Source organism: Salinivibrio sp. SS2, from assembly GCF_001722075.1.
Classification (GTDB): domain Bacteria; phylum Pseudomonadota; class Gammaproteobacteria; order Enterobacterales; family Vibrionaceae; genus Salinivibrio; species Salinivibrio proteolyticus.
Genome location: NZ_MEBP01000013.1, coordinates 1 through 53,059, shown reverse-complemented (window position 1 = coordinate 53,059; position 53,059 = coordinate 1). Strand labels below are relative to the sequence as shown.

43 protein-coding genes, 1 other RNA gene and 1 pseudogene are annotated in these 53,059 nt (G+C 51.8%); 16 read left to right on the top strand and 29 right to left on the bottom strand.

Annotated features, from left to right (window positions below):
• Positions 1 to 179: pseudogene (locus BGK46_RS17300) on the top strand (IS5/IS1182 family transposase); the annotation flags it as partial.
• Positions 180 to 292: 113 nt separating this feature from the next.
• On the opposite strand, the gene acnB reads toward BGK46_RS17300, so the two are convergent.
• Positions 293 to 2,890 (bottom strand): bifunctional aconitate hydratase 2/2-methylisocitrate dehydratase, encoded by a 2,598-nt coding sequence (gene acnB / locus BGK46_RS01075; protein WP_069586622.1) that lies wholly within the window; start codon positions 2,888 to 2,890, stop codon positions 293 to 295.
• Between the two features lie 558 nt (positions 2,891 to 3,448).
• On the opposite strand from acnB, the gene BGK46_RS01070 reads away from it, so the two are divergent.
• The gene (locus BGK46_RS01070) at positions 3,449 to 5,362 is read left to right on the top strand and encodes a methyl-accepting chemotaxis protein (protein ID WP_069586621.1); all 1,914 of its coding nucleotides are present in this window, start codon (positions 3,449 to 3,451) and stop codon (positions 5,360 to 5,362) included.
• 120 nt (positions 5,363 to 5,482) lie between these two features.
• On the opposite strand, the gene lpdA is transcribed toward BGK46_RS01070, so the two are convergent.
• The 7 genes from lpdA to BGK46_RS01035 form a co-directional block, all read right to left on the bottom strand.
• Positions 5,483 to 6,907, bottom strand: a complete 1,425-nt coding sequence (lpdA, locus tag BGK46_RS01065) for a dihydrolipoyl dehydrogenase (RefSeq protein ID WP_069586620.1) — start codon at positions 6,905 to 6,907, stop codon at positions 5,483 to 5,485.
• Positions 6,908 to 7,093: 186 nt separating this feature from the next.
• Positions 7,094 to 8,974, bottom strand: coding sequence for a pyruvate dehydrogenase complex dihydrolipoyllysine-residue acetyltransferase (gene aceF / locus BGK46_RS01060; protein WP_069586619.1), 1,881 nt, complete (start codon positions 8,972 to 8,974; stop codon positions 7,094 to 7,096).
• A 12-nt stretch (positions 8,975 to 8,986) separates the two neighbouring features.
• Entirely contained in the window at positions 8,987 to 11,653 is a 2,667-nt protein-coding gene (gene aceE, locus BGK46_RS01055) for a pyruvate dehydrogenase (acetyl-transferring), homodimeric type (RefSeq protein ID WP_069586618.1), read from the bottom strand.
• Between the two features lie 92 nt (positions 11,654 to 11,745).
• Positions 11,746 to 12,519 carry a pyruvate dehydrogenase complex transcriptional repressor PdhR gene (gene pdhR, locus BGK46_RS01050; protein ID WP_069586617.1) on the bottom strand — a complete coding sequence of 258 codons (774 nt, stop codon included), beginning with the start codon at positions 12,517 to 12,519 and terminating at the stop codon, positions 11,746 to 11,748.
• Between the two features lie 280 nt (positions 12,520 to 12,799).
• Positions 12,800 to 13,354 (bottom strand): 1,6-anhydro-N-acetylmuramyl-L-alanine amidase AmpD, encoded by a 555-nt coding sequence (ampD, locus tag BGK46_RS01045; RefSeq protein ID WP_069586616.1) that lies wholly within the window; start codon positions 13,352 to 13,354, stop codon positions 12,800 to 12,802.
• Between the two features lie 27 nt (positions 13,355 to 13,381).
• Positions 13,382 to 14,686 carry a diguanylate cyclase domain-containing protein gene (locus BGK46_RS01040; protein WP_069586615.1) on the bottom strand — a complete coding sequence of 435 codons (1,305 nt, stop codon included), beginning with the start codon at positions 14,684 to 14,686 and terminating at the stop codon, positions 13,382 to 13,384.
• Entirely contained in the window at positions 14,683 to 15,675 is a 993-nt protein-coding gene (locus tag BGK46_RS01035) for an ABC transporter substrate-binding protein (RefSeq protein WP_084781175.1), read from the bottom strand. The genes BGK46_RS01040 and BGK46_RS01035 overlap by 4 nt, the downstream gene beginning before the upstream one ends.
• Before the next feature lie 162 nt (positions 15,676 to 15,837).
• On the opposite strand from BGK46_RS01035, the gene nadC reads away from it, so the two are divergent.
• The 8 genes from nadC to yacG all read left to right on the top strand — a co-directional run bounded on the left by nadC (position 15,838) and on the right by yacG (position 22,872).
• A complete protein-coding gene (gene nadC, locus BGK46_RS01030; protein WP_069586614.1) occupies positions 15,838 to 16,746 on the top strand; it encodes a carboxylating nicotinate-nucleotide diphosphorylase in 909 nt (302 codons plus the stop codon).
• Positions 16,747 to 16,994: 248 nt separating this feature from the next.
• Complete coding sequence (locus BGK46_RS17795) at positions 16,995 to 17,435, top strand: pilin (protein ID WP_069586613.1); 441 nt, start codon at positions 16,995 to 16,997, stop codon at positions 17,433 to 17,435.
• Positions 17,436 to 17,442: 7 nt separating this feature from the next.
• Complete coding sequence (gene pilB / locus BGK46_RS01020; protein ID WP_084781174.1) at positions 17,443 to 19,125, top strand: type IV-A pilus assembly ATPase PilB; 1,683 nt, start codon at positions 17,443 to 17,445, stop codon at positions 19,123 to 19,125.
• Positions 19,126 to 19,134: 9 nt separating this feature from the next.
• Complete coding sequence (locus tag BGK46_RS01015; protein WP_069586612.1) at positions 19,135 to 20,349, top strand: type II secretion system F family protein; 1,215 nt, start codon at positions 19,135 to 19,137, stop codon at positions 20,347 to 20,349.
• Between the two features lie 64 nt (positions 20,350 to 20,413).
• Positions 20,414 to 21,283 carry a prepilin peptidase gene (locus tag BGK46_RS01010; protein ID WP_069586611.1) on the top strand — a complete coding sequence of 290 codons (870 nt, stop codon included), beginning with the start codon at positions 20,414 to 20,416 and terminating at the stop codon, positions 21,281 to 21,283.
• A complete protein-coding gene (gene coaE / locus BGK46_RS01005) occupies positions 21,283 to 21,897 on the top strand; it encodes a dephospho-CoA kinase (protein WP_069586610.1) in 615 nt (204 codons plus the stop codon). Before BGK46_RS01010 ends, coaE begins: the two co-directional genes overlap by 1 nt.
• Positions 21,898 to 21,920: 23 nt before the next feature.
• Positions 21,921 to 22,661 carry a cell division protein ZapD gene (gene zapD / locus BGK46_RS01000; RefSeq protein WP_069586609.1) on the top strand — a complete coding sequence of 247 codons (741 nt, stop codon included), beginning with the start codon at positions 21,921 to 21,923 and terminating at the stop codon, positions 22,659 to 22,661.
• A gap of 4 nt (positions 22,662 to 22,665) precedes the next feature.
• Positions 22,666 to 22,872: a DNA gyrase inhibitor YacG gene (gene yacG, locus BGK46_RS00995; RefSeq protein WP_069586608.1), complete on the top strand. Its 207-nt coding sequence runs from the start codon at positions 22,666 to 22,668 to the stop codon at positions 22,870 to 22,872.
• A gap of 30 nt (positions 22,873 to 22,902) precedes the next feature.
• Here the strand turns inward: yacG and mutT are convergent, their stop codons facing one another.
• A complete protein-coding gene (gene mutT, locus BGK46_RS00990; protein WP_069586607.1) occupies positions 22,903 to 23,298 on the bottom strand; it encodes an 8-oxo-dGTP diphosphatase MutT in 396 nt (131 codons plus the stop codon).
• A 133-nt stretch (positions 23,299 to 23,431) separates the two neighbouring features.
• Positions 23,432 to 26,155, bottom strand: coding sequence for a preprotein translocase subunit SecA (secA, locus tag BGK46_RS00985; RefSeq protein ID WP_069586606.1), 2,724 nt, complete (start codon positions 26,153 to 26,155; stop codon positions 23,432 to 23,434).
• 416 nt (positions 26,156 to 26,571) lie between these two features.
• Between secA and BGK46_RS00980 the strand changes: the two genes are divergently transcribed.
• Positions 26,572 to 27,033: a DUF721 domain-containing protein gene (locus BGK46_RS00980; protein WP_069586605.1), complete on the top strand. Its 462-nt coding sequence runs from the start codon at positions 26,572 to 26,574 to the stop codon at positions 27,031 to 27,033.
• A 73-nt stretch (positions 27,034 to 27,106) separates the two neighbouring features.
• Here the strand turns inward: BGK46_RS00980 and lpxC are convergent, their stop codons facing one another.
• The 17 genes from lpxC to rsmI form a co-directional block, all read right to left on the bottom strand.
• Positions 27,107 to 28,024, bottom strand: a complete 918-nt coding sequence (gene lpxC, locus BGK46_RS00975; protein ID WP_069586604.1) for a UDP-3-O-acyl-N-acetylglucosamine deacetylase — start codon at positions 28,022 to 28,024, stop codon at positions 27,107 to 27,109.
• A 116-nt stretch (positions 28,025 to 28,140) separates the two neighbouring features.
• Positions 28,141 to 29,310 (bottom strand): cell division protein FtsZ, encoded by a 1,170-nt coding sequence (ftsZ, locus tag BGK46_RS00970; RefSeq protein WP_069586603.1) that lies wholly within the window; start codon positions 29,308 to 29,310, stop codon positions 28,141 to 28,143.
• 33 nt (positions 29,311 to 29,343) lie between these two features.
• Positions 29,344 to 30,600, bottom strand: a complete 1,257-nt coding sequence (gene ftsA / locus BGK46_RS00965; protein ID WP_069586602.1) for a cell division protein FtsA — start codon at positions 30,598 to 30,600, stop codon at positions 29,344 to 29,346.
• A gap of 12 nt (positions 30,601 to 30,612) precedes the next feature.
• Positions 30,613 to 31,383 carry a cell division protein FtsQ/DivIB gene (locus BGK46_RS00960; protein ID WP_139130704.1) on the bottom strand — a complete coding sequence of 257 codons (771 nt, stop codon included), beginning with the start codon at positions 31,381 to 31,383 and terminating at the stop codon, positions 30,613 to 30,615.
• A gap of 212 nt (positions 31,384 to 31,595) precedes the next feature.
• On the bottom strand, positions 31,596 to 33,065 hold the full coding sequence (gene murC / locus BGK46_RS00955; protein WP_069586600.1) for a UDP-N-acetylmuramate--L-alanine ligase: 1,470 nt from the start codon (positions 33,063 to 33,065) through the stop codon (positions 31,596 to 31,598).
• A 14-nt stretch (positions 33,066 to 33,079) separates the two neighbouring features.
• Positions 33,080 to 34,138 carry an undecaprenyldiphospho-muramoylpentapeptide beta-N-acetylglucosaminyltransferase gene (murG, locus tag BGK46_RS00950; RefSeq protein ID WP_069586599.1) on the bottom strand — a complete coding sequence of 353 codons (1,059 nt, stop codon included), beginning with the start codon at positions 34,136 to 34,138 and terminating at the stop codon, positions 33,080 to 33,082.
• The gene (gene ftsW / locus BGK46_RS00945; RefSeq protein WP_069586598.1) at positions 34,128 to 35,333 is read right to left on the bottom strand and encodes a cell division protein FtsW; all 1,206 of its coding nucleotides are present in this window, start codon (positions 35,331 to 35,333) and stop codon (positions 34,128 to 34,130) included. The genes murG and ftsW overlap by 11 nt, the downstream gene beginning before the upstream one ends.
• A complete protein-coding gene (gene murD / locus BGK46_RS00940; protein ID WP_069586597.1) occupies positions 35,330 to 36,667 on the bottom strand; it encodes a UDP-N-acetylmuramoyl-L-alanine--D-glutamate ligase in 1,338 nt (445 codons plus the stop codon). Before murD ends, ftsW begins: the two co-directional genes overlap by 4 nt.
• Positions 36,668 to 36,669: 2 nt before the next feature.
• Complete coding sequence (gene mraY, locus BGK46_RS00935; RefSeq protein ID WP_069586596.1) at positions 36,670 to 37,752, bottom strand: phospho-N-acetylmuramoyl-pentapeptide-transferase; 1,083 nt, start codon at positions 37,750 to 37,752, stop codon at positions 36,670 to 36,672.
• Positions 37,752 to 39,116, bottom strand: coding sequence for a UDP-N-acetylmuramoyl-tripeptide--D-alanyl-D-alanine ligase (locus BGK46_RS00930; protein ID WP_069586595.1), 1,365 nt, complete (start codon positions 39,114 to 39,116; stop codon positions 37,752 to 37,754). Before BGK46_RS00930 ends, mraY begins: the two co-directional genes overlap by 1 nt.
• Positions 39,113 to 40,591 (bottom strand): UDP-N-acetylmuramoyl-L-alanyl-D-glutamate--2,6-diaminopimelate ligase, encoded by a 1,479-nt coding sequence (murE, locus tag BGK46_RS00925; RefSeq protein ID WP_069586594.1) that lies wholly within the window; start codon positions 40,589 to 40,591, stop codon positions 39,113 to 39,115. Before murE ends, BGK46_RS00930 begins: the two co-directional genes overlap by 4 nt.
• A complete protein-coding gene (locus tag BGK46_RS00920; protein ID WP_069586593.1) occupies positions 40,578 to 42,344 on the bottom strand; it encodes a penicillin-binding transpeptidase domain-containing protein in 1,767 nt (588 codons plus the stop codon). Before BGK46_RS00920 ends, murE begins: the two co-directional genes overlap by 14 nt.
• Positions 42,341 to 42,670 (bottom strand): cell division protein FtsL, encoded by a 330-nt coding sequence (gene ftsL / locus BGK46_RS00915; RefSeq protein ID WP_069586592.1) that lies wholly within the window; start codon positions 42,668 to 42,670, stop codon positions 42,341 to 42,343. The genes BGK46_RS00920 and ftsL overlap by 4 nt, the downstream gene beginning before the upstream one ends.
• Positions 42,671 to 42,673: 3 nt before the next feature.
• On the bottom strand, positions 42,674 to 43,624 hold the full coding sequence (gene rsmH / locus BGK46_RS00910; RefSeq protein WP_069586591.1) for a 16S rRNA (cytosine(1402)-N(4))-methyltransferase RsmH: 951 nt from the start codon (positions 43,622 to 43,624) through the stop codon (positions 42,674 to 42,676).
• Positions 43,625 to 43,640: 16 nt separating this feature from the next.
• Entirely contained in the window at positions 43,641 to 44,099 is a 459-nt protein-coding gene (mraZ, locus tag BGK46_RS00905; protein ID WP_069586590.1) for a division/cell wall cluster transcriptional repressor MraZ, read from the bottom strand.
• A gap of 252 nt (positions 44,100 to 44,351) precedes the next feature.
• Positions 44,352 to 44,732, bottom strand: an RNA gene (gene rnpB / locus BGK46_RS00895) — RNase P RNA component class A.
• Positions 44,733 to 44,786: 54 nt separating this feature from the next.
• Complete coding sequence (rsmI, locus tag BGK46_RS00890; RefSeq protein WP_069586588.1) at positions 44,787 to 45,644, bottom strand: 16S rRNA (cytidine(1402)-2'-O)-methyltransferase; 858 nt, start codon at positions 45,642 to 45,644, stop codon at positions 44,787 to 44,789.
• A 61-nt stretch (positions 45,645 to 45,705) separates the two neighbouring features.
• Here rsmI and BGK46_RS00885 point away from each other — a divergent pair, with 61 nt between their 5' ends.
• From BGK46_RS00885 to BGK46_RS00870, 4 genes are read left to right on the top strand one after another with little or no spacing between them, the layout of a single operon-like run.
• Entirely contained in the window at positions 45,706 to 47,556 is a 1,851-nt protein-coding gene (locus BGK46_RS00885) for a penicillin-binding protein activator (RefSeq protein WP_254659634.1), read from the top strand.
• Entirely contained in the window at positions 47,556 to 47,921 is a 366-nt protein-coding gene (locus BGK46_RS00880; protein WP_069586586.1) for a YraN family protein, read from the top strand. Before BGK46_RS00885 ends, BGK46_RS00880 begins: the two co-directional genes overlap by 1 nt.
• A 3-nt stretch (positions 47,922 to 47,924) precedes the next feature.
• Positions 47,925 to 48,515: a phosphoheptose isomerase gene (locus tag BGK46_RS00875; protein WP_069586585.1), complete on the top strand. Its 591-nt coding sequence runs from the start codon at positions 47,925 to 47,927 to the stop codon at positions 48,513 to 48,515.
• Between the two features lie 2 nt (positions 48,516 to 48,517).
• The gene (locus BGK46_RS00870; protein ID WP_069586584.1) at positions 48,518 to 49,054 is read left to right on the top strand and encodes a BON domain-containing protein; all 537 of its coding nucleotides are present in this window, start codon (positions 48,518 to 48,520) and stop codon (positions 49,052 to 49,054) included.
• Between the two features lie 87 nt (positions 49,055 to 49,141).
• Here the strand turns inward: BGK46_RS00870 and lptG are convergent, their stop codons facing one another.
• The gene (gene lptG / locus BGK46_RS00865) at positions 49,142 to 50,215 is read right to left on the bottom strand and encodes an LPS export ABC transporter permease LptG (protein ID WP_069586583.1); all 1,074 of its coding nucleotides are present in this window, start codon (positions 50,213 to 50,215) and stop codon (positions 49,142 to 49,144) included.
• Positions 50,215 to 51,315 (bottom strand): LPS export ABC transporter permease LptF, encoded by a 1,101-nt coding sequence (gene lptF / locus BGK46_RS00860; RefSeq protein ID WP_069586582.1) that lies wholly within the window; start codon positions 51,313 to 51,315, stop codon positions 50,215 to 50,217. The genes lptG and lptF overlap by 1 nt, the downstream gene beginning before the upstream one ends.
• A 190-nt stretch (positions 51,316 to 51,505) precedes the next feature.
• On the opposite strand from lptF, the gene pepA reads away from it, so the two are divergent.
• Entirely contained in the window at positions 51,506 to 53,017 is a 1,512-nt protein-coding gene (gene pepA / locus BGK46_RS00855; RefSeq protein ID WP_069586581.1) for a leucyl aminopeptidase, read from the top strand.
• The last annotated feature ends 42 nt before the right edge of the window (positions 53,018 to 53,059 follow it).

Here is a 53,059-nt window from a genome sequence, read left to right as displayed (position 1 = left end):
TCCGAGGGCTTGCAAATGTGCAAATGCAATGCTGGCTGGCGGCGGCTGCTCAAAACATCAAGAAGATAGCGTTAGTGGTGAGCTATCTAAGAAAATGTGGCTTTAACATGGCGGATATAAGGCAAATACTGGCTTCTATCCGCCAATTTAGGCGTTGGTCGGTAATGACCACTCTCTAACAAAAAATATCGCGATCGCGGCCTACGGCCGCTTATCAAAAAGAACCCCGCCTAAAAAGGCGGGGTTCGTCAGCAATCTGAAGCCCTCCGAAGAGGGCGTTGGATAAAGCCAGCTAGACCGCGGCTTTGATAATGACGTTATCCGCTTTTTGCGTGTATTCGTCCATACGGTGGAAGTTCAGATAGCGATAGGTATCTGCTGCTGTCGCATTAATGTGCTCGGCGTATTCGAGGTATTCCTCTTTGGTAGGAATACGTCCTAGGATCGCACCTACCGCCGAAAGCTCAGCTGAAGCAAGGTACACGTTGGCGCCGGTTCCCAAACGGTTTGGGAAGTTACGGGTCGAGGTCGACAATACGGTCGATTTCTCTGCCACACGTGCTTGGTTCCCCATACACAATGAACACCCTGGCGTTTCAATCCGCACCCCAGCACGGCCATAAATACCGTAATAGCCTTCTGCTGTTAGCTGATCTCTATCCATCTTCGTCGGTGGTGCCACCCACATACGGGTCGATAAACTGCCACCGAATTTATCCAACAGTTTACCGGCCGCACGGAAGTGACCGATGTTGGTCATACAACTACCGATAAAGACTTCATCGACGCTATCGCCAGCAACATCCGACAAGGTGCGGGCATCATCTGGGTCGTTCGGCGCACACAGAATCGGCTCTTTGATGTCTGCCAGATCGATTTCGAGCACATGCGCGTACTCGGCATCTTTATCGGCTTCCATCAAACTTGGATTAGCCAGCCATTGCTCCATCGCTTGGATACGACGCTCGATAGTACGACGGTCGCCATAGCCTTCGGCGATCATCCACTTCAACATCACAATGTTCGACTCAAGGTACTCTGCCACCGAGTCTTGTGACAGCTTGACCGTACAGCCAGCCGCTGAACGCTCTGCGGATGCATCCGACAGCTCAAAGGCTTGCTCAACGGTCAGGTGCTCCACCCCTTCAATTTCCAATACACGGCCTGAGAATTCGTTGATCTTGCCGGATTTCTCAACCGTCAGGAGACCTTGCTTAATACCAAAATATGGAATGGCATGTACCAAGTCACGTAAGGTGACCCCAGGCTGCATTTCACCTTTAAAGCGCACCAGAACTGACTCTGGCATATCCAGTGGCATCACGCCGGTCGCGGCCGCAAAGGCGACCAGACCTGAACCGGCAGGGAACGAAATACCCAGCGGGAAACGCGTGTGTGAATCACCGCCAGTCCCCACGGTATCGGGCAGCAGCATTCGGTTTAGCCATGAGTGGATAACACCATCACCCGGACGCAATGACACACCACCACGGTTCATAATGAAGTCCGGCAGTGTGTGGTGGGTTTCGACATCCACAGGCTTTGGATAAGCGGATGTGTGGCAGAATGACTGCATAGTGAGATCGGCGGTGAAGCCAAGACACGCTAAATCTTTTAACTCATCACGCGTCATCGGACCCGTGGTATCTTGTGAACCCACAGTGGTCATTTTTGGCTCGCAATAGGTACCAGGGCGGACACCCTCGACACCACAGGCTTTACCGACCATTTTCTGTGCCAACGTAAACCCTTTGGTAGAGTCCGCAACAGGACGCGGACGACGGAATACGTCCGAAGGCTCAAGGCCTAAACTCTCACGCGCTTTATCGGTCAGACCACGACCGATGATGAGAGGGATACGCCCCCCGGCACGCACTTCATCGTATAAGATATCGGTTTTCAGTTGGAAGGTAGACAGAACCTCATCGGTGCCATGCTTGCATACCTTGCCGTCGGCCGGATACAAGTCAATCACATCGCCCATATTGAGCTTGCTAACATCCAGCTCAATCGGCAAGGCACCCGCATCTTCCATGGTATTGAAGAAAATCGGCGCGATTTTTCCGCCTAAACAAAAACCCCCAAAGCGCTTGTTCGGCACATTAGGAATGTCTTTGCCCATAAACCACAGCACAGAGTTGGTCGCTGATTTACGTGACGAACCCGTACCGACCACATCACCCACGTAAACCAGTGGATGACCTTTTTCTTCCAGCGCTTTCATTTGCGAAATCGGACCAATCTCACCGGGCTTATCCGGCTGAATGCCCTCGCGCTCGTTCTTTAACATGGCCAGTGCGTGGAGAGGAATATCAGGACGCGACCAAGCATCGGGGGCTGGCGATAAGTCATCGGTGTTGGTTTCACCCGATACTTTGAACACCGTCAGCGTCACTTTTTCAGGGATTTGCGGCTTGTTTAAGAACCACTCGGCGTTAGCCCAAGATTCCATCACTTGCTTGGCGTAGGTATTCCCTGCTTTCATTTTATCTTCAACGTCATAAAACGCGTCGAACATCAGCAGAGTATGAGACAAGGCCTTTGCCGCAATCGGTGCCAACGTGGCATCATCAAGCAGTGCAATCAGCGGTTCGATGTTATAACCGCCTTGCATGGTCCCTAACAGCTCAGTCGCGCGTTCACGACTAATGAGCGGAGAGCTTGCTTCTCCCTTCGCAAGCGCGGCAAGAAAGCCGGCTTTTACATAAGCCGCTTCGTCCACGCCGGGCGGAATTCGATTTTCAAGTAGGTAGACCAGTGTTTCTTCTTCGCCAGCGGGCGGGTTTTTCAACAGTTCTATCAGACTGGCGGTTTGCTCAGCGTTCAGCGGTTTAGGCACAATGCCCTGAGCGGCACGTTCTTCGACGTGTTTACGGTAGGCTTCAAGCACGACTATTTCCTCTTTTCTCGGTCAGATCGTGTGATCCAACATCCTTGGAAAGTGTTAGTACTCGTATCACGCTTATCCGGCGAAGTTTATTAAAATTTTCCAGCAAGACGAGGGTTCGAGCACGTAACCGCTGCGTGAGGATAGCATTTTTAACTTAAAATTAAAATCTACCCCTTTTATGAAACATACGACTTAGGTCTTAGTGACGCAGCGCGCTAATCCCTATTCTTCTCACACTAGTCACAGCATGTGTCGCGGTTGTGACTGATTCTACACCGCTTTTTTCCACGACGCAGTAATCAGTCTGTTATCAAGTTCACAGCTTCACATCCGCAGTAGAGAGGTATTATTCCCCTTTGCTGTTGAAACTGCGCACTAGGTGTTATTTTTATCAATAAAACCGACGGGTTCCGTTAAGTTTGTGGGGTTCTCGCCGATACGTCGTTAACCATTCACACACTTCTGCTAACTTAGACATTAGTACCATAAAAATATCTCAGTCTTTGTCACCCTATTGCGTGGCAGACTCTGTATTCATTGACTTGTAGAGAGAAGGGCATGAAGCTAAACCAACTCACTATTAAACAAAAACTCATCTTGGCCTTTGTGTCAGCCGTTATCGCCTCCACAGCGATTATCAGCTACATGAGCTTAAGCCAAGCTCGAGATATTATGGAAAAGCGGCTGTTGGAGAACGAGCTGCCAACCACCCTCACCCAATTTCGCGATACGATTGATAGTGAAGTAAACCAGCTACAATCCGCCGCACGCCAGTTAGCCTCAAACCCTGTGATGCTCGATATGATCAGTAGCGACATGAGTGCCAGTGAAGAAGCGCGTGTCATCGAGCAACTCAATATTTTGCGAGCACAATATGGTCTGAATGACGCCAGTATTGCGAACCGTAAGACGGGGCAATACTGGAATCAGAATGGCTTCTTGCGGGTCCTGACCCGCGATAAAGACGGGTGGTTCTATAACTTCCTAGACAGTGGCAATGCCACCATGGCGCAAGTGTTCCAAGAGGATAACGGGGATCTCAAACTGTTCGTGAACTTCCAGCAACTTAACGGGACAGGCCTCGCTGGGTTTTCACGCTCACTGGATGACATGACGCAATTTCTGAATCAATTCAAGATTGAGCAATCCGGCTTTGTTTTTCTCGTCAATGCACAGGGCGAAGTGCAGCTCCATCGCGACACCAGCCTAATGGGAGAGAAAAACCTTACCGACTTATATGGTGCCCAAGCACGTAGCCTTCTCAATAAGGGTGACTTCAATTTACTCGACACCCAAGTCAATGGTGATGAACTTTTACTCGCATCTAGCTATGTGCCTTCCATGGATTGGTTTGTGATCGCAGACGTCCCAGCAGACGAAGTCTATGCCCCGCTGAATCAAACGCGCAACCAAATTTTAATGGTCTCTGTCGTCGTCGGGCTCTTGTTCGTTGTCGTCGCCATCTGGCTTGCCGCAACCATTACCAAGCCTATCCAATATGTCGCCAATGTATTCCGTGAAATAGGTGAAGGCGAAGGCGATCTGCGCCAACGTGTGGACATCAACAGCCAAGATGAAATTGGCCAACTCGCATCTGGTTTCAATAGCTTTGTGGAAAAAATCCACCGCTTAGTCTCAGATGTAGCCGCCACGGGGGGTGAGCTAAGAAGCGCCGCCGAACAGGTCTCAGCACAAGCCAGCGCCACGCAATCGCAAAGTGAACATCAGCGAGATCGTACCGTTCAGGTGGTGACCGCGATTAACGAGATGGGTGCTACCGTCAATGAGATTGCTGGGAATGCGGCCAATGCCGCCAGCGCTGCGAATCAAGCCTCTGATGGCGCAGCCAGTGGCCAACAGGTCGTCACCCAAGCGCGAGATACCATTGCACGCCTAGCCGATGACATGGAGAACATGTCCAAGGTCGTCAGTGCACTAGCAGAGAATACTGACTCGATTGGCGGCATTTTGGATGTGATCCGCGGTATCTCCGAGCAAACGAATTTACTGGCACTCAATGCGGCGATTGAAGCGGCACGAGCGGGCGAACAAGGGCGCGGATTTGCGGTTGTTGCCGACGAGGTGCGCAGCTTGGCAAGTCGCACATCTGACTCTACCGATGAAATCCAAACCATGATCGATCGCCTCCAACAAGAAGCGAGCAATGCCGTGCAAGCCATGGAGCAAAGCCGAGCGATGACGGCCGAAGGGGTCAATGCTTCCGACGAGGCGTCACAAGCACTCAATTTGATCAACGAGCAAATTGTCCAGATCTCGGATATGAACACCCAAGTGGCAACGGCTACCGAGGAGCAGTCCACCGTGGTGAATGACATTAATCAAAATATTGAAGAGATTAATCACAGCTCGCAGCAAACCGCTGATACCGCCAACACCATGGCAGAAGCCAGTGAGTCACTACGTGATCTTTCTAAACGTCTTGATACCTTGGTTGGGAGCTTTAAGCTTTAAACGCTATCTTCTGACGCACGAAGCGGGCTTTGGCCCGCTTTTTTATTCTTAAGCGGTACCTAACAGATATAAAAAAGCCCCGCATGGCGGGGCTTAATCAGAAAACGATAAACACGCGGTTTATTTCTTTTTCTTTGCTTTTGGATTTGGCAGGTCAGTGATTGAGCCTTCAAACACTTCTGCGGCAAGACCAACAGACTCATGCAAGGTTGGGTGAGCGTGTACTGTCAATGCGACATCTTCGGCATCACAACCCATCTCGATAGCAAGGCCAATCTCGCCTAACAGTTCACCACCGTTAGTACCAACAACCGCACCACCGATCACGCGATGAGTGTCTTTATCGAAGATCATCTTAGTCATACCGTCGGCACAATCAGACGCGATCGCACGACCAGACGCTGCCCATGGGAAGGTAGCCACTTCGTAGTTAATGCCCTCTTCCTTACACTCTTTCTCGGTCTTACCGACCCATGCCACTTCTGGCTCAGTGTAAGCGATTGATGGGATCACTTTAGGATCGAAGTAGTGCTTCTTACCAGCAATGACTTCTGCGGCAACGTGACCTTCATGCACACCTTTATGCGCAAGCATTGGCTGACCAACGATATCGCCAATCGCATAGATATGTGGCACGTTAGTACGCATTTGCTTATCAACACGGATAAAGCCACGGTCATCAACTTCAACGCCCGCTTGACCAGCGTCAAGTAGCTTACCGTTTGGTGTACGGCCGATAGCAACCAGAACGGCATCATAGCGTACAGGCTCTGCTGGCGCTTTTTTGCCTTCCATGGTGACGTAGATGCCGTCTTCTTTGGCTTCTACCGCGGTCACCTTGGTTTCTAGCATCAGGTTAAATTTCTTGCTGATACGCTTGGTGAAGACCTTCACCACGTCTTTATCCGCAGCAGGGATCACTTGATCGAACATTTCAACAACGTCGATTTGTGAACCTAGCGAGTGATAAACCGTACCCATTTCTAGACCGATGATACCACCGCCCATTACCAGCAGTTTCTCTGGTACTTCTTTGAGCTCAAGCGCGTCCGTTGAGTCCCAGATACGTGGATCTTCATGCGGGATAAATGGCAGTTCGATTGGACGAGAGCCCGCCGCAATAATGGCATTATCAAAATTGATAGTGGTGGTTTCATCACCTTCAACCACTAGGGTGTTCGCGCCAGTGAAACGGCCTTTACCGTTAACAACAGTCACTTTACGCTGCTTGGCCATGCCACCCAGACCACCGGTCAGTTGACCGATAACCTTATCTTTCCAAGTGCGAATTTTATCGATATCGGTTTGTGGCTCGCCGAAAACCACACCGTGATCCGCCATGGCTTTGGCTTCTTCGATCACTTTGGCAACGTGAAGTAGGGCTTTAGAAGGGATACAACCAACGTTTAGACATACACCACCTAGGGTGTTGTAACGTTCAACCAATACTGTTTCCAAACCTAGGTCGGCACAGCGGAAGGCGGCGGAGTATCCAGCAGGACCAGCGCCAAGGACGACGACTTGCGCTTTGATTTCTTTACTCATTCTGACCTCGTTGTAGTCTTATTCCCTGACAGGCTAAGAGCGGTAATTTTTTATTGTTGTGGGAGTTTGGAAGCCACAGTTTACAGCCATGTTAATGGGCTGAAAAATAAAAACCCATAGCCTGTGAGCTGCACAACAATTCCCAACCGGCCCGTAACGGGCCGGAGGGTGTTGTCGGTGACGCGATTACAGTACCAAACGGCGGATGTCTGACAACAAGCCGTTGAGGTAAGTAATAAAGCGCGCGCCTTCGGCACCGTCAATCACACGGTGATCGTAAGACAGAGACAATGGCAGCATTAGGCGAGGTTCAAAGTCCTTACCGTTCCATACTGGTTTCATTTCTGACTTAGACACACCCAAGATAGACACTTCTGGTGCATTGACGATTGGCGTAAATGCCGTACCGCCCAGGCCACCTAGGCTCGAGATGGTAAAGCAACCACCCTGCATATCAGAGGCAGTGAGTTTGCCTGCACGAGCTTTCTTAGAAACCGCCATCAGCTCTTCAGATAACTCGTAGATGCCTTTTTTGTTCACGTCTTTGAACACAGGCACAACCAGACCGTTTGGCGTGTCAACCGCGATACCGATGTTGACATACTTCTTCAGGATCAGGCTTTCACCGTCTTCAGATAGCGATGAGTTGAAAGAAGGGAAAGCTTCTAGCGCTTTCGCAGCCGCTTTCATGATGAACACCAATGGGGTGATCTTCATGCCAGACTCTTTCTTCTTCTCGATCGCATTTTGTTCTTTACGGAACGCTTCCACTTCAGTGATATCAGCGTTGTCCCACTGCGTCACGTGCGGGATCATTACCCAGTTACGTGCTAGGTTCGCACCAGAGATTTTCTTAATGCGAGACAGTGGTTTGACTTCGGTTTCACCGAATTTGCTGAAGTCCACTTTTGGCCAAGGGAGCAGACCCAGTGCGCTACCGTCGCCTGAACCCGATGCTGCACCCGATTCAAGGCGTTTCAGCGCTTCTTTTACAAAGCTCTGAACGTCTTCTTTCAGTACGCGTCCTTTACGGCCGCTACCTTTTACCTTCGCAAGGTTCACGCCAAATTCACGGGCCAGACGACGAACAACAGGAGACGCATGCGCGTATTCTTTGTTCTCTACAAACTCGTCTTTGCCAGCGTCAGCTTTAGCCGCTGGGGCGTCAGCTTTGGCTGCAGGCGCTGGTGCCGCCTTTTCAGCAGCAGGTGCCGCTGCAGGTGCAGGCGCTGCTGGTGCGCTACCGGCAACTTCGAAGACCATGATCAACGAGCCCGTCGAGACTTTATCGCCCGCGGCCACTTTGATTTCTTTCACTGTACCCGCAAACGGTGCAGGGACTTCCATTGACGCTTTGTCGCCTTCAACGGTGATCAGTGACTGCTCTTCTTCAATGGTGTCGCCTACCGCCACCATGATCTCGGTAACTTCAACTTCATCGCCACCGATATCAGGAACGTGAACGTCTTTAGCTTGTGCTGCTGCAGGCGCTGCTGGTGCCTCGGCAGCTGCAGGCGCTTGCGCTGGCGCGCTGCCACCCACTTCGAACATCATGATCAGTGAGCCAGTTGACACCTTGTCACCCGCCGCGATCTTGATTTCTTTAACGGTACCCGCAAACGGTGCAGGCACTTCCATTGAGGCTTTATCGCCTTCAACAGTAATCAGTGACTGCTCTTCTTCAATGGTATCGCCAACCGCAACCATGATCTCGGTAACTTCGACTTCGTCACCACCGATATCAGGCACGTGTACTTCTTTGATTTCTGACGCAGCCGCTGGTGCAGCAGGGGCGGCTGGCGCCGCCTCTTGAGCTGGTGCGCTTTGCGCTGGCGCATCGGCTTCGAAGATCATAATCAAAGAGCCAGTGGTCACTTTGTCACCCTCAGCAATTTTGATTTCCTTGACCACGCCCGCTTGTGATGCAGGCACTTCCATGGATGCTTTATCACCTTCAACGGTGATTAACGACTGTTCTTCTTCGACCTTGTCGCCAACGCTAACAAGGATCTCAGTCACTTCTACTTCATCAGCACCGATGTCAGGTACATTAATCTCGATTGACATTATTTCAGCCTCTTACGCGAACAGCGGGTTTACTTTGTTGGTATCGATGTCGAATTTCTTGATAGCGTCCGCTACCAGTTTCTTGTCAACATCGCCACGCTTAGCCAGCTCGTTAAGCGCCGCAACAACCACATAGCCTGCGTTCACTTCGAAGTGACGACGTAGGTTTTCGCGGCTGTCAGAACGACCAAAGCCGTCAGTACCCAGAACTTTGTAAGATTCCGCTGGGATAAACGCGCGAACTTGGTCAGCGTAGTTCTTCATGTAGTCAGTCGCAGCAATCGCAGGCTCAGTTCCCATTACAGTTTGGATGTAAGGAACTTGTGCGTCTGCATCTGGGTGCAACATGTTGAAGCGATCTGCATCTTGGCCGTCACGTGCCAGCTCGTTGAACGAGGTCACGCTGTATACGTCAGACGCTACACCGTACTCATCGCTAAGCAGTTTCGCCGCTTTGCGCACTTCAGTCATGATGGTGCCAGAGCCCATTAGCTGAACTTTCGCTTTGTCGCCCGTATAGGTTTCTAGCTTGTAGATACCTTTACGGATACCTTCTTCCGCACCCTCAGGCATGGCCGGCTGATGATAGTTTTCGTTCATCAGCGTCAGGTAGTAGTAGATGTTTTCTTGGTCAGGACCGTACATGCGACGGATACCGTCTTGCATGATCACCGCCACTTCGTACGCGAAGGTTGGGTCGTAAGAAACACAGTTAGGTACAGTGCTCGCCAGAATATGGCTGTGACCGTCTTCGTGCTGCAGACCTTCACCGTTCAGGGTAGTACGACCGGCAGTTGCACCCAATAGGAAACCACGTGCTTGTTGGTCACCTGCCATCCACGCCATGTCGCCAACACGTTGGAAGCCGAACATTGAGTAGTAGATGTAGAATGGGATCATTGGCAGATCGTTGGTGCTGTAAGAGGTCGCCGCCGCTACCCACGATGACATCGCGCCTAGCTCGTTGATCCCTTCTTGCAGTACTTGACCGCCTTGGTCTTCTTTGTAGTAAGACACCACACCACGGTCTTCAGGGGTATAAGTCTGACCATGTGGGTTGTAGATACCGACTTGACGGAACAGACCTTCCATACCGAAAGTACGCGCTTCGTCAGCAATGATAGGTACAATGTTTTTGCCGATGTTTTTGTCTTTCAGCAATACATTCAAAGAGCGTACAAAGGCCATGGTGGTGGAGATATCACGCTTCTGCTCAGACAGCAGGGCTGAGAAATCATCCAGTTTTGGCAGTGTTAGCTCTTTAGTAAAGTTAGGCAGACGTTGCGGGGTGTAACCGTGCAGCGCTTTACGGCGCGCGTGCAGGTACTCATACTCCGCTGAACCTTCTTCCAACTGTAGGTAAGGCAGGTTTTGTACGTCTTCATCAGACAGCAAGTCTTGCAGGCCAAGACGATCACGCATGGCAATGACGTGGGTCATGTCCATTTTCTTCACTTGGTGCGCGATGTTCTTACCTTCTGCCGCTTCACCCATGCCGTAACCTTTAACGGTTTTCGCTAGGATAACGGTTGGACGATCATTGCACTCTTGTGCCGCTTTGAACGCAGCAAACAGTTTTGATGGCTCATGACCACCACGCTTCAGTGCAAAGATTTCTTCGTCGGTCATATCAGCAACCAAAGCAGCTGTTTCTGGATACTTACCGAAGAAGTGTTCACGCACGTAGGCGCCATCTTTTGATTTGAAGGTTTGGTAATCGCCGTCGATGGTTTCGTTCATCAACTGCAGCAGTTTACCTGAGGTATCTTTCGCCAGCAGTTTATCCCAGCCAGAACCCCAAACCACTTTGATCACGTTCCAGCCAGCACCTTTGAATAGGCCTTCTAGCTCTTGGATGATTTTACCGTTACCCATTACAGGGCCATCAAGGCGCTGCAGGTTACAGTTGATCAGGAAGCATAGGTTATCCAGTTTTTCACGGGCCGCAAACGACAGCGCACCACGTGATTCTGGCTCATCCATCTCACCATCACCCAGGAACGCATAAACGCGTTGCTCTGAGGTGTCTTTCAGACCGCGACCGTTCAGATACTTGAGGAAACGCGCTTGGTAGATAGACGCAATAGGACCCAGACCCATAGAAACGGTAGGGAATTGCCAGAATTCAGGCATCAGTTTCGGGTGTGGGTAAGAAGAAATACCTTTACCGTCTACTTCTTGGCGGAAGTTGTCGAGCTGCTCAGCAGTGAGACGACCTTCAACAAACGCACGCGCGTAGATACCTGGAGAGATGTGACCTTGATAATACACCAAATCGCCGCCGTCTTTTTCATTCGGCGCACGGAAGAAGTGGTTGAAACAGGTCTCGTAGAAAGCAGCCGATGACTGGAATGATGCCATGTGGCCACCCAGCTCTAAATCTTTCTTGGACGCACGCAACACGATCATGATTGCGTTCCAACGAATGATAGAACGGATACGACGTTCCAGATTCACATCACCTGGGTAAGCAGGTTCTTGATCGGCAGGAATGGTATTTACATAGTTGGTGGTCACGCCAGTTGGCATGTCAACACCGTCTAAACGTGCTTGTCCCAGTACTTGCTCCAGAAGGAACTGGGCACGTTCTACACCTTCTTCACGAACGACTGACTCGAGGGCTTGTAGCCACTCTTGAGTCTCAAGTGCGTCCACGTCATGTTTCATGACTTCAGACATGGCGATCTATCCTTTCGTTGATTGACTCATACAAAACAAACGTTGTCGCAGCTGGAGACACCGCTTGCCCTTTCTTTTGGGCGAATCCGGTATTACTCCAACTCGTCCTTGCGTTGTTGAATTCGACGCAGAGACCGTTCTCGACGGCTTTCTTCACGGCCAAGATCCAACAGAGTTTCCTCAATGTAAGCTAAGTGTGCATGTGACGCCTGTCTGGCTTTTTCTGGTTCGCCAGCAGTGATCGCATCCACGATCTCAGCCCGGTGTCGGCTGACGTTTTCCACCGTTTCTTGGCGGCGGTAAAGTAGCTCAAAGTTTTGCAGAATATTCTGCTCCAGCAGCGGCGCAAGACTGCGCATAATATAAAGCAGCACCACATTGTGTGCCGCTTCCGTTACTGCAACTAAATACTGCATGACAGCCGAGGCTTCTGCCTCTAAGTCCCCTTGTTGCTGCGCATGACGAATTGCATCATGGCAGTCACATATCCGCTTGAAGTCTTCTTTCGTGCCGCGGAGGGCGGCAAAGTAAGAAGAGATGCCTTCCAGCGCATGACGTGACTCCAGCAAATCAAGTTGGGTTTCAGGATGGTCCGCCAATAACTCTAGCAGGGGTTCAGAGAATCGCTGCCACAGTCGTTCACTGACAAAAGTGCCGCCACCTTGTTTACGCGTCAGCAACTTTTTAGCTTCAAGTCGCTGGATCGCTTCACGCACTGACGGACGCGACACATCAAATTGTTTTGCCAACTCCCGCTCAGGCGGTAACTTCTGGCCCGGCGATAAAGTGCCTTCCAGAATTAAACCTTCGAGCTCTTTCTCGATAACATCTGAGAGTTTGGGTTGACGAATTCTTTGATATGCCATTGTTTTTGTTGACCATCCGTCTTAGCAGCTTTCACTGCCTTCGACAGAAACTGACTGGTTGTCAATTGGTAATACCAATTTTTTATAATCCTTTAAAGTTACCAGACAGCAGATATTGTGTCCACCAGAAGTTTGATTGACATCATGGAAACGACTGTATCTTTAAGGTGACAGTCGGCACACTCTGGCTCGCAAAAATTGGTCTGACCAATAAACACTTTATTAACAAGCCGCCTTTTTACAACCCCACGAGCCTCAACAAGCGCGTGATGCCGCCACACTATTTGGCGATCAGCGAATTATAGTAGGGCCAATCAAATGCAGGGCCCGGATCGGTTTTTCTCCCCGGCGCAATATGTTCATGGCCGGTAATGCGATCACAGGTAATGGCTGGATAATACTGCATCAGCGTACGGGTGATCGTCGCTAAAGCTTGGTACTGCGGATCGGTATAAGGTAGGTCATCCGTGCCCTCGAGCTCGATACCGATCGAAAAGTCATTGCATTGCTCGCGTCCATCAAAACACGAAGCGCCAGCATGCCACGCACGCTCGTTGAATGGTACAAACTGGATCACACTTCCATCTCGTCGGATCAGTAGGTGCGCGGAGACGCGAAGACCGGCGATCTCGGCAAAATAAGGGTGCTTACTCGCGTCGAGCTGACCTTGAAAAAACTGTTCGATATAGGGGCCATCAAACTGTCCTGGCGGGAGGCTAATATTGTGGATGACCAGTAAGGAAATCTCTTCCCCATCGGGTCGTTGATTGTAGTGGGGAGATGGGCAAGCGCGCGCGCCCACCAGCCAATGATCATTGATGTTTGAAAAAGACATGCCGCTATCCATGGTTGGACTGGACGATTACTCTATCTCGCGGGTGTTCAGATTGGAATAGAAGCAGCAACCCGCGCTTGGGTTCGCTTTAGCATGATACATGGCTGAATCAGCTTGATTCATCAATTGTTGCAATTCCAGTCCATCGGTTGGGAAACAGCTCACCCCGATACTCAGAGAAAGCTCCAGCTCTGCACCATTGGTCACCATTGGCGCGCGCATTTCTTGGATAATACGCTCAATCACCTCTTGCAGTGCCTGTTTATCCGCCAATAAATCGAGCCAAACAATAAACTCATCCCCACCTAAACGTCCGACTAAATCCGAACGTCGCACCGCAAGCTTTAACCGCTGGCTAACGACTTTTAGCAATTCATCCCCCACCCCGTGACCATAGGTATCGTTCACTTCTTTAAATCGGTTTACATCGATAAACAGCAACGCGGCTTTGGTTTGCGCGCGTGAAGCACGCATCAAGGCAACCTCCACATGTGACTCAAACGCACGGCGATTAAACAGTCGAGTGAGTTCATCATGCTCGGCTAAGTACATTAGCTGCTGCTGTTGCTCTCGCAGTTGCTGAGTTTGTTGGGCAATCTCTTCGGCAAGCTGTTCTTTGCGCACCATAGTATTTTTCAACGTACGCTTCATCTCGTTAACGTGGGCGGCAAGATCAGACATTTCATCAGAAGTGTCGAGTGAGAGCTGAGTGGTTAAATCCCCTTGCTTGATTTTCGCCACATCGTCATGCAGCTCCTCAAGCCGCTGAAAGAAACGCCGCCGTGTATTGGTGGCTAATGCGGTCACTAACAACGCCAATAAGATCAGCACCCCGCCATGGAGGAGAAGCAAGGCTTTTTGTTGCTGCCCAGCAGAGTGCATCGCTTCTTGACGCATGGAGAAGGCCGCCTCACTCATGGTTTGTAGTAGCATGTTATAGCGAGAAAACACCATCAATCGCGCACTTTCCGTGGTATTGATATCGCTCTGACGCCGTGCCGATAACACTAATAAAGTGTCAATACTTTGTGCCGCTTGGCGAATCGCTTGGAGCGGCTGGATCGGCAATTCACGATTTTTTTCACGAAGGCGTTGCAGCAAGGTTTGGTTGGCATGATACGCATCTTGGCGTGTTTCCGCGCTATGGTACTGTTGATATAACCAAAGCCTTCCCCGCACCGCATCAATTTGTGAATGCAAAGAAACAATGGCATCAAGACGATGTTGGACCTGCGTTTGTTTATAAAACAACTCTACGGTGATAAGTAAGGTGATCATGGTGAGCGCAGCACAGGCGTACACAACGACACTTAACTGTTGTCCTATCTTCATTTTAATAAGCTCGCCTTATGCGTCGCCTCCGTTAAAGGACCAGGATTTAGCAAACGACGAAAGCCCGGTTCCGTCCCTGCCACTAGCCCGGCTTCTCGTGCCCACATAGCTTGATTTTTTAAGCTCAGGAGTAAAGCGTCGCTCAAGGAAAGCCGAAAAAGATAGTCTTGCCAAAGCCATGCCAGCTGGTTGTCGGGCATTGACAAGTAGTCGGCCACGACTGTCTTTGATTCATCGGGATGGAGATGAATATAGTCAATCGCATCATTCAGCCCTGCAATCACCTGACGCATACGCTGGTGTTGATGAATGTTTAACGGGCTTCGGCTCGCTAGTAAAAAAGAGAGGTTGTGCAGCCCCTTACTGTTAAATTGCGATACGCGCTGTTGCGCCTCTTGCATCACTTGATAGCCATAAGGCTCCCAAATTGAAATCGCATCGACTTCTCCACGCAATAACGCGCCGGGGAGTTGGTCTGGGGAATAGTAGGCTTTTCTTATCGGCAACTCAGACAGACCATTCAGATTGAGCATTAAGTCTAAGAAGAACTCACTGGCGCTCGATTGCACTACGCCAATACGCGCATTCGCCAGCACATCGAGCGATTGGTGAATCGGCAACGTCAATGACCAGAGTTTGACGTCGTTATTGGACTCTACAAAACTGGCGAGGATATTAAAGTCATCACGTTGAAAGCTATTAAACATCGCGACGGTTTCCGACACCGTCGCGAGATCGGCCTCTCCCGCCATCAGCGTATTAAAACTTTTTACCCCACCATGAACCGGTAAAAGGCTAACATTCACACCGTGGCTGGCAAAAAAACCCTGTTTCTTCGCGATGATAATGGGTGCGGCAAGCGGTGTGAGCGATACTGCAATCGTCACGGTCGGACTGCTGTTGTTGACAGGCGCACGCACTCCTTGCCACGCCCAATACCCCAGTATCGCGATGGCTAACATGGCACATAATGCAAATAGTCGTTTCATTGTTGCGCCTCATAAGTGTGTGCTGACACCAAGTATAGTCAAGATTTAGACAGGCCATGCACAAAAAACAAGGCGATAAAAAAGTTTACCGCTGCAGTGGCTGCATTTCATCACCAGTGAGGTTATCATTTCGGCAACTTTTGACTGCACCAGTGAGCCAAGATGACGTCGACAACTTCTCCATTTCGCGCGGTACACGATAGCGATAGCCGCTTTGCTTATCTCACCTCGCACCTTGATGCGGACGTAAAACGTCTAGTTTCTGAGACACTTCGAGAAGACTTGGGAGGAGAGATTGATCCCAGTCAGGACATTACCGCAAGCTTGATCCCTGCCGACTCGGTCTCTACCGCTATTTTAATCACTCGAGAAGCTGGGGTATTTTGTGGTCAGGCGTTTGCCGATGAGGTATTTCGTCAACTCGGCGGGGCCGTGTCGCTCACTTGGCATGTCAAAGATGGCGACACAGTGACACCAAATCAAACTTTGTGCACCCTGCACGGCCCCTCGCGGATTATTTTGACCGGCGAGCGCAATGCGATGAATTTTATTCAAACGCTATCCGGTTGTGCGAGCAAGGTGGCGACTTATGTGGCGGCGCTTAATGGCACGCACACCCAATTACTCGACACCCGCAAAACCATTCCGGGAATGCGGAGTGCGTTGAAGTACGCGGTCGCGTGTGGTGGCGGCCATAATCATCGGATTGGGGTGTTCGATGCATATTTGATTAAAGAAAATCATATTCTTGCCTGTGGGGGCATTGCCAATGCCGTGCAAGAAGCCCGTCGCCTTAACCCCGATAAGCCAGTGGAAGTAGAAACAGAAACCTTGGCCGAGCTGCAACAAGCCATTGATGCAGGGGCCGATGTGGTGATGCTGGATAACTTTACCATTCCCATGATGCGTGAAGCGGTTGCGCTCAACCAAGGCCGTGTCGCCCTCGAAGTATCTGGAAACGTCACCTTGGACACCCTCGCCGACTATGCCGCCACAGGCGTCGATTATATTTCCGTGGGCGCGCTGACTAAGCATGTTACCGCGCTCGATTTATCCATGCGCTTTCAGTAATCCACCTGTTCGCAAGATAATGAGGCCGCCTCTTACCCGCGGCCTTTTTTATAACAATTCTGTGACAAAAAATTTGTCGTCTGTCGAACACTGCAACAGAAAAAACCCACTGTTACATCAAGGTTTTATCCTTGACTCTCAAACTCATGTTTCCCCTCTTTTCTGCGCCACACACGAGCGTAAAGTGCTGGCACTGATTGTTGCCCACTCACTTTGCGGCAACTCATGATTACGAGGAGAGAAATAGGATGAAAAAGCAACAAGGGTTTAGCTTGATTGAGTTACTGATCGTCGTCGGTATTATCGCAGCGCTGTCTGCCATCGCTGTTCCCGCTTATGTTAATAAACAGAAAATTGCCGAATTTAACTCAGGGTTAGCATCAGGCCGTGCTCTCCTTACACGACTAGATCTTTATTTGGATGAAAATAGTGGCTCTTCAGCGAGTGACTTTAAAGCAGCCTTAGGTGACGCAGCGAATCTCGGAGAGCTGGCAACAGTCAACGTCTCAGGAGCTAGTGGAGAAGGCGAAGATGCCACATCGACAGAGCTTACAGTAACGTTTACTCAAAATAGTTCTATTAACGGAACAGTAATTACCTTTGAGAAAAGCGACCTTGCTTGGGTATGTAAATACTCAACGAGCGAAGCTTTCGAAGCTGGTGATATTAAAGGATGTAAAAAAGCATAAGTAGCCAATGATCCCAACCGCTCAGTTGTATCAAGCCGGTTTATTGACTGATGCCCAGCGCGATATGCTGGGCATTGGCGACAATACCTCGCTCAGTCTTGCGCATATACTCGATGCTGGGGTTGACCCCACCGCGCTCGCCAATACCCTCGCTAACCTGCATCATCTTCCGTTCGCAGAAAGCCATCAGTACCCGTTTAAAGACACCTGCTATGCCCTCGACCGGCGTGATTTAATTCAGCGTCATCAAGTGTTACCGCTTGCTCAGCAAGGCCAAGAGCTATTACTGGGGGTCAGTGATCCAGATAACGCAGAAGCTGTCGCCGACTTTCGCTTTTCTACTGGGCTCAATGTCCGGTTAGTGGTGCTCAGTCAGCCAGATTTGGATGCTGCGTTGCGCCACTTATACGGGGCAGATATCGATGGCACTGGCGATGGTATTACCATCAGTGATCAGGACTTGGCGGCCCTGACCGTCACCGATAGCCCACAAGAGGACAGTGCCGAGCTACAAAGCGATCAGGCGCCCATCAGTCGTTACATTCAACAGATCTTAGTGGATGCGGTGCGCAAAAAGGCCTCCGACGTGCATTTCGAGCCCTTTGAGCATCACTACCAAATTCGCTTTCGCCAAGACGGTTTATTACAAACCTACGCCCACCCTCCGGCAGGGGTCTCGCGGCGACTGTCGACCCGTCTCAAAATCTTAGCCCAACTCAATATTGCCGAACGACGTTTGCCACAGGACGGGCGCATCAAGCTGACCCTCACCGCCGACCATACCGTCGATATGCGCGTCTCTACCCTGCCAACCATTTGGGGCGAGAAAGTAGTGGTTCGTCTGTTGGATAATGGCCAGCAGCAATTAACCTTGCATGATTTAGGCTTAACCGAGTGGCAACGCCAGCACTATCAAGACGCATTGGATAGACCGCAAGGCATGATTTTGTTTACCGGCCCAACCGGCAGCGGCAAAACCGTCTCCTTGTACAGTGGGTTAAAGTATCTCAATCAGCCCGAGCGTAATATTGCTACTGTCGAAGATCCGGTTGAGATCCAGCTAGAAGGCGTCAACCAAGTCAACGTTAATACGGCCATTGGTTTAGATTTTGCCACCGCACTCCGTGCATTTTTGCGCCAAGATCCCGATGTGGTCATGGTGGGGGAAATTCGCGATCTCGACACCGCTGAAATCGGGATCAAGGCCGCGCAAACCGGTCATCTGGTGTTATCAACCCTGCATACCAATTCCGCCGCCGAGAGTATCACCCGTTTATTTTATATGGGCATTGCCCCCTACAACCTTGCCTGCTCCCTAACTTTGGTGGTGGCCCAACGTTTAGTCCGCCGTTTATGCCCGATGTGTAAACAGCCGCATCCAGCTGATGATCCGCACCTTCAGCACTTAGCTAACCTCTATCCGACGTTAACCCCAAACACCTTGTACCAAGCTCATCCTCACGGCTGCTATCAGTGTTATCAAGGCTATCAGGGTCGCACAGGGGTGTATGAGGTGCTTCCTGTCACCGAGACTATTGCCAGCGCCATTTACCGCAATGCCAGTGCCATCGAACTGACCCAACTGGCGACGGAGGAAGGGATGTGGCGATTGGCCGAGTCCGGGATTGCCAAACTCAATCAAGGGATCACCAGCATTCAAGAGCTTACTCGCGTTATTCAGCTTGCCTAAGGAGTCTTCATGGCCAAACCCACGCTGTTTCTCTTTCATTGGCGCCAAGCCGCTGCAGGCGGCGACAAAAAAGGCCAGGTGTTCGCCTATACCGAGCAGGATGCTCGCCAACAGCTGGCGAGCCAATCGATCTTGCCCACACGCATCATTCGCCGTCGACTATCGAGCTTTCAGCAGCGTCGTCACAAAGCCAAAGCGGCAGATATCACTCAGTTTTCCCGCGATCTCACCACCCTGCTAGAGTCTGGGATCCCTATCGTACAGGCCCTCAACCTCATCGCGCTCAATCAGGTCAAAGCCGAGATGCGCTTGCTGGTGCGTCATATTCGCCAGCAACTCGAAGCGGGCACCAGTTTAAGCGATGCGTTGGCGCAAGCGAGTCCCTTGTTTGATCGCTTCTACTGCGATCTGGTCGCAACAGGCGAGCAAACCGGGCAGTTGCCGCAGGTCTTTGCCCGTTTAACCTTGTATCGTGAAAAACAGGCGCAGCTTCGCAGTAAAGTGATTAAAGCCATGATCTATCCCAGCATAGTGATCAGCGTGGCCTTGGGAGTGAGTGCCTATCTGCTGGTATTCGTGATCCCGAAGTTTAAACATATTTTTGACTCCTTCGGCGCCGAGCTACCTTGGCTGACACAACAAGTGCTCGCCTTATCCGACATCGTGAGCCAACACGCATTGACCATCACACTGATGATGACGGGCCTTGCCGCTGCCCACCAATTGCTGCAGCGTAAAAACGCGACTTACCACTATTACTATGATCGCTGGCTACTGCGACTGCCCGTCATTGGTGAAGTGGTGAGTAAAGCCTGCATTGCCAAATTTTCTCGTACCCTCGCCACCACCTTTAGTGCTGGTATTCCGTTACTTTCTGGCTTACAAGCGGCAACAAAATCCATGACCAACGCTTATTATGTTCACGCGCTTAATGCAGTGTATCAGCACACCGCAACGGGGATTCCACTCCACCAAGCACTGCGTGACAGCGACAGCTTCCCTGTGATGGTGACCCAAATGGTGATGATTGGCGAAGAGTCGGGCTCACTCGATAATATGCTCAACCGCATCGCGCAAATCTATGAAGCCGAAGTCGATAACACCGTGGACAACCTCGGTAAAATCATCGAGCCCCTGTTAATTTTAGTGCTGGGGCTATTGATTGGCGGCTTGGTGGTGGCCATGTATTTACCGATTTTCAATCTGATGTCCGTTCTTGGCTAGCCAAGATAGAGTCTCTCGCCACAAGGCGCTATGATGCGCACAAGGTTTATACCCAGAAGGTCCCATGTTGATATTCTCATCGCCGTTATTCATCGTTCTTGCCGGCCTATTCGGCCTGATTATCGGTAGCTTTTTAAATGTGGTCATCGCACGTTTGCCGATCATGATGGCGCGTCGTTGGCGCCAAGAATGCTTAGCCACCTTTCCTGATGCAAACATTGAGGCCCCCGATGGGCAGCGTTTTGATTTGTGCCTTCCCGCGTCTCACTGTCCGGCCTGTGAGCAAACCATTCGCTGGTATGACAATATTCCGCTACTCAGTTGGCTGGCTTTAAAAGGCCGCTGCCGCCATTGCCAACATCCCATCAGTAAACGCTATCCATTGGTGGAGCTGACCGGCGCGATACTTTGCATGTTCCCCGCATGGCTTTTCACCTCCCCGACATGGGCCATCGCGGTGATGGCGGCTAGTTTAGTGTTGTTAGCCTTAACCTTGATTGATTGGGAAACCCTGCTGCTGCCCGATCAACTCACCTTACCCTTGATGTGGTCCGGCATCGGCCTTGCGCTGATCGGCATCAGCCCCGTCACCCTCAGTGAGAGTGTCATTGGTGCCATGGTCGGTTATGTCAGCCTTTGGAGCCTCTTTTGGGCCTTTAAGCTCACCACCGGCAAAGAAGGCATGGGCTATGGCGACTTTAAGCTCTTTGCCGCCTTGGGGGCGTGGCTGGGATGGCAAGTACTGCCGCTATTGATCCTGCTGGCCTCATTAAGTGGCGCCGTGATTGGCGCGATCCTACTCCGCCGTCAGCAGCAAGGGCTGCAGCAACCTTTCGCCTTTGGTCCTTTTATTGCGATCGCCGGCTGGGTCTGCCTCCTGTGGGGGGATGGCCTGTTACACTGGTACCTTTCACAACTATTGGGAGTGCGTTAATGGGATTAGTGATTGGGCTTACTGGTGGTATCGGTAGCGGCAAAACCACGGTTGCCAACCAGTTTGCGGCCAAAGGCATTGAGGTGATTGATGCAGATGTGATTGCACGCGATGTGGTGGCGGTTGGCAGTGAAGGGCTTGCGGCAATCGCCGCGCGCTTTGGTGAATCAGCCCTGCTGCCCGATGGGCAATTGAATCGCGCTTGGCTCAGAGAGCGGGTCTTTTCACACCCAGACGACAAACGGTGGTTGGATGACTTACTGCACCCAATGATCCGTACCCAGATGATCAGCGCTTGCGCGCAAGCACGCTCTTCCTACTGTTTGCTTGTGGTGCCGTTATTGGTGGAAAATAACCTTATGGCATTAGCGGATCGCATTTTGGTGGTCGATGTTGATGAGCAAACCCAAATTGCACGGACATTAAAGCGAGACGGCGTGAGCCGCCAGCAAGTGGATGCCATTCTGGCTGCCCAAGCAACCCGTGCGCAGCGACTTGCGGTCGCCGACGACATCATCAACAATGATCAACCAGAGACGGAACTCCAACACCAGATTGATGCCTTACACCAGACGTATTTAACCTTGGCCGCCCAACATCACACCGGGGAGTAACCGGATAGGATCGCGAAACATTTATGACCAGCCTCACTTTGTATGAACACCCACTCAATGAACAGGTGCGAATTTATTTGCGCCTAGAGTACCTGCTCGATCAATTGGACGAAGTGAGCGGATTATCGGCCCCTTGCCACCATATTCAATTTTTCCGCAGTCTATTTGATTTGCTGGAAATTCTCGAACAAGTGCAAGTGAAAGCGGATCTTGCCAAGGATTTGGATAAGCTCAAGAAAAAGCTCAACGCTTGGGCGCATGTGCCACAGGTCGATCAACAGCAGCTGCAACAACTGCTCGAGCAATTGGCCGAGCACCAACGTGCGGTCTTGCAAGCCAAGCGTTTTGGCCAAGCGCTACGCGAAGATCGCTTCCTGACCAGCATCAAACAGCGATTCTCCATTCCCGGTGGCAGCTGTAGTTTTGATTTACCCATTTTCCACTATTGGTTACATCAGCCTTTGGCCGCCCGCCAAAACGCGATTAATGGCTGGCTCGCCACACTATCACCGCTGCGTCATGCCCTAGCATTTTGGTTGCAACTGACCCGAGAAAGCGCACAAGGTGGGCATGTCGAGGTTAAGCAAGGCTTCTATCAACAAGACGCTGATGGCGCGTGCCTGATCCGGATTCAGGTTAACCCCGATCTGGGCGTTTATCCGTTAGTTTCAGGACACAAAAACCGTTTTGCGATCCGTTTTATGCCATTTGACGATGATCGCGAGGTCGCCGACAATATGCCGGTATTTATCAGTGTCTGTTAAGGAGATGAGCGTGAGTGATACCCCCGCGGTGGTGAAATGTCCAACCTGCCAACAACCTGTTGTTTGGGGCGAAATCAGCCCGCATCGCCCGTTTTGCAGCAAACGTTGTCAGTTGATTGATTTAGGAGAATGGGCCAATGAAGAAAAGGCGATTCCCGGTGCACCAGACAGCTCTGATGACGACCTGTGGTCAGAAGGACAGGCGGAGTAATCTCCACCTGCCAAGACGAACGATCCGTGCTTAAAATCGAGCACGGATTTTCTCAAGCACCGCGTCATTCGCTTCAGGGAAGGTATACTCGGATAAACGCGCAATCGGTGCCCACTCACCATGCTGACCTTCCTGCCCTTGCGGTTCCCCTTCAAAGCGACTGACTAAGAAAAAATCAAAGCTTAACGCTTTATCTGGAAAATCAAAGTCTAGCGAAATAAAGGGGCTGACGTCGGTGGCATCAATTCCCACTTCTTCACGCAGCTCCCGCACCACGGCTTGGCGCGGTGTCTCGTTGGCTTCAATTTTTCCGCCGGGGAATTCCCACTTTCCGCCTTGGTGCACATCTGCATGGCGACGTGTAATAAATATCTTATCTTGCGCGGCATTAACAATCACACCAGCGGCAATACTTACCCGTTTCATGAATACTCCTACTTACTACCGCCTACGCGCTATCCACTGTCTGTTGATATGGATGCAAGCACGTCAGCGAACGCGCGTCTTGGGGTATAAAAAAAGGCCGCTGAACGGCCTTTTTAGTCATACATAGTCAGGGTTAGATTTTACCGTGACATTGTTTAAATTTCTTCCCTGATCCGCATGGACACGGCTCATTACGGCCAACTTTTCGTCCATCGCGCACCACAGTTTCGTTGCCTGAAACATTCGCCTCGCCGTCACTGAGTGGGTTATCGGCTTTGGCATGATTCACTTGCTGTTGGCGAGCCGCTTGCTCTGCACGTGCTTGACGCTCCGCTTCCATACGCTCAACGTCATCAGGCTGTTGCACACGAACGCGGCTGAGTGTGGTGATCACGTCGGTTTTTAGCGCTTCTAGCATGTCTTCAAACAGCTCGAACGATTCACGCTTGTACTCCTGCTTCGGATTCTTTTGCGCATAGCCGCGCAGGTGGATACCTTGGCGCAGGTGATCCATCGCCGCCAAATGCTCTTTCCACAGCGTATCCAAAGTTTGCAGCATGACCGCTTTTTCGAAGTTGCGCAGTGTTTCAGCACCCACCGCCGCTTCTTTGCTCTTATAGACATCAATCAGCGATGACAGAATTCGCTCACGCAATAATTCTTCATACAGCTTGTCGTCTTCATCCAACCATTGTTGGATAGGCAATTCGATATCAAAGTCTGCTTTTAAGCGCTGCTCTAGGCCGGCAATATCCCACATTTCTTCCAACGATTGCGGCGGAATATATTGGCTAACCAGTGCATTCACCACATCTTCACGGTTATGCTCAATCATTTCACTGATATCGCTGGAAACCAGCAGCGCGTCACGCAATTCGTAGACCACTTTACGCTGATCGTTGGCCACATCATCGAATTCCAGCAGCTGCTTACGAATGTCGAAGTTACGTCCTTCTACTTTACGTTGCGCGTTTTCAATCGCCTTGTTCACCCAAGGGTGTTCAATCGCTTCACCTTCACCCATCCCGAGGCGTTTCATCATGTTAGAGACTTTTTCTGAGGCAAAAATGCGCATCAGTGAGTCTTCCATCGACAGATAAAAACGCGTCGAACCTGGGTCACCTTGACGACCAGCACGACCACGAAGCTGGTTATCAATACGGCGTGACTCGTGACGCTCCGTACCAATAATGTGCAGGCCACCCGCCTCAACCACTTGGTCGTGGAGTTGCTGCCATTTCTCTTTCGCCGCTTCGACTTGTGCGTCTGTTGGCTCGTCAATATCACCCAGTACCTGCTTCCAGCTACCGCCTAGAACAATATCCGTACCACGACCGGCCATGTTGGTTGCAATCGTCACGGTGCCCGGATAACCGGCTTGTTCAACGATTTCGGCTTCGTGGGCGTGGAATTTCGCGTTGAGGACTTGGTGCTTGATGCCATCTTTTTTCAGCGCATTAGAAAGAAGCTCTGATTTTTCAATCGAGACGGTCCCGACGAGTACCGGCTGGCCTGCTTTCGCTCGCGTTTTAATGTCTTCAATAATCGCGGCAAATTTCTCACGCTCGGTCATATAAACCTGATCAGCATGATCTTTACGCACCATCGGGCGGTTGGTCGGAATAACCACGGTATCCAATCCATAAATCGACTGGAACTCAAAGGCTTCGGTGTCCGCGGTCCCTGTCATCCCTGACAGCTTTTCATAGAGTCGGAAGAAGTTCTGGAAGGTGATCGAGGCCAGTGTCTGGTTCTCGTTTTGGATTTTCACCCCTTCTTTGGCTTCCACCGCTTGGTGTAACCCTTCAGACCAACGACGTCCCGGCATGGTACGGCCGGTGTGCTCATCAACGATGATCACTTCGTCTTCTTTAACAATGTAATCTACGTCGCGCTCAAACAGCACATGGGCACGGAGTGCGGCGTTAATATGGTGCAACAAGCTAATATTCGCGGGCGAATACAGTGTATCGTCTTCTGCCATCAAGCCGTTTTTCTTTAGCAGCTCTTCGACAAACTCTTGGCCGTTTTCGGTCATGTAGACCTGTTTGGCTTTCTCATCGACGGTGTAATGCCCATCGCCACGATATTCTTCTGAGTCTTCTTCGTCTTGCTTTTCGAGCTGAGGGATCAACGCGTTGATCCGCTGATACATTTCTGAGCTATCTTCTGCTGGCCCTGAAATAATCAGTGGTGTACGCGCCTCATCAATCAAGATGGAGTCCACCTCATCGACAATTGAGAAGTAGCGATCGCGCTGCACGCGATCTTCCGCACGAAACGCCATGTTGTCGCGCAGGTAGTCGAAACCAAATTCGTTGTTGGTTCCGTAAAGAATGTCACACGCGTAAGCGGCTTTCTTCGCTTCCGGTGGCATGTTCGGCACATTCACGCCGACCGTCATGCCAAGAAAATCGAATAGCGGACGGTTTGTTTCCGCGTCACGTTGCGCCAAGTAGTCGTTGACGGTAACGATATGCACGGATTTGCCTGTCAGTGCATTCAAATAAGACGGCAAGGTCGCCGTCAGGGTTTTACCTTCACCGGTGCGCATTTCTGCAATCTGGCCACTGTGCAGCACCATGCCCCCGATCAGCTGAACATCGAAGTGGCGCATACCAAACACACGCTTAGATGCTTCGCGGACGGTGGCAAAGGCTTCAGGAAGCAGATCGTCCAAGCTGGCGCCTTGGTCGAGACGCTCTCGGAATTCGACGGTTTTCGCTTTTAGCGCATCATCACTGAGGGATTCAAATTGGGGCTCTAGCTTGTTGATTTCATCAACGACTTTTCGCAGCCGACGCAAAGTGCGGTCATTACGGCTTCCGATAACTTTAGTCAGGATTTTCGATAACATGGCGTTGCCGGTACTCTTTTTAATGGTCTTCCCACATGGGCGGCAGCTGCACAGCAATGATGCTGGTGTGCATTCAGTTCAACGCGGATAGGCTATGGTTCATCGATTCGACAGAAGATGCCAATGCGCGCATCTTTATTAGGTGGAGCCAAATCGGAAAGAATTCAAGGGCGGACAGTGCCGCTTAACAACTTATTTTCCGCGAAGCTGATTGTGAAATTAACAGGCTGCATTGAAAACACTATGCCTGTCGCTCTACCCATGCGACACTTACCTGTGAATGATTCGGTCACTTATAATAAGGGAAATTGGACCGACATCCTATGAATAATCAGGGACAGATAGGATCAATTAGGAAAAATTAGACGCTGTGCGACTGTTCACGCACCGAATTGACGATAAAAAAGACAATAGCCATGCGAGATCACCGACCCCGCTCTACGTTGCACCTCTTGGAGAGCGACAACAACAATATCGCTCAACGCGCTGTTGAGCTCGCCAAGCTGAATAAGTTGATCTTGGCCTTGTTGCCGGGCGAAACCTCTAAGGCTTGCCGGGTAGCAAACTATCGTGAGGGCGTGCTCGTGGTTGAAGCTGGCAGCGCAGCTTGGGCTATGCGGCTCAATTACGAGCGCCAACACCTTTTGTCTGTATTAAGGCAAAAAGGCCTCGCCAGTCTCACCACCATTGAAGTGAAAATTAATCCAGCCTTGGCCGCCGTGGATAAAGAAGAAGATGCCGCCACACCCACGCGTCATTTGAGTAAAGCCTCGGGTGAGTTACTGCATGAGCTGGGGCAATGTGCCTCACCAAAGTTAAAAGCGCGTTTAGAAGCCTTAGCCAAGCTAGCGACAGACACAAAAAAGCCAGAGTCGTGACTCTGGCTTGATTTAATAGGGTGCTGAGCAACTTACCATGACAAGGCAGCTCTGCCCTATTTAGGTGCAAGTATTACGCAAGCACCATATCTGGGTCAGCAAAGGCAACCGGTGATTTTTCCGTTTCTTCAAACGTCACCCACTCCCACGCTTCTTGATCCGCCAACACCGCACGCAGCAGCTGGTTGTTCAGTGCATGGCCCGATTTATAGGCGCGCATTTCACCGATGATGCTATGACCACACATGTATAGGTCGCCAATTGCATCCAACACTTTGTGCTTCACTAATTCGTTATCAAAGCGCAGACCTTCTTCATTCAAGATGCGGTAGTCATCCAGAACAATGGCGCAATCAAAGCTGCCGCCCAAACACAGGTTCTGTGATTGTAGGTATTCAATGTCGCGCATAAACCCAAAGGTTCGCGCACGACTGATATCTTTGATAAACGACTGTGTCGAGAAGTCCATCACCAAATTTTGTTGCTCTGATTCAATCGCAGGATGGTTGAAGTCGATGGCAAAATCGAGGCGGAAACCGTTATACGGCACCAGCTCTGCCCATTTGTCGCCGTCTTCAATGCGAACAGGTTTTTTAATGCGAATGAATCGTTTTGGTGCGTTTTGTACTTCAATACCGGCAGATTGCAGCAAGAAGATGAATGGGCTTGAGCTACCATCCATAATCGGGATTTCTGGCGCATTGACCTCGATAATAATGTTATCGATGCCCATACCGGCAATCGCGGCACTTAAATGCTCGACAGTCGAGATACGCACGCCTTCGTCATTGACGAGCGCGGTACACAGCATGGTGTCGCGTACATCCGCTGGATCAGCCGGAAAGTCAACCGGCGGCTCCATATCGGTACGGCGATAAATCACGCCGGTGTTCGCAGGAGCCGGACGCAGAGTAAGCGTAACCTTACGCCCAGAGTGGAGGCCCACACCGGTCGTTTCGACAATACTTTTTAATGTTCGCTGTCTTATCATCGGCTTATCTCAACTTTTTCTCAAAAAAGTGTGCTCTGCGTCACTCATTACCCTGTCACCTTAGACAAAGGGAGCGTGATGATAGCACATCGCTGGCTACAAACCAAGCACTGGCACTAGTCAGCTTGCTTACGTAGAAACGCAGGAATATCGAGATAATCATGCTCGGTCTGCGATTTTGGCGCCGCGTTTGACGACGACGCAGCTGGCTGCTCTTTTGCCGCAGGCGTTGCCGCCTGAGATTTTTCTTGCAAAGGCTGTGCCTTTTTCGGCTCGGCCGGTGCTTGCCCAGACTGTGCGTTGGTCACCAAGGTAATATCTGGCTTACGTTCGTTGCCAATCCCCGTTGCCACCACAGTCACTCGCAGCTCGTCGCTCATTTCCGGATCCATCGAGGTACCAATCACGACAGTCGCATTATCAGAGGCGAACGCTTTAACCGTGTTACCGACCGTCTCGAATTCATCGAGACGCATATCGAAACCTGCGGTAATGTTCACCAGCACACCGCGTGCGCCTGCTAAGTCGATGTCCTCAAGTAGCGGGCTAGAAATGGCCATTTCAGCCGCTTCTTCTGCTCGGTCTTCTCCCGTAGCAACCCCGCTTCCCATCATGGCGTGCCCCATCTCTGACATCACAGTGCGGACATCCGCAAAGTCGACGTTAATGTGGCCCGGACGGGTAATCAGCTCAGCAATACCTTGCACCGCGTTACGAAGTACATCATTCGCTTTCGCAAACGCATCTAGTAAGGTTATGCCACGACCCAGTACTTTGAGCAGTTTTTCGTTAGGAATCGTGATAAGCGAGTCAACATTCTTAGACAGCTCTTCAATTCCTTGCTCAGCAAAGGCCAGTCGCTTCTTACCTTCGAAGCTAAATGGTTTGGTGACCACTGCAACGGTGAGGATACCCATTTCTTTCGCAATTTCTGCGATGATAGGTGCTGCACCTGTCCCAGTACCGCCGCCCATTCCTGCTGCGATAAATACCATATCGGCACCTTCGAGCTCAGCTTTAATCGCATCGCGATCTTCAAGGGCAGAATCTCGACCTACTTGAGGGTTTGCCCCCGCGCCTAGGCCTTTGGTGATGTCACCACCAATTTGAATGACGGTGCCAACGCTACTTTTACGCAACGCTTGGGCGTCAGTGTTAATACTAATGAAGTCAACGCCTTCGATTGACTCACGTACCATATGCTCGACAGCGTTACCGCCGCCACCGCCAATGCCAACGACTTTAATTACCGCATCGTCAGACATTTCCATCATCGGTTCAAACATGAGTTCTCTCCGTCCTTCCTGTTCGCATCAGGGTTAAAATTCTTTCTTAAACCAGCTACTCAGCTTGCTTACCCAACTGGCAACAGCCCGCTTTTGCTCTGGTTCACTCGTTTCTGTCAGCAAGTTTTCTTTGCCGTAATGCAAAAGCCCAACCGCTGTTGCATAACATGGTGCTTGTACATAGTCGGTTAATCCGGTGACACCCACAGGCTGCCCAACTCGTACTTGATTCTGAAACACACGCTCAGCACATTCGACCAAACCGTGCATCTGTGCCGCACCGCCAGTCAGTACAATGCCTGCGGCTAACTGGTGCTTCACGCCTTCACTGCGTAGCTTGTCTTGAATGGCAACCAGCTTCTGATTGACCAATCCCAACAGCTCAGAACAACGTGGCTCAATCACTTCTGCCAGTGTCTGGCGCTGCAATGTCCGTGACGGGCGTCCGCCCACACTGGGCACATTGACTTTGGCATCCTTGCTGACCAATTCGCTAAGTGCGCAGCCATACTTCACTTTAATGTCTTCTGCGTCGGCAAGCGGTGTTCCGAACGCGTAAGCAATGTCGCTGGTAATCACGTTCCCCGCATAAGGGATAACCTCTGCGTGGCGCAGCGCGCCTCCCGTCCAAACTGCGAGATCCATGGTACCACCGCCAATATCGACAACGCAGACACCCAGCTCACGTTCGTCCGGTGTAATCACCGCATGGCTTGCTGACAAGCCGGAGAAAATCAGTTGATCAACTCTAAGACCACAGCGTTCAACCGCTTTCTCAATATTTTTTGCCGTGTCATTGTGACATGTGATGAGGTGCACACTGGCTTCCATACGCACACCTGACAACCCCACTGGGTTTTTGATCCCTTCTTGATAGTCAATTTTATATTCTTGTGGGATCACATGGAGCACGCGTTGCTCATCACTAATCTTCACTGACTTGGCAGTGTGGATCACATTGTCAACGTCATCTTGGGTCACTTCCTCATCGGAAATCGTACCCATCCCTCTTTCAGTCTGGCAGTGAATGTGCTTTCCTGACAAAGAAAGATACACAGAACTGATTTGGCAATCCGCCATCATTTCTGCTTCATTCACCGCACGCTGGACGGATTTGACCACAGATTCTAGGTCGTTGACGCCACCTTTATCCATGCCACGAGACGGGCTGGTCCCCACGCCCAATACGTTGATGGTGCCGTCTGGCAGCACTTCACTGACCAGCGCAGACACTTTGGACGTACCGATATCCAGTCCAACAATCAGTGATTTATCTGTCGCTTTATTCATTCACACCATCTCTTAATCTTGGCTAGTCGTCTCTTCCGTCTCTGTTTTCCAACCTACGGCAGCACCTGTGTCATAGCGTAAGTCCACGTAAGCGATCGGTGTTTGTTGTTGCTGTATCTCAGGGTAAAGGTGCACAAACCGCGCTAAGCGCTCTTCTCGTGCTTCTCGACCCAACTCAATCCGTATGCCGCTGCGTGTCACGATACGCCAAGAGCGTCGCTCGTTCAGTGATAAGGCTTGAATCGACAAGCCAATGCGATTGAGCTGCGCATTTAAAGTCTCACTGGCGGCAAGCACCTCTTTTGCACTCTCTGGCATACCGTGCAAAGACACCAGATCCTGCCCTGCAACATCCGCCGGCGTGCCATCAAAAATCTCGCCCTCAGGCGTTAACAGCTTCTGTCCATTCCAGATAGCTCGCGCTTGATACTCGGTAATATGGACTTTCAAGGTGTTCGGCCACTGTTTGCGAACCGCCACATGCTTAACCCAAGGCAGCGCCTCGATGTTTGCCTGGATGCTATTCACATCTTGCAGCATAAAACTTTTCAAGGTGCCGACCGACAACACAGCGTCGCGCACTTGCTGATCACTGACCTGAGTCCGAGCGCCTTCGATAACCAACTGAGACAAAGGCAGCTGCTGCTCATCGCTCATCCAATCAATCACTCGCACAAAGCCGGTCACCATCAAAAGAATGACTGCGGTAAGAAACACCAATCCCGCCCATTGCTGACGTTCAAGGTTCACCGTTTCTTGTATGCGTGTGAGCGCATTTACCATGCTCATACCTTTGTTATCGCCTTGTGTCGAGCAAGCTTGACACACCCAGCGAAAAAACCGACTGATTATAGCGATCCCGCGCCTCGTGCTCCAACTTGATTGACGCTTTGTATCAATAAGCTGAGATCTGTTCCGAGCAATTTTGCTCTGTGATGCGAAAAAAGCCGTCTTTTTATTCGGATCGTCCGATTATGACACAGCTTTTTATCACATCAGTTTGTTTTTTGTTGTGCCATTTTTGCTTTATCCAACGCCATTGCCGCTAAATTTCGCGCTACTTTACCAATGTCACCCGCGCCTTGTGTTAAAACTAAGTCATTCGCTTGCAGCACATTGGCCAGTGCGGCCGGTAACGACTCGGCATTTGGCACAAAAATCGGATCGAGCTTGCCTCGCGCCCGAATGCTGCGACACAAACTTCGACCGTCAGCCCCCGCTATCGGTGTTTCTCCTGCGGAATAGACATCTAACATCAACAGCACATCCACGTTTTCCAGCACATTGGCAAAATCATCATAGAGATCGCGGGTACGGCTGTATCGGTGCGGCTGAAAGATCATCACCAAACGGTGATCTTGCCAGCCAGCGCGTGCCGCTTTAATGGTGACATCCACTTCACTAGGATGGTGACCATAATCATCAACCAATAACGCCGTTCCTTGCTCGACAGGGAATTCGCCCAGTTGGTCGAAACGACGTCCTGTTCCTTCAAAACTGGCAAGCGCACGCACAATCGCAGCGTCATCCACCCCGTCTTCGGTCGCGACAGCAATCGCGGCACTGGCGTTTAATGCGTTGTGTTGTCCCGGAATATTGAGCTCTATGGTCAAGGTCTCGCGTCCCGGACGGGTGACTTTAAAAATCCCGCGCTGACCTTTTTGGTGATAATCGTGCAAACGCACATCGGCATCATCAGAAAAGCCATAGGTGATCACTTGGCGACCAATCGATGGGATCAGGGCGCGCACCACAGGGTCATCAATACACACCACCGCTAACCCGTAAAACGGCAGATTGTGAAGAAAATCAATAAAGGTTTGCTTTAGCGTTTCAAAGTTGCCGCCGTAGGTATCCATATGGTCGGCTTCAATATTGGTGACGATGGCGACCATAGGTTGTAAATGCAAAAAGGAGGCATCGCTTTCGTCCGCTTCCGCAATCAAATATCGGCTACTCCCCAAACGCGCGTTGGTGCCAGCACTTTTGACTAATCCACCATTGACAAAAGTGGGATCTAAACCGGCTTCCGAATAAATCTGGGTCACTAATGCGGTGGTCGTGGTTTTACCATGGGTGCCGGCAACGGCAATACCGTGCCGATATCGCATCAATTCAGCCAACATTTCGGCACGACGAACTACCGGAATGCGGAGCGATTTTGCCGCGACCACTTCCGGATTATCGGGCTTGATGGCGGTAGAGACCACCACCACGCTTGCTTTCTCGATATGACTGGCTTGATGACCGATAAAGATCTCTGCCCCCATGGATGCCAAACGCTCGGTGACCACATTTTGTGCAAGATCCGAGCCGGTTATTTGGTAACCTTCATTAATCAGCACTTCAGCAATACCACACATCCCCGCACCGCCGATGCCCACAAAGTGGATCCGTTTCACCCGACGCATTTCCGGGATCATGGTGCGAAGTTTTTCTAGCTGCTGATTATCCAATTTACCCATTCATCTTTTCTCTATTATTTTGCTTGTTCGGCAATCACTTGTGCCACACGTGCATCCGCATCAATGATCGCGGCATCACGCGCAGCGTTCGCCATCGTAAGGAGGCGCGCTCGGTCTAAGCCGTCAATTGTCTCAGCCAGCGTGGCGGCTGTCAGTGATGGCTGTTCAATCATCAGTGCTGCATCACGTTCAACCAAGTAATCACCGTTTAGTGCTTGCTGACGGTCAGCATGCATAAAGGGCACAAAGATCGCCCCCACACCGGCTGCTGCGAGTTCCGAGACCGTCAAAGCGCCACTGCGACAAATCACCACATCGGCCCAAGCATAAGCACTAGCAACATCATCAATAAACTCGGTCACGGTCGCATCGGTAACTCCCTCTGCGTGATACGCCGCTTCTGTGCTTTGCGCGTTTCCTTTCCCGGCTTGGTGTCGCACCATGACCGGCTGCGCCGTTTTTGCCACCGCAACAGGCACGGTTTGGTTTAATATGCGCGCACCTTGGCTGCCGCCCATCACCAGAATACGCAATGGTCCGTTGCGGTCACGAAAGCGTGCTGTCGGTGAGGGCAAGGTGCACACATCACGGCGCACCGGATTGCCGACCACAGGCTTACCCTCAAACGCTCCCGGAAAGGCTTGCAGTACTTGCTTAGCCACTTTCGCCAACCATTGGTTGGTTAACCCAGCCACCGCATTCTGTTCATGAAGCACCACAGGTACACCACTGAGCCAAGCAGCGATGCCGCCGGGGCCACTCACGTATCCGCCCATGCCCAACACCGCATCGGGTTGGTAGCGCTTAATGATTTGGCGCGCTTGCCAAATGGCGCTGAGGATCATCCACGGCGCACGCAGCTTGCGGATCAGGCCCGAACCGATCAAGCCTTTGACACGAATAAACTCAATATCAATGCCGTGTTTGGGAACCAGATCCGCTTCCATGCGATCCGCAGTACCCAACCAACGGATCTGCCAGCCTTGTTGCTCTAAATATTTGGCGACCGCGAGGCCGGGAAACACATGTCCACCGGTTCCCCCCGCCATTACCAATAAACGTTTACTGCTCATCGTGTTGAATTTTATCCTGATAATGCTTGATTTGATGGGCTTGGGCCGTGGCTAAACGGTACTCATGGTCGATACGTAACAGCAGGGCGACCGCCATTGCCATGATCAAAAGGCTGGAACCGCCATAACTGATCAGAGGCAGCGTCAGCCCCTTGGTCGGCAGCATGCCCGCGGCAGCGCCCACATTCACCATGGTTTGAAACGCAAACCAAATCCCGATACCAAAGGCGAGAAAGCCACCAAACAATTGTTCTTGTTCAAGGCAACGTCTGCCAATAAATAAGGCTTTAAAGACCAAGCAGAAAATTAAAACCAAAATGACACTAACGCCCACCAGCCCTAGCTCTTCGGCAATCACGGCGAACACAAAGTCGGTATGCGCTTCTGGCAAGTACTCCAATTTTTGAATCGAGTTGCCCAAGCCTTGCCCAAACCAATCACCGCGTCCAAACGCCATTAACGATTGGGTGAGCTGATAGCCACTGCCAAACGGGTCTTGCCAAGGGTCAAGGAAAGCGGTAACACGCCGCACCCGATAAGGCTCTGCAATGATCAAGCCTCCCACCAGCGTAAGCCCTGCCACCAGCAGCGCGATAAATTGCCACAATTTGGCGCCGGCAATAAACAACATACCCACCGTGGTCACAAACATCACCACCACTGAGCCTAAATCGGGCTGGGCAAGGAGTAAGCTTGCAAATAACAACAGCACCGCAAGCGGCTTCGCAAAGCCACGAAAGTGCTCGCGCACCTCACCATGACGACGGACGAGGTATCCTGCCAAAAAAACAAATAGAGATAACTTGGCAATCTCCGCAGGCTGAACATTGATCCCAGCAATGGAGATCCAGCGCGCTGCGCCGTTGACCGAGCGCCCGATGGCTAACACGGCCAACAGCAACACCGATGACAGCAATAGCATCCAACCACTGTATTTTTGCCAAAGCCGTACGGGAATATACATCACCACCACAGCCGCTATCACGGCTACCGTGAGATACATCGCGTGCCGTTTCGCAAATAAAAATGGGGCATCGGCCAAGCGAAGGGCGACCGGGATAGACGCCGACGTCACCATCACCAGACCAATCACCATCAATAACAGTGATACCCAAACAAGTTGACGATCATAGAGCACACCCGGCGATGGGGTGCGCAGCCAAGACCAACACTGTTTGGGCCAAGTGCGTATCATCGGGCATCACTCACGGTTAGTTGTTTGACAGCATCGGCAAAGGCATCGCCACGTGCCATAAAGTTGGCGAACTGATCGAGGCTCGAACAGGCTGGTGACAATAGCACCATATCACCCGGTGCAACGTGTTGGGCAATGACATCAATCGCCTGCTCCAAGGTATCAAAACGCTGCGACGAGCGGCTCAATGCAGCCAGTTTGTCACCATCTTGCCCAAAGCAATATAGCTGGGCAGACAGCTTATCCAACACAGGTTGAAGCGCCTGAAAATCCGCACCTTTACCATCACCACCGAGTAGCAGATGAAGCTGCCCTTGCAGCGTTAAGCCATCCAAAGCGGCTAACGTGCTGGCCACATTGGTCGCTTTGGAATCATTCACCCAAGTTACGCCGTTGATCGTTGCCACCGTCTGGCAACGATGAGGCAAGCCAGTATAGGTTTGCATTGCCTGAACTTGTCCATCGCGACCGATACCGACACTGTCTGCCAATGCCATTGCCGCTAAGCAATTGGCAACATTATGACGCCCAACGAGCGCAAGTTCGGCCACGGGCAGAACAGGAATACCCTCCACACTGAGCCACTCTTGGCCTTGATGGCTGATCAGACGATAGTCGCCGTGCTGAAAGCCAAATAAAACGAGAGGTTGCTCACTGTGCGTTGCTTTATCATCAGCGTTGGCAATCCGGGTGTGTGCGTGAGCGAAAATACGTAACTTGGCCGCGCGATAATCGGCCAAGCTGTCGTAACGATCCATGTGATCTTCAGAAAAGTTTAAAAACGCGGCGCCATTCAACGCCAATGACACCGTGGTTTCCAGTTGAAAGCTCGACAGCTCCAGCACATATAAGTCATGCCCTTGGTCGAGTAAATCAAGCGCCGCGACACCGATATTGCCACCCACACCCACACGGATACCCGCTGCTTTGGCCATCTCGCCCACTAAGGCGGTGACAGTGCTTTTCCCGTTCGACCCGGTGATAGCGACCACCGGCTTATCGCAATACCACGCAAAGAGTTCAATATCGCCAACGATGGGGATGCCCGCTTGATGAACTGGGCCAAGCGCGGGCGTCGTCAGCGCAATGCCCGGGTTGGTCACCACCAGATCGGCGTCGGCTAACCACTGTTCCTGCCAGCTGCCGGTATGTAATGTCACCTGAGCCGGCAGTTGATCACACCCCGGAGGTTGAAGACGCGAATCCATCACGCGAATCGTTGCCTGAGGATGATGGCGGGCAATAAAGCGCACCACGGATAATCCAGTCACCCCCAAACCCATCACCACGATATGATCAAACTCGGTTAACGAACGCTGGCTCACGGTTAACATGATTAACGTACCTTCAGCGTTGCCAGTGCAATCAACACTAGCATCAAAGAAATAATCCAAAAGCGGACAATGACTCGTGGCTCCGGCCACCCTTTTAATTCATAGTGATGATGAATCGGTGCCATACGGAAAATACGCTGTCCTCGCAATTTATAAGAACCGACTTGCAAGATCACCGACACGGTTTCCATCACAAACACGCCGCCCATGATGATCAACAGCAATTCTTGGCGTACCAAGACAGCAATGGTGCCTAGCGCGCCACCGAGTGCCAACGAGCCGACATCGCCCATGAATACTTGAGCTGGATAGGTGTTAAACCACAAAAAGCCTAAGCCAGCACCGACGATGGCGGCACACACCACCACCAGCTCACTGCTGTATTTGATGTAAGGGATATGCAGATAGCTGGCAAAGTTCACATTCCCCGTTGCCCACGCAATAAACGCAAAGCCTCCCGCGACCATCACTGTCGGCAAAATCGCGAGACCATCCAACCCATCGGTTAGGTTCACCGCATTGCTGGTGCCAACAATCACAAAATAGGTAAAGACGATATAAAACAGCCCCAGTTGAGGCATCACATCTTTGAAAAAGGGCACAACCAGTTGCGTCGCAGCGGTGTCACTGCCATGCGCATACAGCGCAAAGGCCACACCTAGCGCAATGGCGGATTGCCAAAAATACTTCCAACGTGCAATTAAGCCATCGGTGTTTTTGCGCACCACTTTGCGATAATCATCGACAAAGCCAACCGTGCCGTACCCGAGCAACACTACCATCACCGCCCATACATAGGGATTCGATAAATCTGCCCATAAAAAGACGGTCAGGGTAATGGCGGCCAGGATAAGCACCCCGCCCATAGTCGGTGTACCACGCTTGCTAAAGTGCGATTCGGGCCCTTCTTCTCGTACCACTTGGCCAATCTGCATCGATTGCAGATATTTAATCAGTCGCGGCCCCATCCATAACGAGAACACAAGCGCAGTTAACGCACTCACAATGGCGCGAAAGGTCAAATATTCAAACAGTCGCATCGACGGGAAAAAGCCCTGCAATGCCTCAGCTAACCATACCAGCATCAGCAGGCCTCCTTAATGGCGGCAACAACCGCCTCCATCGCCATACCTCGGGCGCCTTTGACCAAAATGGTGTCGGGATTATGTGTTTTCATCATGGTTACTACATGCGCGATCAGCGCGTCTTTTGAGTCAAAATGACGGCCGTGACAGCATTCACTGATCACACGGCTATCGGTTCCTGTGGTAAACACCTGCGTCAGCCCCGCCTTGGCGGCGTGCTCACCCACTTCTCGGTGCATTTGTTCGCTGTACTGCCCTAGCTCGGCCATATCGCCTAAAATCAACCAACGCTCGCCAGAATAACTGGCAAGCACGTCGATGGCGGATTTCATCGCCGGAACGCTGGCATTGTAGGTATCGTCAATCAGGCGGAGTCCGGCACGCGGCTCACTCACCTCAGTGCGGCCTGCGGCATTTTTCATCGCCGCAAGTCCTTGAGTAACGTCCTCTAAGGTCACGCCCGGTAACTGCATCGCGGCACAACCGGCCATCAATGCGTTGGTAATATTGTGTTTGCCGGGCAGCGGTAACGTCACCGTAGATTGCTGCTCGCCGTCACTGAACACTAAGCGGTAGCAGCCCGCCTCGACCAGCTCGCTCTCCACCAGTTGCAAAGGCGCAGCCGCTTGCTCAGTCACCTGAATCACGTTTTTGTCTGCCAGCACGGCTTGCCATTTCTCACCGCCATGGCTTTGCGCGTTAACCAGCGCTATACCGCCTTGAGGCAGGCCTTGATAAATTTCACCTTTGGCGGTCGCGACCCCCTCTAGCGAGCCAAACCCTTCAAGATGGGCAGCCGCAAGGTTGGTCACCATGGCAATATCCGGTTTGACAAGCGATGTGGTGTATGCAATTTCACCGATATGGTTCGCACCTAGCTCAATCACGGCATAGTCATGATCGGGTGTGAGACGAAACAAGGTGAGCGGCACCCCGATATCGTTATTAAAATTGCCTGCGGTGGCCAAGGTCTTCCCTTTGCGCGACAAAATGGACGCGAGCATTTCTTTGACCGTGGTTTTGCCACAGCTGCCTGTAATCGCGATGGTAGGAACCTGACACTGCCCTTTAACCCACGCGCCCAGCTGGCCCAGTGCGATACGGGTATCGTTGACCACCAATTGCGGCAAGTCGATATCCAGCGGCGTCGATACCACCAGAGCCACAGCGCCCGCCTGCTTGGCTTGTTCTGCAAAGTCGTGCCCATCAAACCGTTCGCCTTTCAACGCCACAAATAGCGCGCCTTCAGACACCTGTCGGGTATCTGTGGTGATCGCGGCAACATCAAGCGTCGGCGGGGTGTCCACACCGTGCCATTGCGCGGCCAAAACATCAGCAAAAATTGTGAGTGCGGTGGTAATCATGGTAACTCCTTCAGTAACGCAGCCACGGTTTCACGGTCGGAATAATGCACTTTGCCGTCGGCAAGGACTTGGTAGTCTTCATGGCCTTTGCCCGCGACCAGCACGATATCGTCAGCTTTGGCCGCCTGCATCACCCGTGACAATGCACGGGCGCGATCGTGCTCAACCCACGCGTTATCGGGGGCCTGCATCCCAGCAAGCATGTCATCGGTAATCGCATTGGGCGCTTCACTGCGCGGGTTATCGTTGGTCAGTACCGCCTGATCGGCATATTGCTCGGCGATGCGAGCCATCACCGGACGCTTGCGGGTATCACGATCGCCGCCGCAGCCAAAGACACACCACAACTTACCCCGACAGTGGCGGCGCAGTGCGATCAGAGCCTTCTCCAGCGCATCGGGCGTGTGAGCATAGTCAACCACCATGGTCGGTTTGTCAGGGGCAAGAAAAACCTCCATCCGGCCAATGACGGCATTCAATTGATCGCTAGTCGCTAACAGGGCATCCAGTGAATAGCCTAAGCCTAATAGGGTCGCCAAACTGACCAAGAGATTGCTGACGTTAAAGTCACCCACCAAGGCAGCATTCAACTCCCCTTGTCCCCAACTGGTTTCGACCATCACACGTACGCCGTCGGTGGCAAAATCAATCTGGGTGGCACGCACATAAGGGCCGGCGTGGTGTTGCAAAGAATCAGCGTGCAGCGCGACCGCAATCGCCTCGGGCCACTCGCGCAGCCATTGGCGTCCCACCTTATCGTCGGCATTAATGACTTTGAGCGGGTTACCCAATGAGAAAAGCTGCTTTTTCGCCTCAGCGTATGCCGCTAAGGTGCCGTGATAATCAAGGTGGTCATGGCTGAGATTAGTAAATACCGCCGCATCAAAGGCCAAGCTCGCCACGCGCCCTTGCACCAATCCGTGCGAGGACACTTCCATCGCTACATGCTTGGCACCTTGGTCGGCAAAGGCCGCTAGCTGCGCTTGAATGCTAATGGCATCGCCAGTGGTGTTTTCCGCAGCATGCAGTCGGCCGATAAAGCCATTGCCTGTGGTGCCCATCACCGCGGTGGGCGCATTTAGCGCATCAAGCCATTGTGCAATCAGCTGCGACACCGTGGTCTTACCGTTGGTGCCAGTCACGCCAATCAAGCCTACTCGCTGCTGCGGGTCGTGATAGAACCGAGCCGCCAACGCTGACAATGAGGCGGGGAGATCCGGCAAAGAGATAACCGGCACCTCGTGGTGCCAATCAAGACGCGCCATTGCATCATCGGCTTGCTGAACAATCGCCACCGCACCGGCCTCGATGGCCGCAGGAATAAATCGACGACCGTCCACTTGATGGCCGGCAATGGCAACAAACACATCCCCTGACGTCACTTGGCGACTGTCCAACGTGAGTCGGTTTACTGTGATACTCGGTGCATCAGCTAGCCAAGGGCTTAGCCACTGCTTTAAATCATTCATTCGCATCCACTTGGTTAGAACGCTGAGCTACTTGAAGCCCCGGGCCGGTCTGAGCGTCCGGAGCAATATTTAAAATCTGAAGCGCACTTTTCATTACGCTCGAAAATACTGGGGCTGCCACTTGGCCGCCGTAATACTTGTCACCTTGGGGTTCGTTGATCACCACCACCATCGCGAGTCGTGGGTTACTGATCGGCGCCAGCCCCGCGGTGTAGCCAATGTATTCGTCACCGTATCCTCCCGCGACCGCGACTTTTGCCGTCCCGGTTTTAGCACCAACACGATATCCATCCACCGCCGCACGACGCGCACTGCCACCTTCTTGGGTGACACCTTCTAGCATCTGCAGTACTTTATAAACATTGTCGCGGGTGGCGACTTGTTTGCCTTCCGTTACCCCTTCATGCTTGATGATACTCAACGGACGATTCACACCCAGTGAGCCCAAGGTGGCATAAGCACGGGCAAGTTGTGCGGGCGTGACTGACAAGCCATAACCAAACGCTAAGGTCGCACGTTCAAAATCGGACCAACGGCGACGCGTCGGGAAAATACCCACCGACTCGCCCACCAGCTCAACGCCTGTGCTCGCCCCCAAACCAAAGCTGCCATACTCGCCAAGTAAGGTTTCGACCGGCATCGCCAGTGACAGCTTACTGACACCGATGTTGCTGGATTTTTTGAGAATGCGCGCCAGATTGGCTTTTCCGACTTTCGACACATCACGCACGCGGCTGCCGCCGATTTGCATGATGCCGTTTCCGGTATCAATCACGGTATTCATGTCGGCGACCCCATTTTCCAACGCCGTCAGCACCACAAAAGGCTTCATGGTAGAGCCGGGCTCAAACACATCGGTGATCGCACGGTTGCGCATATTAAAGCTTTTCAGATCACCACGGTTATTGGGGTTATAGGAAGGCGCATTGACCATGGCGAGTACTTCACCGGTTTTGACATCTACCATCACCAGTGAACCAGACGTCGCGCGGTAATCTGCGACCGCTTGCTTAATCGCGCGATAAGCAATGGCTTGCAGACGCTGATCAATGCTCAATGCGATAGGTTGGCCTTCTTTTTTATCTTCGGTGGCAATGTGCTCTACCACGCGACCAAAGCGGTCTTTGCGTACGGTACGTTTGCCATGTTCACCGGTAAGCCACTCATCGTAACGGCGTTCAATCCCTTCCAAACCGTGACCGTCGATACCGGTCACACCCACTAAGTGAGCACTTACTTCGGCACTAGGATAAAAACGACGAGATTCTTCCTTTAAGCCCACCCCGGGCAGGTCGAGCTTATTGACATAAGACGCCATGGCCGGGCGGACTTGGCGTTGCAGGTAGATAAACCGGCGGTTGCGGTTTGCTTCAATTTTGTCGATCAGAGCTTGGCGATCCAGTCCCAACACATCCGCAAGTGCGTACCAACGATCTTTTTTCGCTAGTCCCTGATGCTTAAATACCGTGACAGGATCCGCCCAGACTGCTTGGACAGGCACACTGACCGCCAGAGGCTCACCATTGCGGTCGGATATCATCCCACGGGCGGAATGTACTTCTTCCACCCTGACCGAACGTAAGTCCCCTTCGTAGCGTAAACGGTCGGGCTCAATTACTTGAATAAAAGCCGCCCGAGCCACCAGTGCGGCGAACGCGAGACCAATAAACACACAAATAAGGCCAAAGCGCCACTTGATAAAAACAGGTGGCGCTTTTGGCGTGCGTCGATTTGCTGGCTTCTGGGTACGCTTTTTCACGGGTTCGTACTCAAGGGTCGTTTAACGATCACTTCATTTTTTTGCGTGGGCCGAATCATACCAAACGCGTTTCGCGCCACAGATTCGACATGGCTATGTTCCGACAAGGAGTTTTCCTCCAACAGTTGGTTTCGCCATTCCACTTCTAACGTTTCACGCTGGTCGAGCAACGCATCTTGTTTAGCAATCAAGTTGCGGGTGGATTGTGTCATCAATACCACCGCAATTGCCGAGACCAGCACGGCGCCGAGCAGCAACAAAGGCACCTTGCCTACTGCCAGTAGGTCGTGGCGAATTTGTTTAGCGAGGCTCGGGCGTCTTTCCATGGTTTATCCAAGCTTTTCTGCTACACGCAGCACCGAACTGCGTGCACGGGCATTGTGTTCAATTTCTTGTGACGATGGTTTGATCGCTTTACCGATGGGTTTCATCGCCGCCGAACCAAGTTCAGCAATCTGCGCCTCGGTCAGCGGCACCCCTCTCGGCACCTCCGGCCCTTTGCTTTGTTTGCGAATAAAGCGTTTCACCATGCGATCTTCGAGTGAGTGGAAACTGATCACCGATAAGCGTCCTTGAGGCGCCAACACCGCCAATGCGCCTTGCAAGGCCAGTTCTATCTCATCGAGCTCACTGTTGATATAAATGCGGATCGCCTGAAAGCTGCGGGTCGCGGGGTGCTTTTTCTTCTCTTTAAACGGCACCGTGTTGTCGATCAACTTGGCCAGTTGACTGGTGGTTTCAAGCGGCGGGGTCTCTTCATCTTCACGGTATTTGACGATCGCATGAGCAATCCGCTTGGCAAAGCGTTCTTCACCGAAAACTTTTAGCACCCAAGCAATGTCATCGGCGCTTGCAGTTTCCAACCACTGCGCCGCAGACTGGCCGGCGGTCGGGTCCATACGCATATCGAGCGGACCATCACGCAAAAAACTAAAGCCACGGGTCGGATCATCCAGCTGTGGCGAAGACACGCCCAAATCGAGCAACACGCCATCGACTTTTCCTGCCAATTCTAAATCGGTGAGGTAGGTTTCAATGCCCGAAAATGGCCCATGGATAATCTGGAAACGCGGATCCTTGATGGTGCTGGCTTCTTCGATGGCTCGAGGATCGCGATCAATCGCATACAAACGCCCGTTCTCGCCCAACTGAGACAAAATATGTCGCGAGTGGCCGCCACGGCCAAAGGTGCCGTCGACATAAATGCCGTCAGGTTTAATGGCAAGGCCGTCCACAGACTCATTTAAAAGGACGGATACATGGGTATATTGTTCTGACATAAATTCGCTTCATTAATTACAGTGACAGATCTGCTAATCGTTCACTGATGAGGTGGTTTGACTCCGCCTGTGTATCCATATCCTGACGAATTTGCTGCTGCCAAGTTTGCTCATCCCAAATTTCAAATTTGTTGAGCTGGCCGACCAACATCGCTTTGCCATCCAGTCCGGCATATTGGCGCAACGTGGACCCAAGCAGCAGTCGCCCTTGTCCGTCCATTTCGCAATCAAATGCGTGCCCGAGCAATAAACGCTGTAGGCGTCGCTCTGCAGGCTGAAAGCTGGATAATTTTGAGAGCTTGTCTTCAATCACTTCCCATTCAGGGACCGGATATAAGGCCAAGCAAGGGAGTTGGTGATCAATGGTGCACACAAAGCGGCCTTCGCAATGCGCGACTAACGCATCACGATAACGGGTCGGCAAGGCAAGCCGTCCTTTTTTATCGACCGAAATGGCGCTGACGCCTCGTAACATGGCGTTATTTTCCCTTTTTCACCAAAATTATCCACTTTACACCACATTTTCCCACCCAGAAGTGTACGTAGCAGGTAAAAAGAAAGTCAAGCGAGTCACGAAAGTGATTGCGATCACATATTATGAAATAAAAGAGGCAATTCAGCTGGTTAGTCTGTGTTCACTTATCGACTATTGATAGCAATATAACTAAATCATCTGACCAATCGCTGAAAACAAGAAGGCGAGCCCAAAAAGGCTCGCCTATAAATGCGGTTGAGTTGGCCTGTAAGCCGGGTTCTGTACCGTAAAAACGGCGGTAACCATTCGTCTAGGCCTGCAATCGCTCACAGGCTCCAGCAACCTACCCGTCCCCAAACGCGGGCCGCGCCAATAGGGACCTATTTGGTCTTGCTCCGGGTGGAGTTTACCGTGCCACGAACTGTTGCCAGACGCGCGGTGCGCTCTTACCGCACCCTTTCACCCTTACCTGTGCTCCGAAGAGCCATCGGCGGTCTACTCTCTGCTGCACTGGTCGTAGGCTCACGCCCCCCAGGCGTTACCTGGCACCCTGCCCTGAGGAGCCCGGACTTTCCTCCCCTTTATCAGTCTCCCAAAGGACATCAATAAAGCAGCGGTTACCCGGCCAACTCGAGCGGGGGAGTATATAGAAGATTGTTAGCGCAAGCCAGCCAAAATCACGCCCAGTTACAGATTCTCCAAGCCCCACTTATAGAGTGCGTTCTTTTTAACCGAATACAGTTCCGCGACTAACGCCGCCGCTTTTTTAAGAGGTAGCTCAGCGGCAAGTAACCCTAATGCCCGACAGGCGGACTGTGGCAACGCATTTTTATCCGCACGGTGGCCAGCCACTAGCAACACCATCTCGCCTTTTAAGCGGTTGGGGTCTTCATTCAACCATTCAATTAATGTCCCCAAGGGCGCGCCGTGAATGGTTTCAAAGGTTTTGGTGAGCTCGCGCGCCAATACCACGCGGCGTTCTGGCCCAAGCACTGCCAGCATATCGGCCAAACTATCGCGGATACGGTGCGGCGACTCATAAAAAATCAAGGTGCGCGGGTCATCGGCTAAATCACGGAATGTGTCTTGGCGGGCTTTCGTTTTCGGCGGCAGGAACCCTTCAAAACTAAAGCGGTCTGAAGGCAAGCCTGATGCACTCAATGCAGTCACCACCGCACACGCGCCCGGCAGCGGAACCACTCGGATCCCCGCGTCGCGGCATTGCGTCACAAGGTGATAGCCTGGGTCACTGATCAGCGGCGTGCCCGCATCGGAGACCAGAGCTATCGACTGACCTTGCTGTAAGCGATTAATCAGCGCAGCCGCTTTTTGCTGCTCATTATGTTCGTGCAGGGCAAACGTTTTGGTGCTAATCGAGAAATGCGACAATAATCGAGCCGTGTGCCGCGTATCTTCGGCGGCAATCAGGTCAACATTGGCTAACACCTCTAACGCACGTTGCGTGATGTCAGCCAAATTGCCGATTGGCGTCGGTACAATATATAGCGTGGGAAGTGCCCGCTCGGATAGATTTGCATCAGTCATTTGTTTAACAACCCTTCGGCGATTAAGATAGGGGCAACGTTGTCACGGTTGAAACATGTTCATGCTTAAACTTACCCAGAAGCGTCAAAGTGTAACACGACTTGTCACGCCTGTAGCCTTGGCGTTGGCACTGGCGGCCTGTAGCGCGCCAACCACAGGACCCACAGCTCGCCATGCGATCAGTCAACCGGCGAAGGAGAACTCAACCTTCTACCTGCTGCAAGCAGAAACCAGTGAAGGCAACCAGCAAAATGACTGGTTTTTACTGGCGATCAAGGCGCTCATTAACGAGCAACAGTTCAACCAAGCAGACGTTTTGCTGCAACGCTTGGAGCGACGCCCTCTTACCACCAATCAACAGATCGAGTGGACGCTGACACGGGCGCGCTTTTTAGCAGAAACCGGCAAGCTCCCTCAAGCCGATGAAGCACTCACCCTCAACCCAAATTGGCAGTTGAGTGCCGAGCAGCGCGCGCGTTTTTATCGTCAAAAAGCCACCATTGCGCGTCAGCAAAGCAATGCATTCGCCGCGGTGACCAACCAACGCTTGGCCGCTGGCTATTTGGACGGCAGCGATGCTCGCCAAGCGTGGAATACTTTGTGGCAAGATTTGCAGCAATTAAACCAGCGCGAAGTGGAACGGATTGAAAGTGGCGATGATGACATTCTCGCTGGTTGGGTTCGCTTGCTAGACATTGCACGACGCTACAGCCGCGATCCGGCTCAAATGCAAACCGCACTCAACGATTACTTAAGCCAACATCCCGCGCATCCGGCCAATCGGTACTTGCCCGACAACTTGGCGGATATTCAGTCGCTCACCATCACCCAACCAACGCGTGTCGGTGTGATGCTGCCACTGAGCGACAAATTTGCCGAACAAGGGGATGCCATTCGCGACGGCTTTGTCGAAGCCATGCTCGATGACAAGAGTGAGCAAAAGCCGACGGTATTTTTCTACGACACCAATGCGCTCGATATGCAGGCCCTTGAACAGCGCGTGCAAGACGATCGCCTCGACTTTGTGGTTGGCCCGCTCCAAAAACACATGGTCGCCGCAGTGAGTGAGGCAATCGCCGGTCAAGTGCCTTTGTTGGCATTGAACCAGCCCAACGATGATAGTTTCACTCCCGGTGTGTGTTATTTCACCCTTTCTCCCGAGCAAGAAGCAGCACAAGCCGCCGATCATCTTTATAACCAAGGCTATCAGTTCCCGATGGTGCTGTATCCTGACTCCACCTTTGGGCGTCGAATGAGCGAAGCGTTTTCCACCCGCTGGCAGGCTTTGACGGACACCCAAGCGGAGCAAGCCGCCTTTGGGGATCGCAGTGGCATGCAAGCCCGTATTCAATCCATTTTTGGATTAGACGGGAGTCAGCGCCGTATTCAGCAAATGAAACAACTGACCGATCTACCCTTGTTATCGCAGCCAAGAAGTCGCCGCGATATCGATGCGGTGTACATGGTAGCCGGTGCCGCTGATCTGACCTTGTTGAAACCTTTCATCGAAGTGGCGATTAATCCTGATGTGGTTCCGCCTAAACTGTATGCCAGCTCACGCAGTAACAACCGCGCCGATGGCATGGGACAACTGGGCGAGTTACAAGGCATTGAGTTTAGCGATGTCCCTCTTCTGATCAGCCCAGATAGCGAAGCGCACCAGCAACATGCGCGTCGCCACCCAGCACAAAGTAATAATACCGCGCGCTTACATGCGCTGGGGGTCGATGCTTACGCCCTCCTAACCGGCCTGCCCCAAATGCAAGCGCTGCCCGGTTATCAGGTCAATGGTCAAACCGGACAACTATCGCTCGGTGACAACTGCGTCATTAACCGTAAAATGCGGTGGGCACGCTTTGGCAAAACCGACATCGAGCCGGTTGCCCCGGCGGATAACGGAGCAAGCCAGTAATGCAAGGTCAGCCAACTAAGGAGACGGGGCAAGCCTATGAGCAACATGCTTGCCAATACCTGCTCCAACAAGGGCTGACCTTACTGGATAAAAACGCCCATAGCCGCCGAGGCGAGCTGGATTTAATCATGCAAGAGGGCAAGTGCTTAGTCTTCGTCGAAGTCCGCTTCCGACGAGGGAAAGGTTTTGGCGGCGCTGCCGCAAGCATCACCGCCACCAAACGCCGCCGCTTGTACCTTGCTGCCGAACGTTGGATGCAACGTCACGGCTTTCACAGTCATCACACCGAGTTTCGCTTTGACGCTGTGACCTTTGATGGCCACGTTGAAGCAATCAACTGGATAAAAAACATCGTTGAAGGGTAAGTAATGCTAGAAAGCATCAAAGAAAGCTTTACCGAGAGTATTCAAACACAAATCGCGGCCGCAGAAGCGATCCCTGAGCATCTGTCACAAGCGGCACAAGTGATGGTGCAAAGCCTGCTGAATGGCAATAAAATTCTTTGTTGTGGCAATGGCGGCTCTGCGGCTAATGCGCAACATTTCGCCTCCTGTTTGCTAAACCGCTTCGAAACCGAACGCCCCAGCTTACCGGCGTTAGCGCTGACCGCAGACACCACCACGTTAACGGCGGTTGCGAACGATTACAGCCACGATGAAGTGTTTTCCAAGCAAGTGCGCGCGCTCGGCCAGGCCGGGGATGTGCTCCTCGCCATCTCAACGAGCGGAAACAGCAAAGACATCATTAAATCCATGGAAGCCGCGGTAACGCGTGATATGACCATCATTGCAATGACAGGCAAAGACGGCGGCGAAATGGCAGGCTTGCTTGGCCAACGAGATGTCGAAATTCGTATTCCCTCACAGCGTACGGCGCGTATTCAAGAAGGTCACCTACTTGCTGTGCACTGCCTGTGTGACTTGATTGACCAGGTGCTTTTCCCTTCTCACGGAGAATAAACATGCGTGTGTTATTGACCGTTTTACTCGCCTTTACCTTACAGGCTTGTTCCGCCGTTTACTCTTCTGACCCGCGCACCACTGGCGAAGAATGGCAAGATACACAAATCGGTCTCAATACCGCTGGCATTGTCAATAAACCGCCGTTTAGAAATAAGATCCGCGCGAAAGCTGCGGCTTTCCAAGGTCAGGTTCTCTTGGTGGGGCAAAGTGCCGATCCGGCATTGACCGAGGAGTTTGTCGCCCGCATTCGTGCGCTCGACAATGTGGATGTGGTCTACAACCAAATTCGCCAAGCGCCGATGCTGGGCTTGGCTGATATTAGTACCGACAGCTGGCTCACGACCCGCGTTAAAGCCGCGCTTGTTGCCGATGACACCCTACGCAGCGTGAACATCAAAGTGGTGACCGAGGCACGAGAAGTCTTTCTTCTTGGTGCAGTGACCCAAGCACAAGCGGATAAAGCCGCCGATATCGCCCGCAATATTCGCGGCGTCAATCAGGTGATTAAAGCGTTTCAGTACACGGACCAGCGCTAGTTCATATATCTGCGCTCTTATCCAAGTAAAAGGCCAAGGAAATCATACCTTGGCCTTTTTTGTCTTCGTCATGTATCGATGCGGTGGCTACAATTTGCGTCTAAGCAGTAGCAAGGTGACGGCCAAGAAAATCAAACTCGGCGTCACGGCCCCTAACGCTGGCGGCAGCTTATACACCAAGCTCATCGGTCCAAACACTTCATTGGCAATATAAAAACCGAACCCGAAAATCACCCCAGACAGTACCCGAGCGCCCATGGTGACACTGCGAAGCGGACCAAAAACGAAGCTCAGTGCCAACAGCATCATCACCGCTATCGACAGCGGCTGCACCGCTTTTCGCCACAACGCGAGCTCATAGCGCGACGCATCCTGCTGCGAGGCTTTCAGATAGGTGACATAGCTATACAAGCCAGATAGCGGCAGCTCTTCCGGTTTTACCGTCACCACCGCCAATTTATCGGGAGTGAGCGTGGTTTTCCACACCAGTTGGTCTTGCTTCACATTGGTAAAGGCGGTGTGATTTTGCATGCGCGTAATGGTGACATCTTTGAGCATCCAACTGTCTTTATCGAGGTAGTCGGCACGTTCGGCAAACACCACATTGGTCATCACTTGGTTATCATCGAACTTCCAGATGCTTACGCCATTGAGGTTGTCTTGCTCGTCGGCCCGAGCAATATAAATAAAATCATTGCCATCTTTGGCCCATACCCCGCGTCGTACCGACATGACATTCCCGCCGGATTTAGCAATCGAACGCAGCTCACGCGCGGCTTTTTGCGCATCAGGCGCGCCCCATTCACCAAGCACCATGACAATCAGCATCAAGGGGATCGCGGTTTTCAGCACCGACATACCGATTTGCAGTTTCGACACACCCGCCGCCTGCATTACTACCAGCTCAGAGCTGGATGCTAGCATCCCAAGTCCAATCAGGGCGCCGAGCAATACTGCCATAGGGAAAAACATTTCAATGTCACGCGGCATGCTCAGCAGCACGTAGAAAATTGCTTTGCCCATGGTGTAAGCGCCATCCCCGACCGAACGCAGCTGTTCGACGAACTTGATGATGGCGGATAACCCAACCAGTGTGGCCAAACACAGTGATGAAGTGCCGATCAGGGTGCGGCCGATATACCAATCTAGGATGCGAAACATCAGGCGGCTCCTTTCAAACTGGCTTTGAGTTTACGCATAGGTAATGAGTCCCAACTGGCTAAAATCACCGCGAGTAACAAGGCCGCGACGTTAACACTCCACAACCCAATTTGCGCGGGTAAATCACCATCTTCGACCGCGGATTTTGCTGCACTGATAGACAAGAAATAGGCCAGATAAATCAATATCGCAGGGAAGAGCTTGGCAAAGCGCCCTTGGCGAGGGTTCACCGATGACAAGGGGACCACAATCATGGTCATCAGCGGGATACACAGGACCAGTGAGATCCGCCATTGCAGCTCGGCACGGGCTTTTAAGCTGCTTTCCCCAAACAGCTGCAAGGTCGGCACCGCGTCCCAATCTCGGCTTTTTTCACGCACTTCACGCTGGCCAATCAATACCTGATAGTTTCTATAGGTCGTCACCCCGTATTCAAGACGACTGGGGATCCCTTCGGTGCGGGTGCCATCGACTAAATCGAGCACCTGGCGCCCATCTGGCAACTCCGAGATATAGCCTTTATCCGCCACCACCACGTTAGGCAATAGCGACTCGCGCGGCACAGGTTGAGCGACAAAAATACGGTTCAAGGTCTTGCCGTCGTTTTCAATGTTGTCGACAAAAATCACCGCTTGTCCAGACGGTGCACTCTGGAACTGGCCTTGTACTAAGAGCTCCAGTCCCGACTCTGCCTCCAGTTGCTCCATCACCTTGAGCTCTTGGTTATTGGCCCAAGGTGTTAGCCATAGCGCATTAAAGGCGGCCACGGAACCTGTGATCAGTGCCAAATACAGTGCAGCGCGGATCAAAAATTCGTTACCAATCCCGGTGGCATTCATCACCGTGATTTCACTTTCCGCGTACAAGCGACCAAAGGTGATCAATATCCCAATGTACAAACTTAGCGGCAACATCAACATGGCCATGGACGGCATGTAGAGTCCCACCAAGGTGATAATTTGATCACTTGGAATCGATCCTTCTGTCGCATTGGCAAGAACACGGATAAACTTTTGGCTAAAAAAGACCAGAAATAACACAAATAAAACTGCAACTTGTGTCTTAACCGTCTCCCGGATCAAATATCGAACAATTATCAAAGCGAAGGCACCTATGGAAAACTTGTTTTTTTACTCGAATAACTATAGTTTCTGGTTTAATTAGTTGTTTTCTAATCTTTCGGCCATTTGTTGACCGCCGGCTGATCCGGGCGCAATAGAGCGTTCAACAACATAGAGGCGGCATTATCCAACATTTGGTCTCAATTGTCTTTAGGATCTAGGAGTACAAATGGAGTTCAGTGTAAAGAGCGGTAGCCCCGAAAAGCAACGCAGTGCCTGTATTGTCGTGGGCGTATTTGAACCTCGCCGCCTATCACCCGTCGCCGAGCAACTCGACAAAATCAGTGACGGCTATATCAGTGCCCTACTGCGCCGCGGTGACTTGGAAGGCAAGCCAGGCCAAGTGCTCCTGCTACACCATGTCCCGAACGTCCTGTCTGAGCGTGTCCTGCTGGTCGGCTGCGGTAAAGAGCGCGAACTCGGCGAGCGCCAATACAAAGAGATTATCAAAAAAACCATCAACACCCTCAATGAAACCGGATCGATGGAAGCCGTGTGCTTCTTAACCGAGCTGCACGTGAAAGGCCGTGACACCTACTGGAAAGTCCGTCAAGCCGTTGAAAGCACCAAAGACACCCTCTACACCTTCAACCAATTCAAGAGTGTGAAGCCAGAAATCCGTCGCCCACTGCGCAAGTTGGTGTTCAATGTGCCAACCCGTCGTGAATTGAATTTGGGTGAACGTGCGATTGCGCATGGCTTAGCCGTTTCTTCTGGTGTCAACGCGTGTAAAGATTTGGGCAACATGCCACCCAACGTGGCTAACCCTGCCTATCTCGCCTCGCAAGCCCGTCGTTTGGCCGACGACTTTGATACCGTCACCACGCGCATCATCGGCGAGCAAGAAATGGAAAAGCTTGGCATGCACTCCTACCTTGCGGTTGGCCGAGGCTCGAAAAACGAGTCGATGATGTCAATCATGGAATACAAAGGCCATCCTGACCCAGATGCCAAACCGATTGTGTTGGTCGGTAAAGGACTGACTTTCGATTCAGGCGGCATTTCCATTAAGCCCGGTGCAGGCATGGATGAAATGAAGTACGACATGGGCGGTGCCGCGTCTGTCTTTGGGGTGATGCGAGCCCTTGCTGAGCTCAACTTACCGCTTAACGTTGTCGGTGTGCTCGCCGGCTGTGAAAACATGCCTGATGGCCAAGCCTATCGTCCCGGCGATATTCTCACCACTATGTCAGGCCAAACGGTAGAAGTACTCAACACAGATGCTGAAGGCCGTTTAGTCTTGTGTGATGCCCTGACTTATGTAGAACGCTATGAGCCAGACTGTGTGATCGATGTGGCCACCTTAACCGGCGCCTGCATCATGGCCCTTAGCCATCACATCAGTGCTTTGATTGCCAACCAGAACCCACTGGCGCATGAAATCATCAATGCCTCTGAGCAAGCGGGTGACCGCGCTTGGCGTCTGCCGATGACTGACGAGTTCCAAGAGCAGCTCGACAGCCCCTTTGCCGATATGGCCAACATTGGCGGCAAAGGTGGTGGCACCATCACTGCAGGCTGTTTCTTGTCGCGCTTTGCCAAGAAATACAACTGGGCGCACCTAGATATTGCCGGTACTGCATGGAAGAGCGGCGGCAAGGAAAAAGGCTCAACCGGTCGCCCGGTGCCTTCGCTGGTGCAGTTCTTATTGAATCGCTCTGGCCTCGAAGTGGTCGAGTAATTGCCAAGGAGGCCAAACGGCCTAATGCATGTGAATTAAGCT

What these genes read in the sequence shown, in the direction of transcription:
- BGK46_RS01070 (WP_069586621.1), top strand. Translation starts at nt 3,449, where the DNA reads ATGAAGCTAAACCAACTCACTATTAAACAAAAACTCATCTTGGCCTTT.
- lpdA (WP_069586620.1), bottom strand. Translation starts at nt 6,907, where the DNA reads ATGAGTAAAGAAATCAAAGCGCAAGTCGTCGTCCTTGGCGCTGGTCCT.
- aceF (WP_069586619.1), bottom strand. Translation starts at nt 8,974, where the DNA reads ATGTCAATCGAGATTAATGTACCTGACATCGGTGCTGATGAAGTAGAA.
- aceE (WP_069586618.1), bottom strand. Translation starts at nt 11,653, where the DNA reads ATGTCTGAAGTCATGAAACATGACGTGGACGCACTTGAGACTCAAGAG.
- pdhR (WP_069586617.1), bottom strand. Translation starts at nt 12,519, where the DNA reads ATGGCATATCAAAGAATTCGTCAACCCAAACTCTCAGATGTTATCGAG.
- ampD (WP_069586616.1), bottom strand. Translation starts at nt 13,354, where the DNA reads ATGTCTTTTTCAAACATCAATGATCATTGGCTGGTGGGCGCGCGCGCT.
- BGK46_RS01040 (WP_069586615.1), bottom strand. Translation starts at nt 14,686, where the DNA reads ATGAAGATAGGACAACAGTTAAGTGTCGTTGTGTACGCCTGTGCTGCG.
- BGK46_RS01035 (WP_084781175.1), bottom strand. Translation starts at nt 15,675, where the DNA reads ATGAAACGACTATTTGCATTATGTGCCATGTTAGCCATCGCGATACTG.
- nadC (WP_069586614.1), top strand. Translation starts at nt 15,838, where the DNA reads ATGACGTCGACAACTTCTCCATTTCGCGCGGTACACGATAGCGATAGC.
- BGK46_RS17795 (WP_069586613.1), top strand. Translation starts at nt 16,995, where the DNA reads ATGAAAAAGCAACAAGGGTTTAGCTTGATTGAGTTACTGATCGTCGTC.
- pilB (WP_084781174.1), top strand. Translation starts at nt 17,443, where the DNA reads ATGATCCCAACCGCTCAGTTGTATCAAGCCGGTTTATTGACTGATGCC.
- BGK46_RS01015 (WP_069586612.1), top strand. Translation starts at nt 19,135, where the DNA reads ATGGCCAAACCCACGCTGTTTCTCTTTCATTGGCGCCAAGCCGCTGCA.
- BGK46_RS01010 (WP_069586611.1), top strand. Translation starts at nt 20,414, where the DNA reads ATGTTGATATTCTCATCGCCGTTATTCATCGTTCTTGCCGGCCTATTC.
- coaE (WP_069586610.1), top strand. Translation starts at nt 21,283, where the DNA reads ATGGGATTAGTGATTGGGCTTACTGGTGGTATCGGTAGCGGCAAAACC.
- zapD (WP_069586609.1), top strand. Translation starts at nt 21,921, where the DNA reads ATGACCAGCCTCACTTTGTATGAACACCCACTCAATGAACAGGTGCGA.
- yacG (WP_069586608.1), top strand. Translation starts at nt 22,666, where the DNA reads ATGAGCGTGAGTGATACCCCCGCGGTGGTGAAATGTCCAACCTGCCAA.
- mutT (WP_069586607.1), bottom strand. Translation starts at nt 23,298, where the DNA reads ATGAAACGGGTAAGTATTGCCGCTGGTGTGATTGTTAATGCCGCGCAA.
- secA (WP_069586606.1), bottom strand. Translation starts at nt 26,155, where the DNA reads ATGTTATCGAAAATCCTGACTAAAGTTATCGGAAGCCGTAATGACCGC.
- BGK46_RS00980 (WP_069586605.1), top strand. Translation starts at nt 26,572, where the DNA reads ATGCGAGATCACCGACCCCGCTCTACGTTGCACCTCTTGGAGAGCGAC.
- lpxC (WP_069586604.1), bottom strand. Translation starts at nt 28,024, where the DNA reads ATGATAAGACAGCGAACATTAAAAAGTATTGTCGAAACGACCGGTGTG.
- ftsZ (WP_069586603.1), bottom strand. Translation starts at nt 29,310, where the DNA reads ATGTTTGAACCGATGATGGAAATGTCTGACGATGCGGTAATTAAAGTC.
- ftsA (WP_069586602.1), bottom strand. Translation starts at nt 30,600, where the DNA reads ATGAATAAAGCGACAGATAAATCACTGATTGTTGGACTGGATATCGGT.
- BGK46_RS00960 (WP_139130704.1), bottom strand. Translation starts at nt 31,383, where the DNA reads ATGGTAAATGCGCTCACACGCATACAAGAAACGGTGAACCTTGAACGT.
- murC (WP_069586600.1), bottom strand. Translation starts at nt 33,065, where the DNA reads ATGGGTAAATTGGATAATCAGCAGCTAGAAAAACTTCGCACCATGATC.
- murG (WP_069586599.1), bottom strand. Translation starts at nt 34,138, where the DNA reads ATGAGCAGTAAACGTTTATTGGTAATGGCGGGGGGAACCGGTGGACAT.
- ftsW (WP_069586598.1), bottom strand. Translation starts at nt 35,333, where the DNA reads ATGATACGCACTTGGCCCAAACAGTGTTGGTCTTGGCTGCGCACCCCA.
- murD (WP_069586597.1), bottom strand. Translation starts at nt 36,667, where the DNA reads ATGTTAACCGTGAGCCAGCGTTCGTTAACCGAGTTTGATCATATCGTG.
- mraY (WP_069586596.1), bottom strand. Translation starts at nt 37,752, where the DNA reads ATGCTGGTATGGTTAGCTGAGGCATTGCAGGGCTTTTTCCCGTCGATG.
- BGK46_RS00930 (WP_069586595.1), bottom strand. Translation starts at nt 39,116, where the DNA reads ATGATTACCACCGCACTCACAATTTTTGCTGATGTTTTGGCCGCGCAA.
- murE (WP_069586594.1), bottom strand. Translation starts at nt 40,591, where the DNA reads ATGCGAATGAATGATTTAAAGCAGTGGCTAAGCCCTTGGCTAGCTGAT.
- ftsL (WP_069586592.1), bottom strand. Translation starts at nt 42,670, where the DNA reads ATGGAAAGACGCCCGAGCCTCGCTAAACAAATTCGCCACGACCTACTG.
- rsmH (WP_069586591.1), bottom strand. Translation starts at nt 43,624, where the DNA reads ATGTCAGAACAATATACCCATGTATCCGTCCTTTTAAATGAGTCTGTG.
- mraZ (WP_069586590.1), bottom strand. Translation starts at nt 44,099, where the DNA reads ATGTTACGAGGCGTCAGCGCCATTTCGGTCGATAAAAAAGGACGGCTT.
- rsmI (WP_069586588.1), bottom strand. Translation starts at nt 45,644, where the DNA reads ATGACTGATGCAAATCTATCCGAGCGGGCACTTCCCACGCTATATATT.
- BGK46_RS00885 (WP_254659634.1), top strand. Translation starts at nt 45,706, where the DNA reads ATGCTTAAACTTACCCAGAAGCGTCAAAGTGTAACACGACTTGTCACG.
- BGK46_RS00880 (WP_069586586.1), top strand. Translation starts at nt 47,556, where the DNA reads ATGCAAGGTCAGCCAACTAAGGAGACGGGGCAAGCCTATGAGCAACAT.
- BGK46_RS00875 (WP_069586585.1), top strand. Translation starts at nt 47,925, where the DNA reads ATGCTAGAAAGCATCAAAGAAAGCTTTACCGAGAGTATTCAAACACAA.
- BGK46_RS00870 (WP_069586584.1), top strand. Translation starts at nt 48,518, where the DNA reads ATGCGTGTGTTATTGACCGTTTTACTCGCCTTTACCTTACAGGCTTGT.
- lptG (WP_069586583.1), bottom strand. Translation starts at nt 50,215, where the DNA reads ATGTTTCGCATCCTAGATTGGTATATCGGCCGCACCCTGATCGGCACT.
- pepA (WP_069586581.1), top strand. Translation starts at nt 51,506, where the DNA reads ATGGAGTTCAGTGTAAAGAGCGGTAGCCCCGAAAAGCAACGCAGTGCC.